The organism is Rhodococcus sp. NPDC054953 (assembly GCF_053609225.1).
Genome location: NZ_JBSGXD010000009.1, coordinates 115344 through 160705 on the forward strand (window position 1 = coordinate 115344; position 45362 = coordinate 160705).

The window sequence follows — 45362 nt, forward strand, 5'->3', positions numbered from 1 at the left end:
CAGCCGGCGCGCCGCGCGATCAGCCTGCGGTCCACGAGATCCGGCTGGGTGCGTTCGACGTCGACCCCCAGCTCGCTGAGCCGGACGACGAGGTCGATGCCCGCGGCGTACCCGCGGGTCCCCTCCCCCGTCGCGGTAACGACCTGCAACTGCCCATGATCGTCGATGCCGGCGCCCAGCCCCTCCCGCACCCGGTCCTCGACGTGCGGCGCGATCACCGCGGTGACAAACGAGTAGCGAAACCGGTGTGAGCCCTGATCCATTCGACGATCGTACTGTTGACGTCCGTCAACACGGCCAGCTCGGCGGCGGCACGATCCAGACACGGCGCGGGCGCGACGGCACCGAGAATCCGTTGCGCAGTGCCGCTTCCGCGAGCGGCACCGGATCGGGGTCGTGCGGCCAGTCCCCAGGCCCGAACAACCCGACGGCGTTCGCCGCACCACCCGTAGCGAACCGTCCCTCGTCACCCTGCCGCCCCATCCGGCACAATCGAACACATGCCCGAATCTCTGCACGACTGGTTCGAGGAGTTCCTCGTCTACCGCAGCACGGCCAAGCCGTCGCCCAACACCCTGCGGGCCTATCGGCAGGACTTCCGGACGGTCGCCGACTCCCTCGGCACGGGGCGTGGCGTCCCGCCCGAGCGACTCACGCCCGCCGTCATCGACAAGGCGGCGATGCGGGTCGCCTTCGCCGACTACGCCGACAGTCGCCAGCCCGCGTCGATCCGGCGCTGCTGGTCGACCTGGAACATGCTGTGCGACTTCCTCTTCGCCGCCGACGTGATCGTCGCCAACCCGATGTCGTCGGTGCTGCGCCCCCGGGCGCCGAAGACGGTGCCGAAGGCCTTCCACGCGGACGCCGTCGAGCGGCTCGTCACCACACTGCAGGCACCCGACGAGGGCACCCGGGCATGGCCCGAGCGTGACCTGGCGCTGATCCTGACCGGGCTGCTGACGGGCCTGCGGTCCGCCGAGCTGATCGCCATCGACCTCGGAGATCTGCGGGACGCGGCGGACCGGGGAAAGGTCATCCACGTCCACGGCAAGGGCAACAAGCAGCGGGTGGTCACGGTCGAGCCGGTGGTCGTCGACGTGCTCGGCGACTACCTGGACAGCCGCGCCACCCGCTTCCCCGGCACCGCGCGCAGGCGTGCGGATGTCGGCCCGTGGGAGCGGTTCGCCGCAACGGACCCGATGTTCGTCGGCCGGGACGGCACCCGGATCACGCGGGGCACGCTCCAGTACCGCGTGGAGCGGGCGTACCGCCGAGCGGGCATCAACGGCGATCGCGCGAAGGGCGCCCTGGTGCACCAGCTCCGGCACACCTTCGCCACCGCGATGGCGGACCAGAACGTGAGCGTCTACACCCTGATGAGGATGCTCGGGCACGAATCCATGACCACGACCCAGCGGTACACGTCGGGTGCGGGCACCGAGGTGCGCGGCGCCGCCGCCCTCAACCCGGCGTACGACCTCGTGAGTCGGCGGGCCGGGAGGGGTGGCCCGGGGGCCTGATCAGGGCAGCGAGTTGAGGAACTCGAACATCGCGGGCTGGAAGTCCGGGTTGGCGTTGATGACGCCGGTGACCGCACCGACCGTGCCGCCGATCGCGGCGCCGAGGGGGCAGCCGACGAACAGGAACAGCACGCAGCCGACGACGAGGCCGATCGCGAGACCGGTATTGGCCTGCAACTGCCCGCCGTTGAGCCAGCCCTTCTCCCACTCGGTGACCATGTTCTGGTAGGCCGTCTGGCTGTAGGCGGGTTGGACGCTGACCGGGGGCAGCTGTGGGGTGAGGGTGAGCTCGCGGCCGCCCTGGCCGATGCTCGCCGCGATCGGCACGCGGGCATCGCCCATGCCGTAGGCGAGTGGGACGCTGGTGAGCGGGGTGCCCGCGTCGTTGACGACGTCGACGGCCGTTCCGCCTGCCGCGAGCCGGAAGGCTCCGGAGTCGAGAACCGTCGCGATCGAGCGACCGTCGGGCAGTACCGAGGTCTCGTAGCCGACGTCGGCGGCACCCTGCGTCGGGACCTCGCTGGCATAGGAGTTGCCAGCGCCGACACCCATCGCCGCAACCAGGGCCACGGACAGCACCGTGGCCTTCGTGAGTTTCATGGTGGGGCTCCTTCTCCGAGATCTCGGTGCCCTGCGCGGACACCGATGGCGGGAGACGGCCCGAACGGTTCGTAGGCCGTCAGGAACACCCACTAGAATAGAGGGCCAACGGCCTCGCGTCTGCCCTATTCGGGCAGGTAAAGCGCATTTTGACCGTGATGGACACCCTGACGGACACCGAAGGCGCCGGGCAGATGCCCGGCGCCTTCGGCGTGTGGTGCGACGGTCTAGATGACGCCCATGGCGAACATCGCGTCGGCGACCTTGACGAAGCCGGCGATGTTGGCGCCGAGGACGTAGTCCCCGGGCTTGCCGTACTCGGTGGCGGTGGTGACACACCGGTCGTGGATGTCGCGCATGATCATCGACAGCCGCTCGTCGGTGTACTCGAAGCTCCAGGAGTCGCGGGAGGCGTTCTGCTGCATCTCCAGCGCCGAGGTGGCGACGCCACCGGCGTTGGCGGCCTTGCCCGGGGCGAAGGCGACGCCCGCGTCCCGGAACAGGGCGATGCCCTGCGGGGTGGTGGGCATGTTGGCGCCCTCGGCGACAACCTTGACGCCGTTGGCGACCAGGGTCTTCGCGGCGGCTTCGTCGAGCTCGTTCTGGGTGGCGCAGGGCATCGCCACGTCACACGGGACGTCCCAGATGTTGCCGTCGGCGACGAACCGGGCGCCGGGGCGGGCGTCGGCGTACTCGCTGATCCGGCCGCGCCGGACCTCCTTGATCTCCTTGAGCAGCTCGAGGTCGATGCCGTTGTCGTCGACGATGTAGCCGGACGAGTCGGAGCAGGCGACGGCGGTGCCGCCGAGCTGGTGCACCTTCTCGATCGCGTAGATCGCGACGTTGCCGGATCCGGAGACCACGACGCGGCGGCCCTCGAGGCTGGTGCCCGCGGTCTTGAGCATCTCGGCGACGAAGTAGGCGCAGCCGTAGCCGGTGGCCTCCTTGCGGACCATCGAGCCGCCCCAGGTCAGCCCCTTGCCGGTGAGCACACCGGACTCGTAGGAGTTGTTGAGCCGCTTGTACTGGCCGAACAGGTAGCCGATCTCGCGGCCGCCGACGCCGATGTCACCGGCGGGGACGTCGGTGTACTCGCCGATGTGCCGCTGCAGCTCCGTCATGAACGACTGGCAGAAGCGCATGATCTCGCCCTCGGACCGGCCCTTGGGGTCGAAGTCGGAGCCGCCCTTGCCGCCGCCGATGGGCAGACCGGTGAGGGAGTTCTTGAAGATCTGCTCGAAGCCGAGGAACTTCACGATGCCGAGGTTGACGCTCGGGTGGAAGCGCAGGCCGCCCTTGTAGGGGCCGAGGGCGCTGTTGTACTGCACCCGGAAACCGCGGTTGACGTGCACCTGGCCGTTGTCGTCCTGCCACGGCACACGGAAAATGATCTGCCGCTCGGGCTCGCAGAGGCGCTCGATCAGCGCGCCGTCGGCGTAGTTGGGGTGCCGTTCGAGCACAACGGTGAGCGACTCGAAGACCTCGGCGACGGCCTGATGGAACTCCGGCTCGCCTGCGTTGCGGCGCACGACCTGCTCAAAGTACTGGTCGACACGCTCACGGACCTGCCCACTCACAGACAGTCCTCCTCACTGTTCGGTTTGGATCACATGTCCGCACCCGGTCGGCGACCACGCTGTCGGCAACCCACTTCCGCACCGGCCGGCGACCACGCTGTCGACAACCACATTTCCGCACAGAAGACACGGATATTCATGTAAAGGTAAGCACAACTTCTCCTCACAGCCCTAACCCGGCCGACGTGATATTCCCCCGGTGTGAGATTCGGATCATCTTGTCGATCCCCACGACACGCCGTCGAGGAATCTGCTCGTCCGGCCATGTTCGCCGTCCGGTACTAGCGTGAGCACCGTCGTCGACATCTGCGCGAGGAGTGTGGACATGAGCGTCAAGACGGTGGGGTCTCCCCGGCACCGGGTGGTGGTCATCGGCTCGGGATTCGGCGGGCTGTTCGCCACCCAGGCACTCAAACGGGACGACGTCGACATCACCCTAATCGCCCGCACCACCCATCACCTGTTCCAGCCGCTGCTGTACCAGGTGGCGACCGGCATCCTCTCGGTCGGCGACATCGCCCCGGCAACCCGGCTGGTGCTGCGCAAGCAGCGCAACGTGGAGGTGCTGCTCGGCGACGTGGAGACGATCGACCTGGACGCGGGCACCGTCTCGTCCCGGCTGCTCGACCGCACCACGATCAGCGAGTTCGACAGCCTGATCGTTGCCGCGGGCGCAGGCCAGTCGTACTTCGGCAACGACGGCTTCGCCCGGTTCGCCCCCGGCATGAAAACCATCGACGACGCGCTGGAGCTGCGCGGGCGCATCCTCGGCGCGTTCGAGGAGGCCGAGCTGTCCGACGATCCCGAGGAGCGCGCACGCCTGCTGACCTTCGTGGTGGTCGGCGCAGGACCGACCGGGGTGGAACTGGCCGGTCAGATCGCCGAGATGGCACACCGGACCCTCAAGGGCGCGTTCCGCAAGATCGATCCGCGCGACGCACGGGTGATCCTCCTCGACGGCGCCCCGGTGGTGCTGCCCGTCTACGGCGGCAAACTCAGCGCCAACGCGGCGGCCCGGCTCGAGAAGCTGGGCGTCGAGATTCAGCCGAACGCGATGGTCGTCGACGTCGACGCGGGCGGCCTGGTCGTCCGGGACAAGGACGGCACCGAACGCCGGGTCGACGCGCAGTGCAAGGTGTGGTCGGCCGGGGTGCAGGCCAGCCCGCTCGGCAAGCAGCTCGCCGAGCAGTCCGGCGCCGAGATCGACCGGGCCGGACGCGTCCACGTCAACCCGGACCTGTCACTGCCCGGGCACCCGAACGTCTACGTCATCGGCGACATGATGGCGCTCGACAACCTGCCCGGCCTCGCCCAGGTCGCGATGCAGGGCGGCAAGCACGCGGCGAGGCAGATCCGGGGCACGGTCGCCGGGGAGCCCGAGGGTGCGCGGCGCCCATTCAAGTACTTCGACAAGGGATCGATGGCGACGATCTCCCGGTTCAGCGCGGTGGCGAAGATCGGCAAGCTCGAGATCACCGGCTTCATCGGCTGGATCGCGTGGCTGGTCGTCCACCTGATGTACCTGATCGGGTTCCGCAGCAAGTTCTCCACGGTGCTGTCGTGGATGGTGTCGTTCCTCGGGCGGGGGCGCGCGCAGATGGCGTCCACCGAACAGCAGGTGTTCGCGCGGCTGGCGATCGAGCACGTCCAGAACCACGAGCGGAACCTCGCCGCGGGCCTGATGGGAGATCCGGCGGCGGTGGCAACCGGAGAGGAACGCGAGGCGGGCTAGCTGTCCCCAAGCCGGGCGGTGTCCTCGACGTTCGCCAACCGCACCTGCCCGCGCGCAACGAGCCGATCCGCGGCGTCCACGATCTGTACCTGCCACAGCTGCTGGGTGCGTCCCCGATGGATCGGCGTCGCGGTGGCGGTGAGGATGCCGCTGCGGGTGGCGCGGAGGAAGTCGGTGTTGTTGTTCACGCCGACGACGTGCCCGCGGTCGCCGAACCAGACGCTGCCGCCGATGCTGGCGAGGGTCTCGATGACGGTGCAGTGGACGCCGCCGTTGACGATGCCCGCCGGCTGGAACAGGTGCGGGCCGACCTCCCAGTGCGCGTTCACCCGGTCGGCGCTGACCTCGGTGAACTCGAGGCCGATCGACTCGGCGAATCCCCGGTTGAGGAAGGTGGCCGCCTCGGCGAGGCTACGTCCGTCGAGCGCGTCCGCCATCGTGAACGTCGAGGCGGCCTGCGCGGTGGTCGGTTCACTCATGTGCACTCCCTGGGTCCCTGCGCCGCGCTCGTCGCGACGAGTCCGATTCCTGCAGTCAAGCACGTCGGAGGGCGGCCGTGGCCGACGCAGGTTTCCGGGGAGGTCGAGGACCTGATCGCAGAGCTGGTGCGGAAGTCGTACCTGAAGAGGCAGAAACCCAGTTTGGCGGTGGTGTACCGGCAAATCATCAGGGCGTGCCGACTTCAAGGCGTTCGAGTGCCAGCGCGCAACACGGTCGCCGCCCGCATCGCGGCACTGCATCCGGGGCAGGTGGCGCGCAGCCAGCACGGTCCGATGCGGCGCGCGCCGTGCAGGCCGCCGGTGGCGCACCCCCGGTCGTGGACGAGTTCCTCGAACGGGTCCAGATCGACCACACGGTGGTCGATCTGATGGTCGTCGAGAGCGCGACCGGCAGCCGATCGGCCGGCCCCATCTGACCGTCGCGATCGACATGCACAGTCGGTGCCTGGTCGGGATGGTGATCACGCTGGAGGCGCCGTCCGCGGTGTCGGTGGGGCTGTGTCTGGCGCACGTCTGCTGCGGCAAACGTGTCCGGCTCGACGCCCTGGGGTTGGCCAGCCGGGTCGCATGGCCGATGAGCGGCAAACCGCGGCATCTGTACCTGGACAACGCCTCCGAGTTCAAGAGCGATGCCCTCAAGCGTGGCTGCGAACAGCACGGCATCGAGCTGGAATATCGGCCTCCGGGCGCCGCACTACTGCGGGATCATCGAGCGGGTCATCGGCACGGCCATGTCGATGGTCCACGAGCTGCCGGGCTCCACGTTCTCGAACCCGGTCGAACGCGGCGCCTACGACCCGCAGGCCACAGCGGCGCTGACATTGACCGAACTCGAACGCTGGCTCATCCTCACTGTCGGCGCCAGGCGGATTCGAGACACCCCCACTCGTGGGGTGCTCGGGGTATCGCTTTACAGCGACCAGGGGCCGAGCAAGGATCAGGTCCCATGACCCCACCCTCGACAGGCCCGCATCGGTACCCGCGGCAGCTCCTTCTGACGGGTGTGTATGTCGCGACCGGATTGCTGTGTGGAGTTGCGATGTGGCTGTTTTGGGCGGTCACAACCGCCACAATCGGCTTGGAAACGCCATTGCATGTGGTCGAGCTCTTCATCCTCCCGGCTGCCACAGGGGCGATCGTGACCTACTTGCTGCTCCGTCGTGTGCCGAAGCTCCGAGCGCTTGCTTGGTCTGTCCTCCTGGGCGCCGTCGTAGTCGGCCCGCTGCTCGACTTCCTGTTTTTTGCGTTCCTAGCCGGTTCGTATCCCGGAACATCGGCGAGCTAACGCAACCACGACGCGGAACGCTCTGAATCCCTGAAGGAGGTCCCCACGGCGGCGTGGGGACCTCCTTCAGGGTCGGGATGTTGGGGTTGATGGCCGAGTTCGAGTCCGACCTGATCCGTGCCCGCACCCGTGACGCCATCGCCGCCGCTACTGCTGCCAGCAAAATGAAGGGCCGCACGCACAAGCTCACCCGAAGAGCGGGCCTACCTGCTCCAGATGTACGAGACTCGACAGTTCAAGATCGAGACACTCTGCAGGAACACGGGGTTGAAGAGGTCAGCGCTCTACAACAACATCACCCTCGCACGCGCCGAACGAGACGCTCGCGTCAGCGCCGGGGATGACAGGTGGCCGTGCACAGCACTTCTGACAGCTGTGCACTCGACTCCTGAAACTGACAAGCGGGCCCCGTACCGGTAGTCGGTACGGGGCCCGCCGTGGAAGGGACCGGGAGTCACTGCAGCCCTCAGGACTCCGGCACGGTCCGGTGGTTCATCACCCACACGCAACTATAGGCAAGGCTTCCCTAACTGGCAAGGGCGTGGGTGTGCGCGCGTCGGCAGAGGGGGCGTCCCGCCCGGGAACGCACCGGGAGGCCCGCGGTCTCGAATGCGTCGAGCAGCGCCTGCCCGCGCCGGTCGGCAACCGACGGGGCGAGGTCGCCGCGCAGCGGAACCATGGTCGCGGCCCCGAGCACCGCCTCGCCGACCAGCGCCCAGAGCAGCGTGCGATCCAGCGGCACGAGCCGGTCGAGGGCGTCGAAGATGGCGGTCAGCGCGGTGCGGCAGCGGCAGGCGGTCCACATCGCGAGGGCGCGTTCGCACGGCAGGGTCACCGCGCCCGGCGTTCCGTCCCACCGGTCGCCGGGCAGCACCCGCAGGGCGGGATCCCAGACGCCCGCCCAGTCGATGCAGCCGTCGCTGTCCATGTGGATCGACAGGTTGTCGAGGCCGGCGTCCCAGGCGCGGCCCTCCATGACGACCAGTGCGGCGACCCGGCCGACGACGGAGTGGATCAGGGCGGATGCGACAGAGATGCCCGCGGCGTCGCGGTCCGGGATGTCCTCGAGCGCGCGGGTGAGCATCCGGTCCAGGCGGTCGCCGCGGATGCCCTCGTCGACGGCCCACCAGCGGCGCTTGGGCTGCTCGACCATCTGCGCGACGGCGTACACCCGCGGGTACTCGGGGTGCAGCGCCCGCAACCGGGTACACGACTCGACGAGGGCGGCGGAGACCGCGGCGGTGCCGCGCGGGGCAACGGCGGCGGGGGTCGGGTCGAGCAAGAGGGTGGTCGGCACTGCTCACTCCTTCGTCATCGAGCACGATCGAACGTAGGTTAGCCTAACCACAAGTCGATCGCCGGGCGGGAGCCGGGGTGCCTGGTTTGGATAGGGTTACGTAACCTGAAGGCCGATCCGACTTCCGTCGACCAGGAGCATGCCGTGACCACCATCCCCGGAGACGTGGACTACGCGATCCGGGAGGTCCCCCGCGGCCCCGCCCCGCGCGGTCGACGCGCACTGGCCACCGCCGTCGACCTCGGCGTCGTCGCCCTGCCGCTGCTCATCGGATGGTTCATCGTCGATTCACTGCGGGACGGCAACGGCGGCGGCCAGATGGACCGCCTGGTGTTCGGCGGCGTCGCCGTCGCCGTCGCCGTCGGGCTGCTCGTGTGGAACCGCGGCACCCGAGAGGGCAGCACCGGCGCTGGCGTCGGCAAGTCGTGGTTCGACCTGATCGCCAGGGACGCCGCCACCGGCCGAGCGCTCGGCGCCCGCCGCGCGCTGCTCCCCCGCTCCGGGGTCGAGGTGGTCCGCCGCGCCACCGCACTCGACGAGGGCTTCGTCCCGATCCGCGCCGACAACTCCCTCGTCGCGATCCGTCGACGCCGCCTGCTCGGGCTCGCCGCGCTCGTGGCCCTGCTCCTCGCGACCGTCGTCGCGAGCATCGCGGTCGGTGCGCGACCGATGGACTTCGGCGAGATCTTCCACGCCCTGTTCCAGGCCACCGGAACCGACACCGACCTCGTCGTCCGCACCCTCCGGGTGCCGCGCACCGCGCTCGCCGTCGCCGTCGGGATCGCGCTCGGCGTCGCGGGCGCCCTGATCCAGGGCCATACTCGCAACCCGCTCGCCGACGCGGGCCTGCTCGGTCTCAATGCGGGCGCCGCCCTGTTCGTGGTGCTGTCGATCTACCTGCTCGGCCTGTCCACCCCCAGCCAGTACCTGTGGTTCGCGTTCGCCGGCTCGCTCACCGCCAGCCTGGTCGTGTTCGGCATCGCGTCGATCGGCGGCAACCGGGCCAGCCCCCTCAACCTCGCCCTCGCGGGCGCCGCCGTCGCGATGTTCCTGCAGGCGATGACGCACACCGTCATCCTGCTCGACCAGACCAGCCTCGACGGCTACCGATTCTGGGTCGTCGGCTCGGTCGCGGGCCGCGGCACCGAGGTGCTGTGGCAGGTGCTGCCGTTCCTGGTGATCGGCGTGCTGATCGCGCTCGCGGGCACACCGGGACTCAACGTCCTCAGCCTCGGCGACGACGTCGCCCGCGGGCTCGGCACCAACGTCGCCCGCAGCCGGGCGATCGGCATCATCGCGATCACCCTCCTCACCGGCGCCGCGACCGCCGCGTGCGGTCCGATCGCGTTCATCGGGCTGGTCGTCCCCCACGTCGCCCGCTTCATCACCGGACCCGACTACCGCTGGCTCGTCCCCTACGCCGGGCTGCTCGGCGCGATCATGATCCTGCTCGCCGACGTGATCGGCCGAGTCGTCGTCCGGCCCGGCGAACTGCAGGTCGGCATCGTGCTGGCGATGTTCGGTGCGCCGTTCTTCATCGCGCTCGTCCGGCGCAGGAAGCTGGTGTCCCTGTGAGCCTCACCGACCGGGCGACCGTCCCCGACACCCGCACCACCCCGACCCCCACCACCGTCCCCGGCCGCCCCGGCTTCCGGGTCGGCGGGGTCTCCCTGGTCCGCCGCACCACGATGGTCGCGATCACGGTCGCGCTGCTGCTTGCCGTGTTCCTGTTGCTGTGCATCAACATCGGCCGCGGCGAGTTCTCCGTCCCGATCCCCACCGTCGCGGAGATCCTGTTCGGCGGCGGGTCGAAGGTCGAACGCTTCATCGTGATGGACCTGCGGCTGCCGCGGGGGCTCACCGCCCTGCTCACCGGCATCGCCCTCGGCATCGCGGGCGCGATCACCCAGTCCATCCTCCGCAACCCCCTCGCCAGCCCCGACATGCTCGGCATCACCGCCGGAGCCAGCGCCGCCGCCGTCACCCTGATCGTCGTCGGCGGCGGCGGCAGCTTCGTCGGCCTGCTCGCCACCCTCGGCCTGCCCCTCGCCGCACTGGCCGGCGGACTCGCCACCGCGGTCGCCATCTCCCTGCTCGCCTGGCGCGGCGGCGTGCAGGGCTACCGGATCGTGCTGATCGGCATCGGCACCAACGCGATGCTCGTCGCACTGATCCAATGGCTGCTCATCTCCGCGGACATCAACGACGTCGCCCGCGCCCAGGTCTGGCTCAACGGCTCACTCAACGGCAGCGACTGGGCGCAGGTGTGGCCCGTCGCGATCGGCGTCGCCGTCGTCGGCACCGCGGCGATCGCGTCCTCGTTCACCCTCGGTGCGCTCCGGCTCGGCGACGACACCGCCCGCGCCCTCGGTGTCCGCCTGCAAAGCGGGCAGGGGGTCCTGCTGATCGCCGCGGTCGCCCTCGCCGCCATCTCCACCGCCGCGGTCGGACCGATCGGCTTCGTCGCACTCGCCGCCCCCCAGCTGGCGATGCGCCTACTCCGCACGCCCGGTCCCCCGATCATCGCGTCCGGGCTCCTCGGCGCGGTGCTCGTCCTCGGCGGCGACATCATCGGTCGCACCGTGCTCCCGGTCGAACTCCCCGTCGGCATCGTCACCTCCGCGCTCGGCGGTCCGTTCCTGATCTACCTGCTCATCCGCAACAATCGGAAGGTGTCCGCATGAGCGCCGACGCACCAGCCACGGACAACCCTCGGCGGCTCGCCACGGAGGCCAACGGCCAGCCCGCCGCCGACAACCACGGGCGGCTCGCCGCCGACAACCTCGTCGTCGGCTACGGCGACCGCGTCATCATCGACGGCCTCGACCTCGACATCCCCACCGGTCTGGTCACCACGATCATCGGCCCCAACGGCTGCGGGAAGTCCACCCTGCTGCGCACCCTGGGCCGGCTGCTCAAGCCGAAGTCGGGACGGGTGCTGCTCGACGGCAAGGCGATCTCGTCGATGCGCACCAAGGACGTCGCCCGCACGCTCGGGTTGCTGCCGCAGGCGCCCGTCGCGCCCGAGGGGCTCACCGTCGCCGACCTCGTCTCCCGCGGCCGCCACCCGCACCAGTCGTGGCTGCGCCAATGGTCCTCCGACGACGAGGGGGAGGTCGCGAAGTCGCTGGCGTTGACGGGGGTGTCCGACCTCGCGGACCGCGCCATCGATGAACTGTCCGGCGGTCAGCGGCAGCGGGCGTGGATCTCGATGGCGTTGGCGCAGGGCACCGACATCCTGCTCCTCGACGAGCCGACGACCTACCTCGATCTGGCGCACTCGGTGGAGGTGCTCGACCTCGTCGACCGGCTGCACTCCGAGCTCGGTCGCACCGTCGTGATGGTCCTGCACGACCTCAACCTCGCGATCCGGTACAGCGACCGCCTGGTCGTGATGGCGAAGGGGTCGGTTGTCGCCGCCGGCGCCCCCGGCGAGATCATCACCCCCGACCTGCTGCTCGAGGTCTTCGGTCTCGAGGCAAGGGTGATCGACGACCCCGTCTCGGACCGGCCGCTGATCGTCCCGGTCGGCGCCCGACACGTGTACGGGACCGCGGGCGGACCGGACCCGGCCGCCGCGGGCTGACCGGGCCGGACCCTCAACGGATCCGCAGCATCGTGCGGACCAGGCGCAGGCCCTGCCCAACCGACACGGCCGGCAGGTAGGCGCGGCCGACGGCGTTGCCGATCGCGGGCAGGGCGGCGGGGTCCGCGAACGTCACGTACATCGGGACGTACTCGGGCCGGAACTTCGCCTTGAACGCCAGCAGGGACCGAAACCCGTACACCGGCTCCAGGGTGCGGCCGAGCAGATCGAGCGCACCGTCCGTGACCGCGGCGAACGCGCCCCGCTCCCGCGCCTCCTCGGTGTCCGCGGCGTCGGCCGTTCCGGCACCGGACACCGTCGCCAGCGGGGCGCCGGACAGGCTGACGAACTCGGCGCCCTCCTCCTTCAGGGATAGCGCGGCGGACGCGATCAGAAACTCCATCGCAGGCCGGAACCCGTCGGTGCGCCTGCGCATGAAGTCAAGCGTCCAGCCGACGACGCGGCCGTCGCGGTGGACCGGCATCCACGAGGTGACCCCGTGGACGGTCCGGTCCTCGTCGACGGCGATCAGGCAGCGGACCCGCCGGTCGTCGATCTCGTCGAGGCCCCCGAGGGTGAATCCCATCTCCGGCATGCCCTTGTCAGCGACCCATTCCTCGGAGATGGCGGTGACCTGATCGGTGAGCGCCAGTGGCGCGTCGGGAAAGCTCATCCATTCGGCGTGCACCCCCGCGCGGGTCGCCCGGTTGAGGGCGGTGCGGACGTCCTGGAACTTCTTCCCGGTGAATTCGAGGGTGTCGAGGTGCAGGACGGTCTCCTCGGCGACCTGGATGCCTGCCCACCCGAGGCTGTCGGTGACGGCTCGCAGCTCCGCCGTGACCGAGTAGAAGCAGGGTGTCCACCCATTCTCGGTCGCGAAGTCCGCGAACCCGGTGACATAGCCGGGCAACGAGGTTCGCGGCCCAACCGGATCGCCGGTGGTGAGCGCGACCCCGCCGATCACCCGGTAGGCGACGTAGCCCGCCCCGTCCGGCGCGAACCAGTAGCGGTTGCCGCGCCAGGTGGTCATCCACGACAGCGGGCTCCCGGTCCCGGCCTCGAGCAGTGCACGGGCGCGTTCGACGTCGTCCGGATGCTCGCCGCGGGACGGGGTGAGGAAGGTCGCGGCGACCGCGGCACCCACCCCGACCCAGAACAGCACCCCCGTCCACTCGTAGAGCAGGGTGGTGGCCGGGTCGTCCGGAAGGAACCGCGGATCCAGCCACTGCAGGTACACCGGCGGGACGAGGCGCTGCGGGTAGTCGGCGAGCAGCGACCCGAGGGTGGGGGCGCGGTCGAAGCCGGCGCGCACCAGCATCCCGAGTGCCAGGTAGCACCCGGCGAGCGCGGCGGTCAGGGCCGTCACGCGCAGCCACAGCCGCCGGTACGTACCGCGCGGAGCGGCGACGGTGAAGAACCGGCGGGTGACCAGCAGCACGAGCAAGACCGCAATCGGCGTGAGAAACGGCGCGATCGTGCGGTACACGGTCGGGGTGTCGAGGCCGTAGAACAGCGACTGCTCCGGCACGAACCCGATGTAGCGGATCCCGACGTTCACCAGGGCCAGCGCGACGAGCGCCAGCTGGGCGATGCAGGCGGCGATCCAGGCGAACCGGCGGCCGCGCCGCAACCCGTCGGCGAGCACGAGCAGCAGCAGCGAGGGCATCAGGCTCAGGATCGTCGGCCCGACCCCACCGAGCCGCAGCGCGAGCAGGCCGCGACGGCAGTCCTCGCCCGCACGGTTCTGCAGGCACAGCTCCCGTAGCTCGGCCGGTGTCGGCGCCACCGTCCGGAACAGGTCCCGGAGCACCGCGAGGGGTCCGACGGCGTGCGGGGACAGTGCCGCCAGCACCGGGCCGAGCGCGCCGGCCGCGACGATCAGCGCGACCAGGACGCGTCCCTCCCTGCGGGTGCCCGCGAGGTGCCCGCCGCGGGCGGAGCGGCCGACGACGAGCGGGCCGAGCAGCAGCCCGACGACCGCAGCGGACAGCCGCGCCAGGTCGAGCAAGTGCCCGCCGAACAACGCGAGGGTGATCAGCAGCGCCAGCAGCCCGACCCGAAGTCGGCGCCGCCACAGCGTCGTCATCGAGGAGCTGGCCACCATCGCGACGCCGGCGATCCAGGGGGTTGGCCCGACCGCGGTGCCGATGTGCAGCCGGAAGCCCCAGCCCGCGTCGACGCCCCGGACAGCCGCGGCCGCGCCGAGCGCGATCAGCGTGCCGAGGATCTGGGTGGCGGCCGCGGCGGCCGCGAAGCGGGTCGACCCCATCCGATGTTCGATGGGCGCCGCGATCAGCACGATCGCGGCGGTGGCGGCCAGGTGTCCGGCGAGACCGGGCGCCACCAGACCGGAGGTCAGCACCGTCCACAGTCGGCCGTGCTCGAGGGCGGTGATCCCGGTGGCCAGGTGACGGACCGTCTGCCCGCCGGTCGCGGCGCCGACCACCCACATCAGCACCAGCAGCGTGACGCTCACCGGGGCGCCGGACACGCCGGAGCGGGCGAGGTCGGTCAGCCGCGTCGCCTGCCTGCGCGCGGCGTCGATCACGGGGATGTCGCGCACCGGGGTCACGCGGTCAGCCCCATGCGCCGGGCCAGCCAGTCCACGTTGTCGCGCAGCCCGGCGGACCACACCGCGAAGCTGTGGCCGCCGGGCAGTTCGAGCAGGGTCACGTCCATGCCTGCCTTCCGGGCGGTGTCGTACAGGGTGTGCACGCCGGGGGCGTAGTCGTGGTCGTCGCGACCGACGACGAACACGCCCGCGGTGCCCGGGTAGCTGCGGGCGGCCATCAGGTCCATCGGGTTGACGGCGGTGAACGCGGCCGCGTCCCCGCCGAACGCGGCATCGACGGTGCGGTGCCGGTCGCCGAGCGTCGGCTCAAGTTGCCCGGACAGGTCGAGGAACGTCGGATACTTGTCGGGATGGTTGGTGGCCATCTGCAGCGCGCAGGTGCCGCCGTAGGACAGCCCGCCGATCGCCCACACCCGGGGGTCCGGATTCACCTGCAGGTTCGCGGTCACCCAGGCGGGCACGTCGACGGCCAGGTAGGTGGCGACGTTCCCGAGCGGCGAGTCGAGGCACAGCGGGTTCGCCAGGGTGGATCCGGTGCCGTCGGCGACGACCACGACGGGGGCGAGTCCGGCGTGCCCGGCGGCATAGGCGTCCATCGACCGGGCGAGGTCGCCGCCGGCGAACCAGTCACCGGGGCTGCCGGGCTGCCCGGCCAGCAGCACCAGCACCGGGAGCAGCGGACGCGGATCGGCGAAGTAGGCGGGCGGCAGGTAGATCTTCGCGTCCCGCGCCGCGAACCCGGACACGGTGCCGGGAACCGGGACCGTCACGACCCGCCCGCCCGCGGGCAGGTCCGGCGGCGGCGCCCAGCGCGCGTCGAGCGGTATCCCGGAGACCGGGTCGGGCACCGGCGGTGGCACGTCGGCGAACGCGATGGCGTTGGCCGGGGGCAGACCGAGCGCGTCCCGCACCGTCGGGTAGGCGTCGAACACGAGGTTGACCTGCGCCGCGACGGCGGCGACGATCGCCAGCGCCGCGGCGAGCGAGGCGGCGGCGGAAGCGACGCGGCGGTCGGCGACGAGCCGCGCCGCGGCGAGCAGGATGGCCAGCAGCGCGCACCCGACCCAGCCGTACACGGCGGGGTCGACGGGGTCGGGGAACGGTCGCCACCACCGTTCGACCACCACCCACCCGAGCAGGGTCGCCGCGCACGCGGCGGCAACGCAGATCGGAAGGATGCGGCGTCGGTACCGGCGGGTGGGGCGACTGCGGCCCACCAGCAGCCACAGCGCGCCGAGGGCCGCGCACACCGTCACCCCCCACGGCAGCGGCCCCGAGATCAGCGACCGGTCGTACACCCAGTCCATCCGCGTCCTCCCGCTGTCCGCGTTCCCCACCGCCCTCGCGTGCCTCACCATCAATACCCCCACACGGCTACTACCGCGAGTAGTACGCATGACTGTCGGACGGTACGTACGATGGACCCCATGGCAGGACTTGGCGAGCTCGAGCGAGCAGTGATGGACCACCTGTGGTCCAGTTCCGAACCCCAGACGGTGCGTCAGGTCCACGAGGCCCTCGCGGCCCGCCGTGAGCTCGCGTACACCACCGTCATGACCGTGCTGCAGCGCCTGGCGAAGAAGAACCTCGTCATCCAGCAGCGTGACGATCGGGCACACCGCTACCTCCCGGTGCAGGGCCGCGACGAGCTGGTCGCGAGCCTGATGTTCGACGCCCTCGACCAGGCCCAGGCGTCCGACGGCCGGGTCGCCGCGCTGGTGCACTTCGTCGGCAAGGTCGGCGCCGACGAGGCCGCAGCCCTGCGCGAGGCCCTCGCCGCACTGGAGTCGTCCGAGGCGGGCAAGCGCCACCTGCGCAGCGTCGACCCCGGTACCGATCGCGCCAGTTGACTGCCGCACCTCGTGCATGATGGGTAGGTCATGAACCCCACGACCGCACTGGCCTTCGCCGTGACGGCCCTGCTTCTCGCTGGCCCGGTGCCCGCGCTGCTCGCGCGGGCGACCTGGCCATTCCGTGCTCCCGGCGCGGCGCTCGTGTTGTGGCAGGCGATCGCGATCGCCGCCGTCCTCTCCGCGTTCAGTTCCGGGCTGGCGATCGCATCACAGCTGCTGGTGCCGGGCGCCGACGGCCGCCCAACGACCGCCCCCCTGGAGGAGATCGACGCGCTCGGCCTCCCGCTGTGGACCGCGTACGTCGTGGTGTTCGCGCTCACCGTGCTCATCGGTGCGAAGCTGATGTTCTCGATCGCGGCGGTCGCGGTCCGGACCCGGCGGCGCCGCTCCCGGCACCGGATGCTCGTCGACCTGCTCGACCGCGGCGAACCGCATCGCAGCCGGACCTCGAACCTTCGGGTCCTCGACGCCGCCGAACCGATCGCCTACTGCCTGCCCGGTCTCCGGCACCGGGTCGTGGTCAGCGCGGGGACGCTCGACAGCCTCGACCGGGACGAGGTCACCGCGATCCTCATGCACGAGCGTTCCCACCTGCGATCCCGGCACGATCTGGTGATCGAGGCGTTCACCGCGGTGCACGAGGCGTTCCCGAAGGTGGTGCGCAGCAAGTCCGCGCTCGGCTCCGTCCAACTGCTCGTCGAGATGCTCGCCGACGACTCCGCGGTCAAGGTCACCGGCCCGACGCCGCTGGCCCGCGCCCTGGTCACCTGCGCCGGGTCGAGCGCCCCCGCAGGCGCCCTCGCCGCGGGCGGCCCGCACACCGTCACCCGCATCCGGCGGCTCGCCGACACCGGCGCCGTCGTCCCGATCGTGGTCGCCGCCTATCTCGCCGCGGTCACGATCCTCGTGGTCCCGACGATCGCCGTCGCCGTCCCGTGGCTGGTCGAACTCAATCGACTCTTCCGCGGCTGACACCGCGGAGGGGAACCCGCCAGTCGCCGCGACGCGAGTGAGTCGAGGGTCACGGGCCAGCCGGTGCTGGCACCGCATCCGGTCCCGTACACTGGACGACGGCCGTGTTCTCGGCCCATTTCATTGTTGACCACATTTTCGGCACCGCCACTGCCCCACCACCGGGGCGCGCGTGCCCGGCTCGTCTCTTCTGCGCGGCTGCTGTATCGGCCCGCTCTCCGCGACGCGCCCGACGTCCGGAGAGGTATATCCGCGTGACCGACGCTGCCCAAATCCCTGCTGCCCATGACCAGGGTGCCGCCGACCCCGAGGCCCCGGCTGCCGCCGAACAGCCCACCTTCGCAGAGATCGGCCTGCCCGGCCCGGTGGTCGCTGCCCTCGCCAAGGACGGCATCACCATCCCGTCGCCGATCCAGGCGATGTCCATCCCCGACGCGATCGCGGGCCGCAACGTCCTCGGCCGGGCGCAGACCGGGTCCGGTAAGACCCTCGCGTTCGGGCTGCCGATGCTGGCGCGGCTCGCGGGCCGCGACGACCGGCCCGCACCGAAGCGTCCCCGCGCCCTGGTGCTCGTGCCCACCCGTGAGCTCGCCGTTCAGGTCGTCGACTCGCTGCTCCCGTACGCGGGCACGGTCGGATTGAAGGTCCGGTCCGCGGTCGGCGGCATGGTCTTCACCAAGCAGGTCGACCAGCTGGCGCGCGGCGTCGACATCCTCGTCGCCACCCCCGGCCGCCTCGGCGACCACCTGCGGCAGGAGACCTGCGTCCTGGACGAGGTCGAGATCACCGCGCTCGACGAGGCCGACCAGATGGCCGACATGGGCTTCCTCCCCGAGGTCCGGTCGATCCTCGAGCAGACCCGCGCCGACGGCCAGCGGCTGCTGTTCTCCGCGACCCTCGACCGGGAGGTGCAGTCGCTGGTCCGCCGCTTCCTCGCCGATCACGCCCTGCACGCAACCGAGGACGGGCGCGCCAGCGTCGACACGATGGAGCACTACGTGCTCAACGTCGACCGCGGCCAGAAGGATGCCGTACTCGCCGAGATCGGCGCCCGCGACGGCGGCCGGACGATCATGTTCGCGCGCACCAAGCTCGGCTGCGAGGGCATCACCGAACGCCTGCGCGCGGTCGGGGTCGCGGCGGAGGCCCTGCACGGCGGGAAGGCGCAGAACCAGCGAACCCGGGTGCTCGAACGCTTCAAGACGGGCCGCACGCCCGTGCTCGTCGCGACCGATGTCGCGGCCCGCGGCATCCACGTCGACGGCATCGACCTGGTCGTGCACGTGGACCCGCCCGCCGACCACAAGGACTACCTGCACCGGGCCGGCCGCACCGCCCGCGCGGGCGAGAAGGGCACCGTCGTCTCGATCGTGCTGCCGAACCAGCGCCGCATGGTGCGCCGCCTGACCGACACCGCGGGCGTGGACGCCACCGAGGTGTACGTCGGCCCCGGCTCGGAGGAACTCGCCACCATCACCGGTGCGCGCACTCCGAGCGGCGAGCCGGTGCGGGAGCCGCGCGGCGAACGCGGCGGGAACGGTCGGTCGTACGGCGACCGCCCGCGCCGCGACGGCTTCGACCGGCCGCGCCGCGACGGCTTCGACCGGCCGCGCCGCGACGGCTTCGACCGGCCGCGCCGCGACGGTGGCGACCGGGGATACCGCGGCGACCGACCCCAGCGGGATGGTGGCTACCAGCGCTCGGGTGACCGACCCTCCTACGGCGACCGGCCCCAGCGCGACGGCGGCTACCAGCGCACGGGTGACCGACCCTCCTACGGCGACCGGCCCCAGCGCGACGGCTACCGGTCCGACCGCCCCCAGCGGGACGGCGGCTACCAGCGCTCCGACCGCGGCGACCGGTCCTACGGCGACCGCCCGCAGCGCAACGACCGTCCGTATGGCGACCGCCCCCAACAGGACGGCGGCTTCCGCGGCGGCGACCGGCCCCAGCGCGACGGCGGCTACCAGCGCTCCGGCGACCGCCCCTCCTACGGCGACCGCCCCCAGCGCAACGACCGGGGCGACCGGTCCTACGGCGACCGGCCGCAGCGCGACGGCGGCTACCAGCGCACGGGTGACCGCCCCTCCTACGGCGACCGCCCGCAGCGGGACGGCGGCGTCCGCGGCGGCGACCGCTCCCGCGGTGATCGGTCGTACGGCGACCGCCCGCAGCGGAGTGAGCGCAGCGGGACGGCGGGCGGCTTCCGTAGCCGCACCGAGCGTCGCTCGTACGACGGGTTCGACGGTCCGCGCCGCGACCGCTGACGTCCGTCCCCGGCATCCCATCGACGCCGCCTCCCGCATCGCGGGTGGCGGCGTCGCCGCATTCCGTCGCCGTCCCAGAGTTCGAGACCCTGAAGTGTCGCTCGTTCCGGGGGCAGGGAAAGCTGTAGGACATGACCGACAACACCTCCCAGGCCGCGCGGGCCCAGATCGGCGTCACCGGGCTCGCCGTGATGGGTTCGAACATCGCCCGCAACTTCGCCCGGCACGGGCACACCGTGGCGCTGCACAACCGCAGCGTTGCCAAGACGGACGCCCTGATCGCCGAGCACGGTAGCGAGGGCGACTTCGTCCGGACCGAGACCGTCGACGAGTTCGTCGCCGCGCTGCAGCGCCCGCGGCGGGTCCTGATCATGGTCAAGGCCGGCGAGGCGACGGACGCGGTGATCGAGGAGCTCGCGGCCGCGATGGAGCCGGGCGACATCATCATCGACGGCGGGAACGCCCTGTACACGGACACGATCCGGCGGGAGGCCGCGCTCCGCGAGCGGGGCCTGCACTTCGTCGGCGCGGGCATCTCGGGCGGCGAGGAGGGCGCGCTGAACGGCCCGTCGATCATGCCGGGCGGCCCGAAGGAGTCGTACGAGTCGCTGGGTCCGCTGCTGGAGTCGATCGCCGCGGTGGTGGACGGCACGCCGTGCTGCACCCACATCGGCCCGGACGGCGCAGGCCACTTCGTGAAGATGGTGCACAACGGCATCGAGTACGCCGACATGCAGTTGATTGGTGAGGCCTACCACCTGTTCCGGGACGCGCTCGGGTTCGACGCCGAGCGGATCGCCGACGTGTTCACCGAGTGGAATGGCGGCGACCTCGAGTCCTACCTGGTGGAGATCACCGCGGAGGTGCTGCGGCAGAAGGACGCGGCGACCGGTGCCGCGCTGGTGGACGTCATCGTCGACGCCGCCGAGCAGAAGGGCACCGGCCGCTGGACGGTCAAGTCGGCGCTCGACCTGGGTGTCCCGGTGACGGGGATTGCCGAGGCCGTGTTCGCCCGCGCCCTGTCCGGTTCGCGTGCGCAGCGCGCGGCCGCACGGGGACTGGCGTCGGGCGTGCTCGGCGACAAGCCAACGGACGCGGCACAGTTCACCGAGGACATCCGCCGCGCGCTGTACGCGTCGAAGATCGTCGCGTACGCGCAGGGCTTCGACCAGATCCGTGCGGGCAGCGACGAGTACGGCTGGGATCTCACCCCCGGCGACATGGCGACCATCTGGCGCGGCGGCTGCATCATCCGGGCCCGGTTCCTGAACCGGATCAAGGAGGCGTACGACACCAACCCGGAGCTGACCTCGCTGATCGTGGAGCCGTACTTCAAGGACGCGATCGAGAACGCGATCGACTCGTGGCGGCGCGTCGTGGTGACCGCGACGACCCTCGGCATCCCGGTGCCCGCGTTCGCGTCGTCGCTGTCCTACTACGACGGCCTGCGTGCCGAGCGCCTGCCCGCCGCGTTGACGCAGGGGCAGCGCGACTTCTTCGGCGCGCACACCTACGAGCGAACCGATCGCCCGGGCAAGTTCCACACCCTCTGGAGCGGTGACCGCAGCGAGATCCAGGCCTGACGTCCCGTCCCTTGGGTGTCGACCCGATACGACACCCAAGGGACGGCCGCGGCGCGGCGACGTTCGCGCCGGTAACGGTCCTTGCCGTGCCGAATAGGCTGGACACGACCGTCATCGAGGAGCGGTGGCGGACGGCCTGACACCGTCGGGGGTCGCCATGGCGCAGACGAGCACACACCCGGGCGCGGACCCATCCGGCACGGATCCCGCCGCGGAGACGTGCGACGCCTGCATCGTCGGCGCGGGCATCGCCGGGATGAACGCCCTGTTCGCGGCGAGCCGCTACCTGTCCCGCAACGCGCGGGTCATCCTGATCGACCGGCGCGGGCAGCCCGGTGGCATGTGGGTGGACACCTACCCCTACGTCCGATTGCACCAACCGCACGGGCTGTTCACCGCGGGCAACATCGAGTGGTGTCTGGACCGGCGCCCGTCCCATCTCGCGACCAAGACCGAGGTCCTCGACCATTTCCGGCACTGCCTGGACGTGATCGGCCGCGACCTGCGCGTCGACGAGTATTTCGGCTGGTCGTTCGAGTCCGCCACCGAGGCGAACGGGATCGTCCGGATTCAGTGCCACCGGCCCGACGGGCGGCGGCTGGTCGTGCACGCACAGCGTCTGATCAAGGCCTACGGGCTCGGAATCGCGCCCAACGACCCCCTCCCCGCGTCGAGTTCGCGGGTCCGGTCGGTGTCCCCCGACCAATGCGACGTGCGGGCGGACGCGATTCGGGCGAGCGACGCACCGGTGTGGGTGATCGGCGGGGGCAAGACCGCGATGGATACCGCGCACGCCCTCGTCACCGCGTACCCCGGCCGGGAGGTCACCCTGGTCGCGGGATCCGGCACGTTCTTCATCAGCCGCGACCGCGCGTTCCCCGGGAACACCCGACGCTGGTGGCGAGGGCAACTCCCGAACGCCGTGGCCGCCGAGGCAGCCAGGCGGTTCGACGGGACCAACGAGGCGGCCGTCGCGCGCTGGTACCGCGCGACGCACGGCACCGGCCCCACCCCGGGGGCGAGCAACTTCCTGCTCGGCGTCCAATCGGAAGCGGAGACGTCGGCGATCACCGCCGGTGTGCACGAGGTCGTCATGGACCACTTCGTTGACGCCGTCGATCGCGGCGGGGGACCCACCGCCGTCTTCCGCAGCGGGGCGACCAAGCCGATGACGCCGGGCACGTGGATCGTGAACTGCACCGGCTACATCAAGGTCGACGGCGACTACGAGCCGTACGTCTCGCCGACCGGGAACGTGGTGGTCGTGCACCCCCGCTCGGCCGTCCTTCACCTGCCCTCGTTCATGGGCTACTACCTCGCGCATCTGATGTTCGCGGGCCGGATCCGGGATGTCCCCCTCTACGAACTCGACGTGGGCGGCCTGTTCGCCGGCGGCGGCAAGCACGTGTTTCCGTACACGGCAATGGCGTTGGCGATGTACAACCTCGGAATGCTGGCGGACGCCCTCCCCGCCACGGTGTTTCGCGACTGTGGTCTCGACTTCGACCGCTGGTATCCGATCCATCGGCGGCTGCTCGGGACGGCGCGATTCGCGGCGGCGAACCACCGCGACCGCGCCCACCACCGCCGCACCCTCGACACCGTCCGCGAACGCTTCGACGTCCGCGGCGGCCCCCTGGTCGGCGGGTGAGAACCCCTTCCCGCGAGCCCGACGGCCGGTCACGACGGCACCACGATCCCGCCCGGCGGCGGCCCGAGCAGCGGCTGCAGGTGGGCGACGGCGCCGGTCCATTCGGTTGAGCCGTGCGCCCCCTCCCACGGATACCGGCCCTGGCAGTCCGCCCACACCACCTGCAGCGCCCGGATCCGCCCGTGGTGTTCGACGGCACGCAGCAGCCAGAACTCGCACTCCCGCACCTCGACCAGGCAGACGTCGAGCCCACCGACGGTCACCTCGTCGCCGGGCCCGAGCCGGCTGCCGTCGAGCAGCACCGATCCGAGCTCACTCAGCACGACCGCCGACTGGTCCGACACCCGCCCGGTGATCACCAGCTCCGGGAGCCCGTGACCGGTCAGGCCGACCGTGTAGCAGTAGGCGGGATGCACGCCGCTGCGGTCGACGGTCGACTCCACGTACTGCAGCGCCCACCCGTACCGCTCGATCGTGCGCCGCATGTCTAGCCGGATCCGCTCCTCCGACGTGCCGCCACAGGTCTCACACATTGACTTCCCCTTCGCTCGGGTACCGCACCCACCACCACGAATCTCGAAATTGTGTTCGAAGAACATGGTGCACCGACCCACCGACACGGTGCCGACACCGGCGGCGGCGGTAGCCTCGACCTGCGTCGATCCCCCCTCGGCGCAGAAGGAGTCCCATGGCCACGTTCGCCGACCTCGGGTTACCAGCGACGCTGGTGCAGTCGCTGCGGCGCGAGCAGATCACCGCGCCGTTCCCGATCCAGGAGGCGGTGATCCCCGACATCCTCGCCGGCCGAGACGTGCTCGGTCGCGGGCCGACCGGCTCCGGCAAGACCCTCGCGTTTGGGCTGCCGATGCTGCTCCGGATCAAGGGCACCTTCAGCGCGCCGAAACGCCCGCGCGGCCTGGTGCTCGCCCCGACCAGGGAGCTGGCGACGCAGATCGAATCGGCGCTCGACGAGTCCGCGCTGGCGTTGGGCCTGCGGATCGCGGCGGCCACCGGCGGCGTCCCGACGAAGGCGCAGGCGCAGCGGCTCGCGCGCGGGGTGGACCTGCTCGTCGCGACCCCCGGTCGGCTGGCGGATCTGCTCGACCAGCACGCGCTCGTCCTCGACGACGTGGTCGTCACCGCGATCGACGAGGCCGATCATCTCGCGGAGATCGGGTTCCTCCCGCAGGTGACGACGATCCTCGACCGGACTCCCGCCGCCGGGCAGCGACTGCTGTTCTCGGCAACCCTCGACGCCGACGTCGACACCCTGGTCGAGCGCTACCTGCACGACCAGGTCACGCATGCGACCGCGGCGGCGGCGGCGCCGGTCGCGGTCTCCGATCACCACGTGCTGATCGTCGAGCACGCGGACAAACCCGCGGTGGTCGCCGAGATCGCGGCCCGGCGAGGCCGGACGCTGCTCTTCGCCCGCACCCAACACGGGGTGGACCGGGTGGTGGCGCAGTTGGCCTCGGTCGGGGTGCGCGCGGGCACGCTGCACGGCGGCAAGTCGCAGGCGTTCCGAGCGCACGCGCTGGCCGCGTTCGCCGGCGGCGCGGTGCCGGTCCTGGTCGCAACGGACGTGGCGGCGCGCGGCATCCACGTCGACAACGTGTCCCTGGTGGTGCACGTCGACCCGCCCGCCGACCCCAAGGACTACCTGCACCGCGCTGGCCGCACGGCGCGCGCGGGCGCGTCGGGGCGGGTGGTGACGCTGGTCACCCCGGATCAGCGTGACGCGGTCGCGGCGGTGCTGGCGGCCGCGGGCGTCGCCGTCGACGGGATCCCGGTGCGTCCGGGCAGCGATCAACTGTCGGCGCTGACCGGTGCCCGGCAACCGTCCGGGGTCCCGCTGGCCGGTCAGGATCCGCCGCGGGCACAGACACCGTCCGAGACGACCGGGTCCCGGGACAGGCGCACCCCCGGCCGGTCGCGAGACGGGCGTGCGGGGGGTCGGTCGCGGGACGGACGCTCGCCCGGCGCAGGCGGCGGGCGTTCGCGCGGACAGCGGAAGCCGAACCGGGGAAGCTGACCTGTGTGACCGACCTGCCGTGGCTCGCCGTCGCCCTCGCCATGACCGGGGCGTTGCTGTTCGCGGTCGGGTCCGTCGCGCAGCAGTCCGCGGCGTCCGGAGTCGGCGACGGCGACGCCCTGATGCGTGAGCTGGTCCGGTCCCCGCGGTGGTGGATCGGCGTCGGCGGCGACGTCGGCGGGTACGCGTTCCAGGCGGCGGCGCTCGGCGTCGGGTCGGTCCTGGTGGTGCAGCCGCTGATCGTGAGCACGTTGCTGTTCGCGTTGCCGCTGTCCGCCCGCTTCACGGGTACCCGGATGACGCCCCGGACGTGGGTGACGGCGACCGCGTTGGCGCTGTCGCTGGTCGTCTTCCTGACCGTCGGGAACCCGACCGAGGGAGCGGCGACCGCGCCCGCCGCGCGCTGGGCACTGCCGCTGGCGGTGGTGGTCGGCGGGTGCGGCGCCGCGCTCGCGCTCGCGCGCGCACCGATCGCGTCCGGGCCGCGCGCGCTGCTGCTCGGTGCGGGGTGCGGCGCCATGTACGGCGTCGCGGTCGCGTTGACGAAGCCGACGATCGAGGGATTCGCGCACGGACCGGTCGCGGCGCTCACCGGGTGGGAGCCGGTGGCGCTGGTTGCGGCGGGCGGCACCGGCTTCTACCTGCAGCAGCGGGCGTTCCAGGCCGGGTCGCTCGCGGCGTCGCTGCCCGCGATCACCATCGGGGAACCGCTGGTTGCCGCGTTCCTCGGGTTCGCGGTGCTCGGCGAGCGGCTGCGGGTCGATGCGGCGGGTGGGGTCGTCGTCGCCGCGGCGGTGGCCGTGATGGTGGTGGCGACGGTCGCGCTGTCCCGCGCCCAGGCGCAGCGGGGGCCGAACACGCCAGACGCGACGTCGCGGTACCCGGACAGCGGCCGGGCCGGGTTGTAGCGTCGCCGGTGTGCGCTTCCTCGACGGGCAGACCCCGCCCTACGACCTGACCTACGACGACGTGTTCCTGGTGCCGAACCGCACCGACGTCACCTCCCGGTTCGACGTCGACCTGGCGTCCAGGGACGGCTCCGGCACCACCATCCCGATCGTGGTCGCGAACATGACCGCGGTCGCGGGCCGCCGGATGGCCGAGACGGTCGCCCGCCGCGGCGGGCTCGTCGTCATCCCGCAGGACGTGCCCGCGTCCGCGGTGGCGGAGACGGTGGCGTTCGTCAAGAGCAGGCATCTCGTCGCGGACACCCCGGTGACGCTCGGCCCGGATGCGTCGGTGTCCGATGCGCTGGCGCTGCTGCCGAAGCGGGCGCACGGCGCGGTGGTGGTCGTCGACGGGGAGCGCAGGCCGATCGGGGTGGTGACCGAGGCGGCGTGCGCGGACGTGGACCGGTTCACCCGGCTCAGCGCGGTCCTGGTCTCCGACTTCGCGACGGCGCCGGTGTCCGCGTCGGCGCGGGAGGTGTTCGAGCTGCTCGAGTCCCGGCACGACCCGCTCGCGGTTGTCGTCGACGCGGACGGCAGGCTCGCCGGGGTGCTGACCCGGACCGGCGCGATCCGGGCCGGGATCTACACGCCCGCGCTCGACGCGGACGGGCGACTGCGGGTCGCGGCCGCGGTCGGCATCAACGGGGACGTCGCCGCGAAGGCCCGCGCCCTCGCCGACGCTGGCGCCGATCTGTTGGTGATGGACACCGCGCACGGGCACCAGGAGAAGATGCTCGAGGCGCTGTCCGCGGTCGCCGCGCAGGGCCTCGGCGTGCCGTTGGCGGCGGGCAACGTGGTCTCCGCCGCCGGGACCAGGGACCTGATCGCGGCGGGCGCGACGATCGTCAAGGTCGGGGTCGGTCCCGGCGCGATGTGCACGACCCGGATGATGACCGGTGTCGGGCGCCCGCAGTTCTCCGCGGTCGCCGAATGCGCCGACACGGCAAGGCGACTCGGCGCGCACGTGTGGGCGGACGGCGGCGTGCGGCATCCCCGCGATGTCGCGCTGGCACTGGCGGCGGGTGCGTCGAACGTGATGATCGGGTCCTGGTTCGCAGGCACCCACGAGTCGCCGGGCGACCTGCGATTCGACGAGGACGGCAACGCGTACAAGGAGAGCTTCGGGATGGCGAGCAAGCGGGCCGTCGCCGCCCGCACCGCGACCGACAGCGGTTTCGACCGGGCCCGCAAGGCCCTGTTCGAGGAGGGCATCTCCAGTTCCCGGATGCGTCTGGACCCGCTGCACCCGGGCGTCGAGGACCTGATCGACCGGATCTGCTCGGGGGTCCGCAGCACCTGCACGTACGCGGGAGCAGGCACGATCGAGGAACTGCACGAGAAGGCGGTGCTCGGGGTGCAGTCGGCGGCCGGGTTCGCCGAGGGCAGGCCCCTGCCCGCCGGGTGGTGACCGCGATGCCGCCCGGCTCGGACCGGACATTTCGGCGACGGTCGGTAGAATGATTGTTTCGACCACTCTGCGCCCGGCGGTCTCGTCCGGGCACGACGAAAGGACCAAGGTGCCCGAGGCACCCATAGCGACGCACGACGCCGAGTCCGGCGACGACAGTTCCACTACGGAGGGCTCCTCTACCGAGCCGGGTGACAAACCCGGCGCCCCCGCCCCGTCCCCTGTTCGGGGGCGATAGCTCATGCAGATCGCAGTGACGATCGTCAGCCTGCTCGGGTTCCTCGCGTTGACCGCGGGAACCGCGGTGTTCGTTGCGGCGGAATTCTCGCTGACCGCACTGGAACGCAGCACCGTCGACGCCCACGCCCGCGGCGGCGACCGACGCGCCCGCCAGGTGCAGCACGCACACCGCACCCTCTCCTTCCAGCTGTCCGGCGCGCAGCTCGGCATCACCATCACCACACTGATCACCGGCTACATCGCCGAACCCGTGCTCGCGCAGCTGATCACCCCCGGCCTGCGGGCCGTCGGCGCCTCCGAGTCGGTGTCCGCGGGCATCTCCCTTGCCCTCGCGCTGATCATCGCGACGAGCCTGTCGATGGTGTTCGGCGAGCTGGTGCCGAAGAACTTGGCGATCTCCCGCCCGCTGGCGACGGCCCGCGCGACGGCCGGTCCGCAGGCCTGGTTCTCGACCGCCTTCCGGTGGGCGATCAACGGGCTCAACGGGACCGCGAACTGGGTGGTGCGCCGGCTCGGCGTCGAACCCGCGGAGGAGCTGCGGTCGGCGCGCTCCCCACAGGAACTCGGGTCGCTGGTCCGGATCAGCGCCCGCAGCGGCACCCTCGACGCGGGCACCGCGCTGCTGGTGGACCGCTCGCTGCGGTTCGGGGAGCGCACCGCGGAGGAGCTGATGACCCCGCGGGTGAAGATCGAAACCCTGGACCTGCACGCCACGGTCGCCGACCTGATCGATGCCGCGTCCCGCACCGGGTACTCCCGCTTCCCGGTCGTCGATGGCGACCTCGACGACACGGTCGGCGTCGTGCACGTCAAGCACGCATTCACGGTGCCCGCCGCATCCCGCGCGACCACCCAACTGATGGTGCTCGCGCAGCGGGTGCCCGTTGTGCCGTCCAGCCTGGACGGCGACGCGCTGATGGAGCAGGTCCGCTCCGACGGCATGCAGGTCGCGCTGGTCGTCGACGAATACGGCGGCACCGCGGGCCTGGTCACGATGGAGGATCTGATCGAAGAGATCGTCGGCGATGTCCGCGACGAGCACGATGCCCCGGAGATCGACGTGCAGCGCAGCGGGGACAGCTGGATCTGCGCGGGCCTGCTGCGCATCGACGAGGTGCGGCAGGCGACCGGATACGCGGCCCCCGAGGGCGAGTACGACACGCTCGGCGGGCTGGTGTTGGCCCGGCTGGGCCGGATCCCGGAGGTGGGCGACGAGGTGGTCCTTCCCGACCCGGACGGCGCCGATGAGCGACGGCCGTCCGGCCTCGACGGCGCGCACGGCGGCTGGATCGCCCGGGTCGCCGGGATGGACGGCCGCCGCATCGACCGGGTCGTGTTGACCCCGGTCCCGGCGGCGGCGATCGCCGAACACGCCCACCGCGCCCGCGAGGAGGCCAGCAATGAGTGACCTGTTCGGTGTCGTCCTCACGGTCGCCCTGCTGGCCGGTAACGCGTTCTTCGTCGCGGCCGAGTTCGCCCTGATCTCCGCGCGCAGGGACCGGCTCGAGGCCCTGGTCGCGCAGGGCAAGGACCGGGCACGGACGGTCATCCGGGCCGGCGAGAACCTGTCGCTGATGCTGGCGGCCGCGCAGCTCGGGATCACGATCTGTTCGATCCTGCTCGGCCGGGTCGGCGAGCCTGCCATCGCGCACCTGATCGAGCGCCCGCTCGACCTGGTTGGCCTGCCCGACCAGCTGCTGCACCCGATCGCGTTCACGATCGCGTTGGCACTGGTGGTGGTGCTGCACATCTTGCTCGGCGAGATGGTCCCGAAGAACATCGCGATCGCCGGACCGGAGCGGGCCGCGATGCTGCTGGTGCCGATCCACCTCCGGTTCATCACCCTGGCGAAGCCGCTGATCGCGTTCTACAACTGGTGCGCGAACTCGGTGCTGCGGATGCTGCGGGTCGAACCGAAGGACGAGCTCGACACCACCGTCTCCGAGATCGAGCTGACGGAGATGATCGGCGAGTCCCGTTCGGAGGGCCTGATCGACGCCGAGGAGCATCGCAGGCTGACGCAGGCGCTGCACACCACCGGACGGACCGTCTCGGATGTGCTGATCCCCCTGGACAAGGTCCGCACGGTCCCGCTGACGGACCGCGGCACCACGCTCGGGGCGATCGAACGGGCGGTCGTCGAAACCGGGTACTCGCGGTATCCGGCGGCGCTGCCGGACGGCACCCTGGTCGGCTACCTGCACCTGAAGGACGTGCTCGACGAGGTGCTCGACGACGCCGCTGGCCCGGACACGGTGGTGCCCCGCGCCGATGTGCGGCCGTGGCCGCGGGTGCAGGTGCAGACGCCGCTGGACGAGGCGCTTGCGGTGCTGCGGCGGGCGAGCAGTCACCTCGCCGAGGTCGTCGACGACGACGGGCGATGCCTGGGCATCGTCGCGCTCGAGGACCTCGTCGAGGAGTTCGTCGGCACCGTCCGCGACGGCACGCACCGGATCACCGACGCCGTCCCCGGCCAGCGCACGCCGTGACGACGGCACCCGCGACCGGCGGCGCCCCCCTCGTCCTCGCCGGGGACGAGTGGGGCGCGCGCCGCGACGCCCACCAGGCGCGCGTCGACGCGCTGCTCGGTTCGCACCTGGACCGGCAGTCGCACGGCGTGCCGCATCCGGTGGTCGACTTCCTGTTCACCTACTACAGCCTGCGGCCCGCGCAGCTGCGGCGCTGGCATCCCGGCTACGGGGTGCTGCTCACCGGCCCCGGCGCCGGCGAGTACGCCCGGTTCTCCGGCTACCGGGACCTCGGCGACGGGGTCGGCGCCGACCCGGCGCTGTTGGTGAAGCGGCGGTCGATGCTGGAGTTCACCGCGGCGGTGCTCGCCGGCACCGCGTCACGCCCCGCGCAGCTGGGCTGCTTCGGGTTGCACGAGTGGGCGATGGTTTATCGCGGCGGCGCGGAGGCGGTCCGGCATGCCGGGACCCCGCTGCGGCTCGGCCCGGCGGGCACCGACGCCGTCGTCGAGTCGATGAGCCTGCGCTGCACCCACTACGACGCGTTCCGGTTCTTCACCGCGGACGCGGTGGGCCGCAACGAGACACCGCTGAGCCGGGACGAGCAGCCGCGACGCGAGCAGCCGGGCTGCCTGCACGCGGGCATGGACTTGTACAAGTGGTGTTACAAACTGCTGCCGCTGGTCGATTCGGACCTGCTGCTGCGCTGTTTCGAGTCCGCGATGGCGGCACGGGAGCTGGACATGCGGGCCAGCCCCTACGATCTGCGGGCACTCGGCTACGACCCGGTCCCGATCGAGACGCCTGCGGGGCGGGCCGACTACGTCCGCGCCCAGTCCGCGCTCGCCGACCGTGCGGCGCCGCTGCGCGCCGAACTCCTTGCCCGCTGCCGCGACCTGCTCGGCCGCTAGGGTTCACCGCGTGTACGTTCCCGCCGCGTTCGCCCTGACCGACGACGAGACCGCCGCCGCCCTGCGCCGCGGCGGGTTCGCGCACCTGGTCACCGGCGGCGACGCCGACCTGCACAGCACCTCGCTGCCGCTGCTGTACCACCGGGAGCGGCACTCGTTGGTCGGGCACGTGGCGCGGGCCAACCCGCACTGGCGGGCCGGGGACGGCGCGCCGTCCGTCGCGATCTTCGCCGGGGTGCACGGGTACGTCTCGCCGCGCTGGTATCCGGCGACCGCGTCGACCACCCGGATGGCGCCGACCTGGAACTACGAGACGCTGACGGTGCACGGCAGGCTCGTCGTCCACGACGACACCGACTGGCTGCTCGGCCATGTCACGGCCCTGACCGACGAGCACGAAGGCGGCCGCGAGCAGCCGTGGCGGGTGGACGAGGTCGCCGAGGCGAGCGTGACGGCGATGCTGCGCGCGATCGTCGGGGTCGAGGTCACCATCGACCGGGTCGTTGGCAAGGCGAAGCTCAGCCAGAATCAGCCCGAACCGAACCGGCGGGCGGTGATCGAGCGGCTGGCCGCCTCGGCCGCCCCGGAGGATCACGCGCTGGCACGCCGGATGGGCGCGGCGGCGCGGCCCGGTCCGCGATAATCGGGCCGGACACCCGAGACCCCGGACAGTGGAGGCAGCGCCGATGAAGGTCACCCACGAACGCATCACCGACGCCGGCATCGACCGCGACGAGCTTGAGCGGCGCAAGGCGCTGTACGGGCCGCTCACTGCCGCGGTCCGGGAGCTGATCGACGCGACGATCCGCACCGAGGTCGACGACGAGGTGATCCGTGAGGTGCAGGCCGAGGTCGCGGCGGCGACCGCGAAGCTGCGGGCCAGGCAGGTCGACGGCGGGTTCGGGATGCGCCGGACCACGACCGGGGAGACGTTCTCCTGGGGCAACGCCGGGGTCGGGCTGCGCAACGCGGTCGCGCCGCCGCTGGTCATCGAGCGGGACGACACGGGCAGGCACTGGACGCATGTCACCCTCGGCGCCGCATACGAGGGCCCGCCCGGGCACGTGCATGGCGGCATCGGTGCGCTGGTGCTCGACCACCTGCTCGGCGTCACCGGCAGCGCCGCCGAGCGCCGCCTGACCGGCACGCTGACGCTGCGCTATCGGCGCGGGACGCCGCTCGGGCCGCTGTACGCGGAGGCCCGGGTCGTGAGCGTGGAGGGCCGGAAGGCGACGGTCCGCGGCACCCTCTCCGACCGGGACGGCGTCACCATCGAGGCCGAGGGCATCTTCATCTCCCCCGCCGCGCCCGCCACCTCGACAATCCGCTAGCTGATTACCTGCGAGTAACATTGGTGCGGTCTGAAAGTGCGCAAACCCAGAGAAGTGAGGCAGTTCATGACTGAACGCGTGCAGGTCGGTGGTCTTCAGGTCGCCAAGGTGCTCCACGATTTCGTGAACACCGAGGCCCTGCCCGGCACCGGCATCGACGCCGACGCTTTCTGGGCGGGCGCCGTCACCGTGATCGAGGACCTGGCCCCCAAGAACAAGGCCCTGCTCGCCCGCCGCGACGAACTGCAGGCTCAGGTCGACGGCTGGCACCGCGAGCACGCGGGCCAGCAGCACGACGCCGCCGCGTACAAGGCGTTCCTGCAGGAGATCGGCTACCTGCTGCCGACCCCGGCACCGTTCGAGGTGACCACCGCCAACGTGGACGCCGAGATCGCAACCACCGCGGGACCGCAGCTGGTGGTGCCCGTACTCAACGCCCGTTTTGCGCTCAACGCGTCGAATGCCCGCTGGGGCTCGCTGTACGACGCGCTGTACGGCACCGATGCGATCTCCGAGGCCGGTGGCGCCGAGAAGGCGCCCGGAGGAAAGCCCGGCTACAACAAGGTCCGCGGCGACAAGGTCATCGCCTGGGCCCGCGACTTCCTCGACACCGCCGCACCGCTCGCCAAGGGCACCCACGCCGACGCCAGCCGCTACTTCATCGACGGCACCGACCTCAAGGTCGAACTCGGCTCCGAGGTTGTCACCACCCTGGCGCAGCCGGAGAAGTTCGTCGGCTACCTCGGCGAGCAGGACGCCCCCACCTCGATTCTGTTGCGCAACAACGGCCTGCACGCCGAAATCCAGATCGATGCGACGTCCCCGATCGGCTCCACCGACGCGGCGGGCGTCAAGGATGTCGTCCTCGAATCGGCGATCACCACGATCATGGACTTCGAGGACTCGGTCGCCGCCGTCGACGCCGATGACAAGGTCGTCGGCTACCGCAACTGGCTGGGCCTGAACCGCGGCGACCTGTCCGAGTCGTTCGACAAGGGCGGCGCGACCCTGACCCGCACGCTGAACGCCGACCGCAGCTACACCGCGGTCGACGGCTCCGACCTGACCCTGCACGGCCGCTCGCTGCTGTTCGTCCGCAACGTCGGCCACCTGATGACCAACCCGGCGATCCTCGACGCCGACGGCAACGAGGTCCCCGAGGGCATCCTCGACGCCCTGATCACCAGCCTGTGCGCCGTGCACGGCCTGACCCGCAGCGACGACAACGGCCCGCTGGACAACAGCCGCACCGGCTCGATCTACATCGTCAAGCCGAAGCAGCACGGCCCCGACGAGGTCGCGTTCACCTCCGAACTGTTCGGCCGCGTCGAGCAGGTCCTCGGCCTGCCCGCGAACACCATCAAGGTCGGCATCATGGACGAGGAGCGCCGCACCACCGTCAACCTCGCCGCCTGCATTAAGGAGGCGTCCGAGCGGGTCGTGTTCATCAACACCGGCTTCCTCGACCGCACCGGCGACGAGATCCACACCTCCATGGAGGCGGGCGCGATGGTGCGCAAGGCCGAGATGAAGAAGCAGCGCTGGATCGCCGCGTACGAGGACTGGAACGTTGACACCGGCCTCGCGGCGGGCCTGCAGGGCCGGGCGCAGATCGGCAAGGGCATGTGGGCGATGACGGACCTGATGGCCGACATGCTCGAGCAGAAGATCGGTCACCCGAAGGCCGGGGCGAACACCGCGTGGGTGCCGTCCCCGACCGGCGCCACCCTGCACGCCACCCACTACCACCAGGTGGACGTGTTCGCGGTGCAGGACGCGCTCAAGGGCACGCCCCGCGCCACCGTCGACGACATCCTCACCATCCCCCTCGCCCCGTCGACCGACTGGTCGGACGCCGAGAAGCGGGAGGAACTGGACAACAACTGCCAGTCCATCCTCGGCTATGTGGTGCGGTGGATCGACGCGGGCGTCGGCTGCTCCAAGGTTCCCGACATCCACGACGTTGCCCTGATGGAAGACCGTGCGACCCTGCGGATCTCGAGCCAGCTGCTCGCCAACTGGATCCGGCACGGCGTCGTCACCGAGGCCGACGTCGTCGCCAGCCTGGAGCGGATGGCCCCGGTCGTGGACCGGCAGAACGCCGGTGACGCCACCTACCGGAACATGGCACCGGACTTCGACACCAACATCGCCTGGCAGGCAGCCAAGGAACTCATCCTCGAGGGCGGCACCCAGCCGAGCGGCTACACCGAGCCGATCCTGCACCGCCGCCGCCGGGAGTACAAGGCCGCGAACGCCTGACCGGCAGGCACACCGCGACGACGCCGCCCGGCCCGCGAGGCAGGGCGGCGTCGTGCATGCCGGGGCCGGTCCCGGCCGATCCGTAGACTGGCCGCCGTGGGTCAACATCGCGGCGAAGCGAACGGCAGTGGCAACGGGGGTTTCCGGGGGGTCAGCAAGGGCCCGGTGATCGCCGTCGCGTCGGTGATCGTCCTCGTCCTCGCCGTGCTCGGCTGGGTTCAGTTGCGGGACAGGATCTCCGACCAGGGCACCCAGGCGGCGCGTACCTGCGTGGAGGGCGAGGCCGCGCTGGCGGTGACCGCGGACCCCGACATCGCGCCGGTGATCCGCGACCTCGGCGCCCGCTACGCGGCGACCGCGCCGGTCGTCCGCGACCACTGCATCACCGTCACCGTGACCGACGAGCCGTCCGCGGTGACCGCCCAGGCCCTCACCGCGAGCGCGGGCGGGGCGTGGACCGGCACGACACCCGCCCCCGCCCTGTGGATTCCGCAGTCGAGCCGGGCGCTGTCCGCCCTGCCCGCCACCGTGGGGATGATCGACGGGCAACCCCGCTCCCTCGCCTCGGCGGCGATCGTGATCGCCGCCCCGACCGTGGTCGCGCAGGCGATGTCCCGGCCCCTCGTCGGATGGCAGGACCTGCCGCGGCTGCAAACCGACCCGGACGGATTGGCGGCGGGCGGGCTGCCGAACTGGGGCACGCTGCGGCTGGCGATGCCCCCGGACTCGGCGGCGACGACCGCCGCGGCGGAGGCCGTTGCGGCCGCAACCGCCGGCGCAGGCGCGGGACCGGTGACCGCAGAGCAGGTTTCCGATCCGGCGGTCGACGCGGCCCTGACCACCCTCGCTCGCGGATCCGCCGCCGTCCCGCACTCCCCGGCGACCACCGCCGACGCGTTGCGCGCGCTCGGCGCGCAGGACGACCCCCGCGACGGCACCCTGCACGCGGCGCCCGCCACCGAGCAGCAGCTGGCCGCCGCGATCGCCGGGGGCGCCGAGCTGCGGGGGGTGACGCCGACCGGGGCCACCCCGGTCGCCGACCATCCCGGCGTGGTGCTCGCGACGGACTGGACCGACGAGACGCACCGCCGCGCGGCGGCCGAGTTCGCCGACTTCCTCCGCCAACCCGAGCAGGCGGACGCGTTCGTGGCCGCCGGGTTCCGGGCCGGCGACCGCACCCCGGCCCCGTCCCCGGCGGTGCCCTACGCCCCGATCGCGACCGAACTGGCCCCGCCCGCCCCGGAGGTGTCCGCGGAGCTGCACCGGATCGTCACACTGCCGACCCGGCCGGGACGTACGACGCTGCTGGTGGACGTGTCGGGGTCGATGCGCACGGTGGAGGGCGGGGACACCCGGCTCGCGAACACCGTCGCCGCCCTGACCGCCGCGGTCGCGGCCGTCCCCGACGAGTCCGAGGTCGGTCTGTGGGTGTACTCGCGGGGCCTGGACGGGTCGAAGGCGTACCGGGTCCTCGTCCCGACCGGGCCGGTCACCGACTCGGTGGGCGGAGTTCCCCGCCGGGAGGCGATCGGCACCGCACTCGCGTCGCTGAGCCCGGCGACCGCGACGTCCACCTACCCGTCCGTGCAGGCCGCGTACACCAGTGCGGCGCGCAGCGCCGACCCGGACCGGCCGAACTCGGTGCTCCTGGTCACCGACGGCCCGAACGACGACACCAGCATCGGAAGCAGCCAGTTCCTGGCGTCGATCGACTCGGCAGGCGCCGAGGGCACCCCGGTCCGGGTGGATGTCGTGACGATCGGCGAGAACTCCGACGCCGCGACGCTGACCGCGTTGGCGGACCGGACGGGCGGCACGTTCGTCGCGGTCCCCGGCTCGGACGGGCCCGCGCTCACCGAGTCGCTCACCCCGCTGGTGCGCTGACCGGTGCAGCGCATTCTGCTGTTCGCCGTCCTCCTCGCGCTGCTCAGCTGGTGGTTGTACCGCCGGATGACCCGGCTGCTGGAACTGTCGTCGGTCGGCCGCCGCGTCCTCGGGTGGGGGCTGGGCCTGCTCGGGGCCGCCGCGCTGATCGGGGTCGGCAGCGGGGAGGTGTTCGACCCGGCCTGGGCGCGGGGGCCCGCCGTCGTCGGCTGGGTCTGGCTGGCGGCCGGGCTGTACCTGACGCTCGGTCTCGGGATCCTCACGGTGCTCGCCGCCCTCGCCCGCCGGGTCCGACGCGGACCGCGGCGGGCGACCGACCGGCCGGCACCGCCCGGCCCGGGCAATCCGACACCGCCCGGCCCGGCGGATCCGACCCGGCGGCGGTTGCTGCGCGGGGCGGCCGCGGCGGTCGTGCTGGCGTCGGTCGGTGCGGTCGGATACGGCGTTGCGGAGGCGGCCGCGCCGCGGATCGTGCGGGTGCGGGTTCCGTTGCGGCGGCTTCCCGCCGAGTTTGCCGGGACCCGCATCGCGCTCGTGACGGACCTGCACGTCGGGCCCGCCCGCGGCGCGGCGTTCACCCGGCGGGTCGTCGCGGCCGTCGGCGCCGAACGGCCGGACCTGATCCTGCTCGGCGGCGATCTCGTCGACGGCACGGTCACGAAGGTCGGCGCCGACCTGGCGCCGCTCGCCGACCTCGACGCCCCACTCGGCGTGTTCGGGGTGAGCGGCAACCACGAGTTCTATGCCGGGGACGGCGGCCGCTGGCTCGATCTGTGGGAGCGGCTCGGCATCCACACGCTGCGCAACACCCGGGTGGAGTTGCGTCGCGGCGATGCGGTCATCGACCTCGCCGGCGTGCACGACTACCGCTCGCCCGCCCCGTACGAGCCCGATTTGCCCGCCGCACTGGCGGACCGGGACCGCGACCGCGCGGTGATCCTGCTCGCCCACCAGCCGAAGCAGGTGACCGAGGCCGCCGAGTGGGGCGTCGACCTGCAGTTGTCCGGGCACACGCACGGCGGGCAGATGTGGCCGCTGGGCTACGTGGTCCCGCTGCAGCAGCCGTCGGTGACCGGCCTCGACCGGTTCGGCGACACCGTCCTCTACACCAGCCGCGGCGCGGGGGCGTGGGGTCCCCCGGTCCGGGTCGGCGCCCCACCCGAGATCACGATCCTCGAGCTCACCCGCTAGTTCCCCAATGTCACACCGGCTCACTTGACGATATCCGGTGTGACATCAGGGAACCCGGGGCAGCGGGATCAGCCGCTGAACGCCTCGATCGGCGGGCACGAGCACACCAGGTTGCGGTCGCCGTGCGCGCCGTCGATGCGGCGCACGGGCGGCCAGATCTTGTCCGCGGTGCCCGCCGGGAAGACGGCCAACTCCCGCGAATACGGGTGGGTCCACTCCCCGACCAAGCAGGCCGCGGTGTGCGGGGCGCCGCGCAGCGGGTTGTCGTCCACCGGCCACTCCCCGGACCCGACCCGGTCGATCTCGCCGCGGATCGCGACCATCGCGTCGCAGAAGCGGTCGATCTCGGCGAGGTTCTCCGACTCGGTCGGCTCGATCATCAGGGTGCCCGCGACCGGGAAGCTCATCGTCGGGGCATGGAAACCGTAGTCCGCCAACCGCTTCGCGACATCATCGACGGTGACGCCGGTGTCCTTGGTGATCTGCCGCAGGTCGATGATGCACTCGTGCGCGACCATCCCGTTTTCGCCGGTGTACAGGACCGGGAAGTGCTCGTCGAGTCTGCGGGCGATGTAGTTGGCCGAGGCGATCGCGGTCAGCGACGCCGCCCGCAGCCCGGCCGCACCCATCATCCGGATGTACGCCCAGGTGATCGGCAGGATCGAGGCGCTGCCGTACGGGGCGGCGGACACGGTCGGGCCGTCCCCGAGCTCCGGGGCGAGGGGATGACCGGGCAGGAACGCCGCCAGGTGCGCACGCACCGCGACCGGGCCGACGCCGGGGCCGCCGCCGCCGTGCGGGATGCAGAACGTCTTGTGCAGGTTCAGGTGGCTGACGTCGCCGCCGAACCGGCCCGGCCGGGCAAGGCCGACGAGCGCGTTCAGGTTCGCACCGTCCACGTACACCTGCCCGCCCGCGTCGTGCACGGCCGCGCAGATCTCGCCGACCTCCTGCTCGTACACACCGTGCGTGGACGGGTAGGTGATCATGATCGCCGCGAGCCGCTCGGCGTGGTCGGCGATCTTCGCCTTCAGGTCGTCGACGTCGACGTCACCGTTCGGGCGGCACGCGACGACCTCCACGCGCATGCCCGCCATCACCGCCGACGCGGCGTTGGTGCCATGCGCGCTGGACGGGATCAGGCAGGTGTCGCGGTGGTCGTCGCCGCGGGAAAGGTGGTAGTTGCGGATCGCGAGCAGGCCCGCGTACTCGCCCTGGCTGCCCGCGTTCGGCTGCAGGCTGACCCGGTCGTAGCCGGTGATCGACGACAGCCACGACTCCAGGTCGGCGATCAGCGCACGGATGCCGTCGCTGTCACCGGCCGGAGCAAACGGGTGCAGCGAGTTGAACTGCGGCCAGGTGATGGCCTCCATCTCGGCGGCCGCGTTCAGCTTCATCGTGCACGAGCCGAGCGGGATCATGCTGCGGTCCAGGGCGATGTCCTTGTCGGACAGCTTGCGCAGGTAGCGCATCATCGCGGTCTCGGTGCGGTGGCTGGTGAACGCCGGGTGGGTGAGGAACGCCGAGGTGCGCGTCTGCGATGCGGGCAGCGACGGCGCCGCGTCGACAACCTCGGCTGCTGCCACACCGAAGGCCGCGAGCACGGACTGCAGATGGGTGTCGGTGGTGGCCTCGTCGCAGGCCACGGCGACGTGGTCGGCGTCGACGCGGCGCAGGTTCACGTTCCAGCCCTTCGCGGTCGCGACGACGTCGGCGGCCCGGCCCGGCACCCGGGCGAGGACGGTGTCGAAGAACTCCGCGTGCACCACCTCGACGCCACCCGCGCGCAGGCTGGCCGCCAGGGTGCGGGCCGATGCGTTGACCCGCCGCGCGATCGCGGTCAGGCCCTCGGCGCCGTGGTAGCTCGCGTACATCGCGGCGAGCACGGCCAGCAGCACCTGCGCGGTGCAGATGTTGGAGGTCGCCTTCTCCCGGCGGATGTGCTGCTCGCGGGTCTGCAGTGCGAGCCGGTACGCCTTGTTGCCGTCGGCGTCGACGGAGACGCCGACGAGGCGGCCGGGCAGCTGCCGGGCGAGCTTCGAGTGCACCGCCAGGTAGCCGGCGTGCGGGCCGCCGAAGCCCATCGGGACGCCGAACCGCTGCGTGGTGCCGAAGCAGGCGTCGGCACCCAGCTCGCCGGGCGGGGTGAGCAGGGTCAGCGCAAGCAGGTCGGCGCCGACCGCGACTAGGGCACCGCGCTCGTGCGCGGCGGCGATCAGCGCGGAGTGGTCGACGATCCGGCCGGACGCGCCCGGCACCTGCGCGAGGACGCCGAAGAACTCGCCGTCGGGCAGCCCCTGCGCCAGGTCCGCCTCGACGACCTCGATGCCGAGCGGCGTCGCGCGGGTCTCGATCACCGCGCGGGTCTGCGGGAACAGGTCGATGTCGACGACAAAACGCGCGGACTTGGACCGGCCTGCGCGGCGCAGCAGGGTCATCGCCTCGGCGGCGGCGGTGGCCTCGTCGAGCATCGACGAGTTCGCGACCTCCATCCCGGTGAGGTCGGAGACCATCGTCTGGAAGTTCAGCAGCGCCTCGAGCCTGCCCTGGCTGATCTCCGGCTGGTAGGGCGTGTACGCGGTGTACCAGGCCGGGTTCTCGATGAGGTTGCGCACCAGCACCGGCGGGGTGAGGGTGTCGTAGTAGCCGAGGCCGATCATCGACGTGGCGACCGTGTTGCGCCCCGCGAGCGCGGTCAGTTCGGCGAGCGTGTCGTGCTCGGACAGCGGTTCGGGGAGCGTCTCCAGCCCGGAGCCGACGCCGACGGTCGCCTTCCCCCCCGCGCCACTCGGCGCCGACGCCGCATCCAGAATGGCCGCCGGGACCGCCTTCGTGGCGAGCATCTCCAGGTCGTCGACACCGACGACGTGCAGGATCCGTTCGAGTTCGGCGGCGTCGGGTCCGATGTGGCGATCGACGAAGGTGAAGGGGTGATCGGTCAAGGCAACTCCCGCGGCTGAAGGTTCTCGAGGTCACACCGCGCTCACATCGCGGTGCGTTCCTCCCCCTCTGTCGCCTGCTCGTCGGAGCGCCTGAGAGATTCGGGGTGACCCCCGCGTCGTGGACGCGTCGGCCGATCCCTTTCCCCGTGGGCGGGTGGGTGCTCCCACCACTTTCCAGAGGCGCCGATGCCCGCACGGTCCCGGGTGCCTGAGAGATTGACGGGGAGGTGCTGCTCCTTCGGCGCCCGGACCGGCGAACACTCCCGGTCCGGAACTCTCCCGCGCGACGACGACGCACCTCGAATTCTAGGCGACGTTCCCGGCAATGCCGCGCCCGCCGCCCGCACTGTGGTCAGCACCACCCCGATACCGGGGCCCGGGCCGGTCAGCCGATCTTGCGGCTGCCCCGGCTGCGGCGCCTCGACGCGAGCTCGTCCTCGGGGCTCTGCTCGCTCTCGCCGCCGTCGGCCCGCTCCGCGGGGAAGTCCGCGATGGTGCCGGTCAGTTCCCGCATCGCGCCACTGACCGCGATCCCGAACACACCCTGGCCGCCCTGCAGCAGGTCGACGACCTCCTCCGGGGAGGTGCACTCGTAGACGGTGGCGCCGTCGGAAAACAGCGTGATCCTGGCCAGGTCGGCGACCCCGCGATTGCGCAGGTGATCGACCGCGACCCGAATGTTCTGCAGCGAGATGCCGGTGTCGAGAAGCCGCTTGACGATCTTGAGGACCAGGATGTCCTTGAAGGAGTACAGGCGCTGACTGCCCGACCCCGCCGCGCCGCGTATGGACGGGACGACCAGCGAGGTGCGCGCCCAGTAGTCGAGTTGCCGGTAGGTGATTCCGGCGATCTGGCAGGCGATCGGGACGCGGTAGCCGACCAGCTCGTCGGGGACGGAGTCGTCAGGGAACAGCCCCGGCTGCACGCCCTCGCCGTCGGCAACCTCACCGGCCAGCGACTGCCCATCGACGCGTTGACGAACATTCGCGTCCTGCGGCTGATCTACCACTGACTGCTCCCTCTCGCACGCAAATCCAGACCAGGGATTCACTTGAAGGGTACGCCGGTAGCGCCCGGTGCACGCCCCGATGAATCACATGGTGCGTATTCATGACGGCCAGACGTTATGGGCCGACGGTCGTGCGGTCAACGCAACACGCCCAAAACGACCAGAGCTTAGCCCCAGATTCGGCAGAACCGGCCAGACGAGACCCGATCGAGACCTCCGATGCCCACGGGCAGTCTCTAGCCGTCGGTCGCCTTAAAGTCATCCGGCGACACCGACTCGAGGAACTCCTTGAACTTCTCCACCTCGTCCTCGCGCTCGTCCGGCATCACCAGCCCGGCCTCCGCGAGCACCGACTCCTCCGCGTGGATCGGCACACCCGCCCGCAACGCGATGGCCACCGAATCCGACGGCCGGGCCGACACGGTGATGTTCTGGTCGAACACCAGATCGGCGTAGAACGTGCCCTCCTGCAGATCCACGATCCGCACCTCAAGCAGGCGATGACCGAGGGCCCCGATCAGGGTGGTGATCAGGTCGTGGGTCAGCGGCCGGGCCGGCTCGACCCCCTGCTGTTCGAGGACGATCGCGGTCGCCTCCGTCTGCCCGATCCAGATCGGCAGGTACCGGTCTCCGCTGGCCTCCCTGAGCAACAGCACGGGCGAGTTTTGCGGCTGCTCGACACGGATCCCGATCACACGCATCTCACTCATCGCGCCCGCCTCCCGTGAAAACCGTTGCTTCGACCGATTCTATGCCTCCGAAGGCGCGCCGCGCCGGGACCCGTCCCCGGTGGATCACCGATCGAGTGCGCCCCGGACGGCCGACTTCACCAGGCAGGTGTGCAGGGTCAGCGACAGCGCCGCGAGTTCCCGGACCATCTCCTCGGCCCGATCGCGGGCGCCGGCGTCGCGGCCCTTCGCGACCGGTCCGGCGATCTGCGCGACGAGGCCGGCCTCGCGGTCCGCGGCCAGCTTGAACGCCCGCAGATGCCGCACCTCGAGGCCGAACCCGGACATCGCCTTCGCGGTGCGCGCGAGCGTGATCGCGCCCTCGTCGAAGAATCCGGCGGAGCCGGGCACGATCAGCCCGGCCCGGATCAGCTCGGCAAGGAACCCCTCGTCGACCCCGGACCTGGCCAGCAGGTCGCTGCGGCTGATCCGGATCTCCCGGTCGGGGCGAAACTCCTCCGGGGACACCTCACCCGGCGCCACCGCGAGCATCCGGGGGCGGCGCGGGGCGGTGTCGGGCGCGGCGACGACCGCGACGCCGCTGTCGATCGCCTCGAGCTGCTCCTTGATCACCTTCAGCGGCAGGTACTGGTCACGCTGCGCGGTGAGGACGTACCGCAGCCGCTCGCAGTCCGCGACCGAGAACCGCCGATATCCGGACGGGGTGCGTTCCGGACGGATCAGTCCCTCCGCCTCGAGGAAGCGGATCTTCGAGATCGTGACGTCCGGGAACTCGGGGCGGAGCCGATCGAGGACGGAGCCGATCGACATCCCGCCCGCACCCTGGCTCCGCTGCCCGACCGCGGTCATCAGCTACCCGCACCCGCAGGCGAGTCGCCGGCACCGCCGCGCGGACCCGTCAGGAACACGAGGCGGAACTTCCCGATCTGTACCTCGTCGCCGTTGGCCAGGGTCGCCGAGTCGACCGGCTCCCGGTTGACGTAGGTGCCGTTGAGGCTGCCGACGTCGACGACCTGGAACTCGTGCTGCTCCCGGCGGAACTCCGCGTGCCTGCGGGAGACGGTGACGTCGTCGAGGAAGATGTCACTGTCGGGGTGCCTGCCGGCCGACGTGGTCGGGTGATCGAGCAGGAATCGCGAGCCCGCGTTCGGCCCCCGCTTGACGACCAACAGCGCGGAACCGGCGGGCAGGCCCTCGACACCGGAGACGGGCTGCTCGGTCGGCGCGGCCGTGGCACCGTCCAGTTCGCTGAGGAAATCCGCTCGGAAGACCGACGTGGTCTCCGCGGGCGTCTCCCCGTAGGCCGCGTCGCTGTCGTTGTCGCTCACCGTTTCTCCTCCTCAGTCCGATCGATTCGGGAACCCCCGAACAAATCTGTAGAGACAATCACAACCGATCCGGATCTGCGCCCCGACACGGCGAATGCCCTTCCCCACGACCGTACCCTGCCGATGCCGGTCCGCGTAGGCGCTCACGCAACGGGGCGCGTCGGGGTTATCCCCCCGCTACCTCTCGATATGCGCCCGCGTCGAGCATTCCGGCGAGCGCGGTGTCGAGGGCTGCCTCGTCGGTCATCTCGAGTTCGACCAACCAGCCGTCGCCGTAGGGCGCGGAGTTGACGAGCTCCGGGCTGCCGTCCAGGTTCTCGTTCGCCGCAACAACTTTCGCGGTGAGCGGTGCGTAGATGTCGGAGACGCTCTTCGTCGACTCGACCTCACCGAACGAGTCACCGGCCGCGATCTCGTCGCCGACGGACGGCAGTTGCACGAACACGACGTCACCAAGCTGTGACTGTGCGAAATCGGTGATGCCCACCCGCACGGTCGTCGATCCCGTCCGCTGCACCCACTCGTGCTCGGCCGTGTAGTGCAGTTCGGCCGGGATGTTGGTCTCGCTCACCGTGTGGTCCTTTCGACGACCTCCGACGCCGCTCACAGGAATTTCTGTGCGGCGGCGGAATTTCAGTTTCCCGGCTGAGCGTATTGGCGTGGTTTCACCTCTCGCAAGGCGGCGATCGTGACCTGCCCCGATTGTTCGACCGTGACCCGACCGCCGCTGCGCGCGACGGTGTCGACGACACCACCGGGAATGTTCAACGCTGCGGCCAGCGTCGGCGGGTCACCGATCGCGGTGACGGTGTACGGCGCGGCCAGGTCCGTCCCGTCCAGCTGCAGTTTTCCGGCGGTGCCGCGCACCCACGAGTTCACCCCGATCCGGACGGGTTGGCCGTCGCCGCCCCGGACCTCGATTGCCTCGGCCCCGGCGGCGCGCAGTTCCTGGATCATGTCCAACATCACGTCGGAACCGACCCCGGAGGCCGGGTCGGTGACGGTGAGCAGCACGCCGGGTCCGGTCGCGGGAACCGCACCGACCTGAATCGACAGGGCGGTCAGTCGCGCGTTCGCCTCCGCGAGCGCCGCGTCGGAGCCGCCGCCGCTGCGCTGCAGGGTCCCCAGGGTGTCCTGGAGGGTGGTGATCTCCGCGCGCAGCGCAGCCTCGCGCTGATTGAGGTTGTCGAGGATCACCAACAGGTCTGCGGGACGGGCGGAGTCGAGGGTGTCGCCCGACCCGGTGTCCCGGACCTGGGTGGCGATCGCGACGCCGAGCGCCGCCATCAGCAGCACCGCGAGCACTCCGAACACCACGCGCGAGCGACGGGCCGCGGACGGGGCCTCACGGTGCCACTCGTGCCTGCCTTCCAGTGCCATTCCTCACGCCCCGAACAGCCTGCGGCGCAACGCCGCCGCGTTCCCGAAGATCCGGATTCCGAGGACGACGACGATGGCGGTCGAGAGCTGCGTCCCGACCCCGAGCTGGTCGCCGAGCCAGACGATGAGGGCGGCGACGAGCACGTTGAACACGAACGAGACGACGAACACCTTCGCGTCGAAGATCTCGTCGAGATAGGCGCGGAGACCGCCGAACACGGCGTCGAGGGCGGCGACCACCGCGATCGGCAGGTACGGCTGGATCGCGTCCGGCACCTCCGGGCGGAACACCACACCCGCGACGATGCCCACGATCAGCGCGAGCACCCCGTAGATCGC

38 protein-coding genes and 1 riboswitch (1 of these 39 only partly in view) are annotated in these 45362 nt (G+C 71.5%); of the genes, 22 read left to right on the forward strand and 16 right to left on the reverse strand.

What is annotated here, in order from left to right; genetic code table 11:
• A protein-coding gene (locus tag ACWF62_RS09035) for a hypothetical protein (protein WP_452629892.1) crosses the window boundary here: on the reverse strand, nucleotides 1-263 show its 5' portion. The gene continues 253 nt to the left of window position 1, outside the view; the window shows 263 of its 516 coding nt (coding positions 1-263); the start codon lies at nucleotides 261-263; its stop codon lies off the left edge, out of view.
• A gap of 237 nt (nucleotides 264-500) precedes the next feature.
• Between ACWF62_RS09035 and ACWF62_RS09040 the strand changes: the two genes are divergently transcribed.
• Nucleotides 501-1520: a tyrosine-type recombinase/integrase gene (locus ACWF62_RS09040; RefSeq protein ID WP_452629893.1), complete on the forward strand. Its 1020-nt coding sequence runs from the start codon at nucleotides 501-503 to the stop codon at nucleotides 1518-1520.
• On the opposite strand, the gene ACWF62_RS09045 is transcribed toward ACWF62_RS09040, so the two are convergent.
• Both ACWF62_RS09045 and gdhA read right to left on the reverse strand, forming a co-directional pair.
• Nucleotides 1521-2120, reverse strand: coding sequence for a hypothetical protein (locus ACWF62_RS09045; RefSeq protein WP_378507207.1), 600 nt, complete (start codon nucleotides 2118-2120; stop codon nucleotides 1521-1523).
• A 227-nt stretch (nucleotides 2121-2347) separates the two neighbouring features.
• The gene (gdhA, locus tag ACWF62_RS09050; protein WP_452629894.1) at nucleotides 2348-3697 is read right to left on the reverse strand and encodes an NADP-specific glutamate dehydrogenase; all 1350 of its coding nucleotides are present in this window, start codon (nucleotides 3695-3697) and stop codon (nucleotides 2348-2350) included.
• A 325-nt stretch (nucleotides 3698-4022) separates the two neighbouring features.
• Here gdhA and ACWF62_RS09055 point away from each other — a divergent pair, with 325 nt between their 5' ends.
• On the forward strand, nucleotides 4023-5429 hold the full coding sequence (locus ACWF62_RS09055) for an NAD(P)/FAD-dependent oxidoreductase (RefSeq protein WP_452629895.1): 1407 nt from the start codon (nucleotides 4023-4025) through the stop codon (nucleotides 5427-5429).
• Here ACWF62_RS09055 and ACWF62_RS09060 read toward each other — a convergent pair.
• The gene (locus ACWF62_RS09060) at nucleotides 5426-5908 is read right to left on the reverse strand and encodes a PaaI family thioesterase (protein WP_378507210.1); all 483 of its coding nucleotides are present in this window, start codon (nucleotides 5906-5908) and stop codon (nucleotides 5426-5428) included. The genes ACWF62_RS09055 and ACWF62_RS09060 overlap by 4 nt on opposite strands.
• Before the next feature lie 662 nt (nucleotides 5909-6570).
• On the opposite strand from ACWF62_RS09060, the gene ACWF62_RS09065 reads away from it, so the two are divergent.
• Nucleotides 6571-6879: a hypothetical protein gene (locus ACWF62_RS09065; RefSeq protein WP_452629896.1), complete on the forward strand. Its 309-nt coding sequence runs from the start codon at nucleotides 6571-6573 to the stop codon at nucleotides 6877-6879.
• An 861-nt stretch (nucleotides 6880-7740) separates the two neighbouring features.
• Here ACWF62_RS09065 and ACWF62_RS09070 read toward each other — a convergent pair.
• On the reverse strand, nucleotides 7741-8511 hold the full coding sequence (locus ACWF62_RS09070) for a hypothetical protein (protein ID WP_378569363.1): 771 nt from the start codon (nucleotides 8509-8511) through the stop codon (nucleotides 7741-7743).
• Between the two features lie 144 nt (nucleotides 8512-8655).
• Here ACWF62_RS09070 and ACWF62_RS09075 point away from each other — a divergent pair, with 144 nt between their 5' ends.
• Genes ACWF62_RS09075 through ACWF62_RS09085 form a run of 3 tightly spaced genes read left to right on the forward strand, consistent with a single transcriptional unit; the run spans nucleotide 8656 to nucleotide 12097 of the window.
• A complete protein-coding gene (locus ACWF62_RS09075) occupies nucleotides 8656-10086 on the forward strand; it encodes a FecCD family ABC transporter permease (RefSeq protein ID WP_378507213.1) in 1431 nt (476 codons plus the stop codon).
• Nucleotides 10083-11195 carry a FecCD family ABC transporter permease gene (locus ACWF62_RS09080; protein WP_452629897.1) on the forward strand — a complete coding sequence of 371 codons (1113 nt, stop codon included), beginning with the start codon at nucleotides 10083-10085 and terminating at the stop codon, nucleotides 11193-11195. Before ACWF62_RS09075 ends, ACWF62_RS09080 begins: the two co-directional genes overlap by 4 nt.
• On the forward strand, nucleotides 11192-12097 hold the full coding sequence (locus ACWF62_RS09085; protein WP_452629898.1) for an ABC transporter ATP-binding protein: 906 nt from the start codon (nucleotides 11192-11194) through the stop codon (nucleotides 12095-12097). The genes ACWF62_RS09080 and ACWF62_RS09085 overlap by 4 nt, the downstream gene beginning before the upstream one ends.
• 13 nt (nucleotides 12098-12110) lie before the next feature.
• Here ACWF62_RS09085 and ACWF62_RS09090 read toward each other — a convergent pair whose 3' ends face one another.
• A complete protein-coding gene (locus ACWF62_RS09090; RefSeq protein WP_452629899.1) occupies nucleotides 12111-14669 on the reverse strand; it encodes a bifunctional lysylphosphatidylglycerol flippase/synthetase MprF in 2559 nt (852 codons plus the stop codon).
• Complete coding sequence (locus ACWF62_RS09095; protein WP_378569357.1) at nucleotides 14666-15976, reverse strand: alpha/beta hydrolase; 1311 nt, start codon at nucleotides 15974-15976, stop codon at nucleotides 14666-14668. The genes ACWF62_RS09090 and ACWF62_RS09095 overlap by 4 nt, the downstream gene beginning before the upstream one ends.
• 120 nt (nucleotides 15977-16096) lie before the next feature.
• Here ACWF62_RS09095 and ACWF62_RS09100 point away from each other — a divergent pair, with 120 nt between their 5' ends.
• The 5 genes from ACWF62_RS09100 to ACWF62_RS09120 all read left to right on the forward strand — a co-directional run bounded on the left by ACWF62_RS09100 (nucleotide 16097) and on the right by ACWF62_RS09120 (nucleotide 22995).
• Nucleotides 16097-16519, forward strand: a complete 423-nt coding sequence (locus ACWF62_RS09100) for a BlaI/MecI/CopY family transcriptional regulator (protein ID WP_378507218.1) — start codon at nucleotides 16097-16099, stop codon at nucleotides 16517-16519.
• 30 nt (nucleotides 16520-16549) lie between these two features.
• A complete protein-coding gene (locus tag ACWF62_RS09105) occupies nucleotides 16550-17494 on the forward strand; it encodes a M56 family metallopeptidase (RefSeq protein WP_378507219.1) in 945 nt (314 codons plus the stop codon).
• Between the two features lie 254 nt (nucleotides 17495-17748).
• Entirely contained in the window at nucleotides 17749-19761 is a 2013-nt protein-coding gene (locus ACWF62_RS09110) for a DEAD/DEAH box helicase (RefSeq protein ID WP_452629900.1), read from the forward strand.
• A gap of 131 nt (nucleotides 19762-19892) precedes the next feature.
• Nucleotides 19893-21344 (forward strand): NADP-dependent phosphogluconate dehydrogenase, encoded by a 1452-nt coding sequence (gene gndA, locus ACWF62_RS09115; RefSeq protein WP_378507221.1) that lies wholly within the window; start codon nucleotides 19893-19895, stop codon nucleotides 21342-21344.
• 124 nt (nucleotides 21345-21468) lie between these two features.
• Nucleotides 21469-22995 carry an FAD-dependent oxidoreductase gene (locus tag ACWF62_RS09120; protein WP_452629902.1) on the forward strand — a complete coding sequence of 509 codons (1527 nt, stop codon included), beginning with the start codon at nucleotides 21469-21471 and terminating at the stop codon, nucleotides 22993-22995.
• A gap of 29 nt (nucleotides 22996-23024) precedes the next feature.
• On the opposite strand, the gene ACWF62_RS09125 is transcribed toward ACWF62_RS09120, so the two are convergent.
• Entirely contained in the window at nucleotides 23025-23480 is a 456-nt protein-coding gene (locus tag ACWF62_RS09125; protein ID WP_452629903.1) for a DUF4262 domain-containing protein, read from the reverse strand.
• A gap of 203 nt (nucleotides 23481-23683) precedes the next feature.
• On the opposite strand from ACWF62_RS09125, the gene ACWF62_RS09130 reads away from it, so the two are divergent.
• The 11 genes from ACWF62_RS09130 to ACWF62_RS09180 all read left to right on the forward strand — a co-directional run bounded on the left by ACWF62_RS09130 (nucleotide 23684) and on the right by ACWF62_RS09180 (nucleotide 37675).
• A complete protein-coding gene (locus ACWF62_RS09130) occupies nucleotides 23684-25030 on the forward strand; it encodes a DEAD/DEAH box helicase (protein ID WP_452629904.1) in 1347 nt (448 codons plus the stop codon).
• Between the two features lie 5 nt (nucleotides 25031-25035).
• Nucleotides 25036-25938: a DMT family transporter gene (locus tag ACWF62_RS09135; RefSeq protein ID WP_452629906.1), complete on the forward strand. Its 903-nt coding sequence runs from the start codon at nucleotides 25036-25038 to the stop codon at nucleotides 25936-25938.
• 10 nt (nucleotides 25939-25948) lie between these two features.
• Nucleotides 25949-27388, forward strand: coding sequence for a GMP reductase (gene guaB1 / locus ACWF62_RS09140; RefSeq protein ID WP_378507226.1), 1440 nt, complete (start codon nucleotides 25949-25951; stop codon nucleotides 27386-27388).
• 241 nt (nucleotides 27389-27629) lie between these two features.
• Entirely contained in the window at nucleotides 27630-29036 is a 1407-nt protein-coding gene (locus ACWF62_RS09145) for a hemolysin family protein (RefSeq protein ID WP_452629907.1), read from the forward strand.
• Nucleotides 29029-30117: a hemolysin family protein gene (locus ACWF62_RS09150; RefSeq protein WP_378507228.1), complete on the forward strand. Its 1089-nt coding sequence runs from the start codon at nucleotides 29029-29031 to the stop codon at nucleotides 30115-30117. Before ACWF62_RS09145 ends, ACWF62_RS09150 begins: the two co-directional genes overlap by 8 nt.
• Nucleotides 30114-31007, forward strand: coding sequence for a 3-methyladenine DNA glycosylase (locus ACWF62_RS09155; RefSeq protein ID WP_378507229.1), 894 nt, complete (start codon nucleotides 30114-30116; stop codon nucleotides 31005-31007). The genes ACWF62_RS09150 and ACWF62_RS09155 overlap by 4 nt, the downstream gene beginning before the upstream one ends.
• Before the next feature lie 10 nt (nucleotides 31008-31017).
• A complete protein-coding gene (locus tag ACWF62_RS09160; protein WP_452629908.1) occupies nucleotides 31018-31650 on the forward strand; it encodes an FMN-binding negative transcriptional regulator in 633 nt (210 codons plus the stop codon).
• Between the two features lie 43 nt (nucleotides 31651-31693).
• The gene (locus ACWF62_RS09165) at nucleotides 31694-32338 is read left to right on the forward strand and encodes a PaaI family thioesterase (RefSeq protein WP_378507231.1); all 645 of its coding nucleotides are present in this window, start codon (nucleotides 31694-31696) and stop codon (nucleotides 32336-32338) included.
• Between the two features lie 66 nt (nucleotides 32339-32404).
• On the forward strand, nucleotides 32405-34600 hold the full coding sequence (locus ACWF62_RS09170) for a malate synthase G (protein WP_378507232.1): 2196 nt from the start codon (nucleotides 32405-32407) through the stop codon (nucleotides 34598-34600).
• 96 nt (nucleotides 34601-34696) lie between these two features.
• On the forward strand, nucleotides 34697-36484 hold the full coding sequence (locus ACWF62_RS09175) for a substrate-binding domain-containing protein (protein ID WP_452629909.1): 1788 nt from the start codon (nucleotides 34697-34699) through the stop codon (nucleotides 36482-36484).
• A gap of 3 nt (nucleotides 36485-36487) precedes the next feature.
• A complete protein-coding gene (locus ACWF62_RS09180; protein WP_452629911.1) occupies nucleotides 36488-37675 on the forward strand; it encodes a metallophosphoesterase in 1188 nt (395 codons plus the stop codon).
• Between the two features lie 68 nt (nucleotides 37676-37743).
• Here ACWF62_RS09180 and gcvP read toward each other — a convergent pair whose 3' ends face one another.
• The 8 genes from gcvP to ACWF62_RS09220 all read right to left on the reverse strand — a co-directional run.
• Nucleotides 37744-40617, reverse strand: coding sequence for an aminomethyl-transferring glycine dehydrogenase (gene gcvP, locus ACWF62_RS09185; RefSeq protein ID WP_452629913.1), 2874 nt, complete (start codon nucleotides 40615-40617; stop codon nucleotides 37744-37746).
• 185 nt (nucleotides 40618-40802) lie between these two features.
• Nucleotides 40803-40909: riboswitch (glycine riboswitch) on the reverse strand.
• A gap of 93 nt (nucleotides 40910-41002) precedes the next feature.
• Nucleotides 41003-41626: a MerR family transcriptional regulator gene (locus ACWF62_RS09190; RefSeq protein ID WP_378507236.1), complete on the reverse strand. Its 624-nt coding sequence runs from the start codon at nucleotides 41624-41626 to the stop codon at nucleotides 41003-41005.
• A gap of 236 nt (nucleotides 41627-41862) precedes the next feature.
• Nucleotides 41863-42336 carry a bifunctional nuclease family protein gene (locus ACWF62_RS09195; protein ID WP_378507237.1) on the reverse strand — a complete coding sequence of 158 codons (474 nt, stop codon included), beginning with the start codon at nucleotides 42334-42336 and terminating at the stop codon, nucleotides 41863-41865.
• Between the two features lie 84 nt (nucleotides 42337-42420).
• The gene (gene ftsR, locus ACWF62_RS09200; protein WP_378507238.1) at nucleotides 42421-43164 is read right to left on the reverse strand and encodes a transcriptional regulator FtsR; all 744 of its coding nucleotides are present in this window, start codon (nucleotides 43162-43164) and stop codon (nucleotides 42421-42423) included.
• Nucleotides 43164-43643 carry a glycogen accumulation regulator GarA gene (gene garA, locus ACWF62_RS09205; protein ID WP_378507239.1) on the reverse strand — a complete coding sequence of 160 codons (480 nt, stop codon included), beginning with the start codon at nucleotides 43641-43643 and terminating at the stop codon, nucleotides 43164-43166. The genes ftsR and garA overlap by 1 nt, the downstream gene beginning before the upstream one ends.
• A gap of 166 nt (nucleotides 43644-43809) precedes the next feature.
• On the reverse strand, nucleotides 43810-44214 hold the full coding sequence (gene gcvH / locus ACWF62_RS09210; RefSeq protein WP_378569349.1) for a glycine cleavage system protein GcvH: 405 nt from the start codon (nucleotides 44212-44214) through the stop codon (nucleotides 43810-43812).
• A 62-nt stretch (nucleotides 44215-44276) separates the two neighbouring features.
• Complete coding sequence (locus tag ACWF62_RS09215; protein WP_452629914.1) at nucleotides 44277-45023, reverse strand: DUF881 domain-containing protein; 747 nt, start codon at nucleotides 45021-45023, stop codon at nucleotides 44277-44279.
• A 3-nt stretch (nucleotides 45024-45026) separates the two neighbouring features.
• Nucleotides 45027-45362 (reverse strand): small basic family protein (locus ACWF62_RS09220; RefSeq protein ID WP_452629915.1); only part of this gene is annotated, 336 nt, incomplete at its 5' end.

Bases quoted from the DNA above. Each gene is read 5' to 3' on its own strand.
- ACWF62_RS09170 (WP_378507232.1), top strand. From the start codon at position 32,405: ATGACTGAACGCGTGCAGGTCGGTGGTCTTCAGGTCGCCAAGGTGCTC.
- ACWF62_RS09100 (WP_378507218.1), top strand. From the start codon at position 16,097: ATGGCAGGACTTGGCGAGCTCGAGCGAGCAGTGATGGACCACCTGTGG.
- ACWF62_RS09060 (WP_378507210.1), bottom strand. From the start codon at position 5,908: ATGAGTGAACCGACCACCGCGCAGGCCGCCTCGACGTTCACGATGGCG.
- ACWF62_RS09045 (WP_378507207.1), bottom strand. From the start codon at position 2,120: ATGAAACTCACGAAGGCCACGGTGCTGTCCGTGGCCCTGGTTGCGGCG.
- ACWF62_RS09095 (WP_378569357.1), bottom strand. From the start codon at position 15,976: ATGGACTGGGTGTACGACCGGTCGCTGATCTCGGGGCCGCTGCCGTGG.
- ACWF62_RS09145 (WP_452629907.1), top strand. From the start codon at position 27,630: ATGCAGATCGCAGTGACGATCGTCAGCCTGCTCGGGTTCCTCGCGTTG.
- ACWF62_RS09055 (WP_452629895.1), top strand. From the start codon at position 4,023: ATGAGCGTCAAGACGGTGGGGTCTCCCCGGCACCGGGTGGTGGTCATC.
- ACWF62_RS09085 (WP_452629898.1), top strand. From the start codon at position 11,192: ATGAGCGCCGACGCACCAGCCACGGACAACCCTCGGCGGCTCGCCACG.
- ACWF62_RS09040 (WP_452629893.1), top strand. From the start codon at position 501: ATGCCCGAATCTCTGCACGACTGGTTCGAGGAGTTCCTCGTCTACCGC.
- ftsR (WP_378507238.1), bottom strand. From the start codon at position 43,164: ATGACCGCGGTCGGGCAGCGGAGCCAGGGTGCGGGCGGGATGTCGATC.
- ACWF62_RS09125 (WP_452629903.1), bottom strand. From the start codon at position 23,480: ATGCGGCGCACGATCGAGCGGTACGGGTGGGCGCTGCAGTACGTGGAG.
- ACWF62_RS09150 (WP_378507228.1), top strand. From the start codon at position 29,029: ATGAGTGACCTGTTCGGTGTCGTCCTCACGGTCGCCCTGCTGGCCGGT.
- ACWF62_RS09195 (WP_378507237.1), bottom strand. From the start codon at position 42,336: ATGAGTGAGATGCGTGTGATCGGGATCCGTGTCGAGCAGCCGCAAAAC.
- ACWF62_RS09165 (WP_378507231.1), top strand. From the start codon at position 31,694: ATGAAGGTCACCCACGAACGCATCACCGACGCCGGCATCGACCGCGAC.
- ACWF62_RS09105 (WP_378507219.1), top strand. From the start codon at position 16,550: ATGAACCCCACGACCGCACTGGCCTTCGCCGTGACGGCCCTGCTTCTC.
- gndA (WP_378507221.1), top strand. From the start codon at position 19,893: ATGACCGACAACACCTCCCAGGCCGCGCGGGCCCAGATCGGCGTCACC.
- ACWF62_RS09130 (WP_452629904.1), top strand. From the start codon at position 23,684: ATGGCCACGTTCGCCGACCTCGGGTTACCAGCGACGCTGGTGCAGTCG.
- ACWF62_RS09215 (WP_452629914.1), bottom strand. From the start codon at position 45,023: ATGGCACTGGAAGGCAGGCACGAGTGGCACCGTGAGGCCCCGTCCGCG.